This is a genomic window from Shewanella sp. 10N.286.52.E4, from assembly GCF_041468785.1.
Lineage (GTDB): Bacteria > Pseudomonadota > Gammaproteobacteria > Enterobacterales > Shewanellaceae > Shewanella > Shewanella electrodiphila.
This window is the reverse complement of record NZ_JBFRJJ010000009.1, coordinates 1-57,671: the sequence shown is the minus strand read 5'-3', so window position 1 is coordinate 57,671 and position 57,671 is coordinate 1. Positions and strand designations below refer to the sequence as shown.

General features: G+C 41.7%; 53 protein-coding genes, 7 tRNA genes and 1 pseudogene (1 of these 61 running past the window's edge). 25 read left to right on the top strand and 36 right to left on the bottom strand.

Annotated features, from left to right (window positions below):
* From AB4153_RS04975 to AB4153_RS04930, 10 genes are all read left to right on the top strand, one after another.
* Window positions 1-59: the final stretch of a TetR/AcrR family transcriptional regulator gene (locus AB4153_RS04975; protein ID WP_102528104.1), read on the top strand. The gene continues 352 nt to the left of window position 1, outside the view; 59 of the gene's 411 nt are visible here — the last part of the coding sequence; its start codon lies beyond the left edge, outside the window; it ends in the stop codon at window positions 57-59.
* A 465-nt stretch (window positions 60-524) separates the two neighbouring features.
* Window positions 525-2,276, top strand: a complete 1,752-nt coding sequence (locus AB4153_RS04970) for a pepsin-like aspartyl protease (protein WP_371996547.1) — start codon at window positions 525-527, stop codon at window positions 2,274-2,276.
* A 24-nt stretch (window positions 2,277-2,300) separates the two neighbouring features.
* The gene (locus AB4153_RS04965) at window positions 2,301-2,744 is read left to right on the top strand and encodes a GNAT family N-acetyltransferase (RefSeq protein ID WP_303518350.1); all 444 of its coding nucleotides are present in this window, start codon (window positions 2,301-2,303) and stop codon (window positions 2,742-2,744) included.
* A 92-nt stretch (window positions 2,745-2,836) separates the two neighbouring features.
* Window positions 2,837-3,334, top strand: a complete 498-nt coding sequence (locus tag AB4153_RS04960; protein ID WP_303518347.1) for a GNAT family N-acetyltransferase — start codon at window positions 2,837-2,839, stop codon at window positions 3,332-3,334.
* A gap of 105 nt (window positions 3,335-3,439) precedes the next feature.
* Window positions 3,440-4,261 (top strand): SAM-dependent methyltransferase, encoded by an 822-nt coding sequence (locus AB4153_RS04955; RefSeq protein WP_303518344.1) that lies wholly within the window; start codon window positions 3,440-3,442, stop codon window positions 4,259-4,261.
* Window positions 4,262-4,303: 42 nt separating this feature from the next.
* Window positions 4,304-4,579 carry a hypothetical protein gene (locus AB4153_RS04950; RefSeq protein WP_303518341.1) on the top strand — a complete coding sequence of 92 codons (276 nt, stop codon included), beginning with the start codon at window positions 4,304-4,306 and terminating at the stop codon, window positions 4,577-4,579.
* Window positions 4,580-4,593: 14 nt separating this feature from the next.
* Window positions 4,594-6,375 (top strand): diguanylate cyclase, encoded by a 1,782-nt coding sequence (locus tag AB4153_RS04945; RefSeq protein ID WP_371996546.1) that lies wholly within the window; start codon window positions 4,594-4,596, stop codon window positions 6,373-6,375.
* Window positions 6,376-6,549: 174 nt separating this feature from the next.
* Complete coding sequence (locus AB4153_RS04940) at window positions 6,550-6,894, top strand: hypothetical protein (RefSeq protein ID WP_371996544.1); 345 nt, start codon at window positions 6,550-6,552, stop codon at window positions 6,892-6,894.
* Window positions 6,895-7,114: 220 nt separating this feature from the next.
* Window positions 7,115-7,543, top strand: coding sequence for a ribosomal protein S18-alanine N-acetyltransferase (gene rimI / locus AB4153_RS04935; protein ID WP_371996543.1), 429 nt, complete (start codon window positions 7,115-7,117; stop codon window positions 7,541-7,543).
* Between the two features lie 164 nt (window positions 7,544-7,707).
* Window positions 7,708-7,926, top strand: coding sequence for a DUF6500 family protein (locus AB4153_RS04930; protein WP_371996542.1), 219 nt, complete (start codon window positions 7,708-7,710; stop codon window positions 7,924-7,926).
* 68 nt (window positions 7,927-7,994) lie between these two features.
* Here AB4153_RS04930 and lipA read toward each other — a convergent pair whose 3' ends face one another.
* The 14 genes from lipA to leuS all read right to left on the bottom strand — a co-directional run bounded on the left by lipA (window position 7,995) and on the right by leuS (window position 22,442).
* Complete coding sequence (gene lipA, locus AB4153_RS04925; protein ID WP_248954396.1) at window positions 7,995-8,960, bottom strand: lipoyl synthase; 966 nt, start codon at window positions 8,958-8,960, stop codon at window positions 7,995-7,997.
* Between the two features lies 1 nt (window position 8,961).
* Window positions 8,962-9,612: a lipoyl(octanoyl) transferase LipB gene (lipB, locus tag AB4153_RS04920; protein ID WP_102528141.1), complete on the bottom strand. Its 651-nt coding sequence runs from the start codon at window positions 9,610-9,612 to the stop codon at window positions 8,962-8,964.
* A 93-nt stretch (window positions 9,613-9,705) separates the two neighbouring features.
* Window positions 9,706-9,972 carry a DUF493 family protein YbeD gene (ybeD, locus tag AB4153_RS04915; RefSeq protein ID WP_102528094.1) on the bottom strand — a complete coding sequence of 89 codons (267 nt, stop codon included), beginning with the start codon at window positions 9,970-9,972 and terminating at the stop codon, window positions 9,706-9,708.
* 162 nt (window positions 9,973-10,134) lie between these two features.
* Complete coding sequence (locus AB4153_RS04910; RefSeq protein WP_102528093.1) at window positions 10,135-11,313, bottom strand: serine hydrolase; 1,179 nt, start codon at window positions 11,311-11,313, stop codon at window positions 10,135-10,137.
* Between the two features lie 253 nt (window positions 11,314-11,566).
* The gene (locus AB4153_RS04905; protein WP_371996585.1) at window positions 11,567-12,382 is read right to left on the bottom strand and encodes a septal ring lytic transglycosylase RlpA family protein; all 816 of its coding nucleotides are present in this window, start codon (window positions 12,380-12,382) and stop codon (window positions 11,567-11,569) included.
* A gap of 16 nt (window positions 12,383-12,398) precedes the next feature.
* Window positions 12,399-13,409: a lytic murein transglycosylase B gene (mltB, locus tag AB4153_RS04900; RefSeq protein ID WP_303518324.1), complete on the bottom strand. Its 1,011-nt coding sequence runs from the start codon at window positions 13,407-13,409 to the stop codon at window positions 12,399-12,401.
* An 80-nt stretch (window positions 13,410-13,489) separates the two neighbouring features.
* Window positions 13,490-14,602 (bottom strand): rod shape-determining protein RodA, encoded by a 1,113-nt coding sequence (gene rodA, locus AB4153_RS04895; RefSeq protein WP_102528091.1) that lies wholly within the window; start codon window positions 14,600-14,602, stop codon window positions 13,490-13,492.
* On the bottom strand, window positions 14,599-16,455 hold the full coding sequence (mrdA, locus tag AB4153_RS04890) for a penicillin-binding protein 2 (protein ID WP_371996540.1): 1,857 nt from the start codon (window positions 16,453-16,455) through the stop codon (window positions 14,599-14,601). Before mrdA ends, rodA begins: the two co-directional genes overlap by 4 nt.
* 93 nt (window positions 16,456-16,548) lie before the next feature.
* Window positions 16,549-17,019, bottom strand: a complete 471-nt coding sequence (rlmH, locus tag AB4153_RS04885) for a 23S rRNA (pseudouridine(1915)-N(3))-methyltransferase RlmH (RefSeq protein WP_055025767.1) — start codon at window positions 17,017-17,019, stop codon at window positions 16,549-16,551.
* The gene (gene rsfS, locus AB4153_RS04880) at window positions 17,019-17,348 is read right to left on the bottom strand and encodes a ribosome silencing factor (RefSeq protein WP_102528089.1); all 330 of its coding nucleotides are present in this window, start codon (window positions 17,346-17,348) and stop codon (window positions 17,019-17,021) included. Before rsfS ends, rlmH begins: the two co-directional genes overlap by 1 nt.
* Window positions 17,349-17,447: 99 nt before the next feature.
* Entirely contained in the window at window positions 17,448-18,119 is a 672-nt protein-coding gene (nadD, locus tag AB4153_RS04875) for a nicotinate-nucleotide adenylyltransferase (RefSeq protein WP_303518366.1), read from the bottom strand.
* A 35-nt stretch (window positions 18,120-18,154) separates the two neighbouring features.
* A complete protein-coding gene (holA, locus tag AB4153_RS04870) occupies window positions 18,155-19,186 on the bottom strand; it encodes a DNA polymerase III subunit delta (RefSeq protein WP_371996538.1) in 1,032 nt (343 codons plus the stop codon).
* Complete coding sequence (gene lptE, locus AB4153_RS04865; RefSeq protein WP_303518363.1) at window positions 19,186-19,680, bottom strand: LPS assembly lipoprotein LptE; 495 nt, start codon at window positions 19,678-19,680, stop codon at window positions 19,186-19,188. Before lptE ends, holA begins: the two co-directional genes overlap by 1 nt.
* Before the next feature lie 182 nt (window positions 19,681-19,862).
* Window positions 19,863-22,442 (bottom strand): leucine--tRNA ligase, encoded by a 2,580-nt coding sequence (gene leuS / locus AB4153_RS04860; RefSeq protein ID WP_102528086.1) that lies wholly within the window; start codon window positions 22,440-22,442, stop codon window positions 19,863-19,865.
* 120 nt (window positions 22,443-22,562) lie between these two features.
* Between leuS and AB4153_RS04855 the strand changes: the two genes are divergently transcribed.
* The gene (locus AB4153_RS04855; protein ID WP_102528085.1) at window positions 22,563-23,063 is read left to right on the top strand and encodes a zinc ribbon-containing protein; all 501 of its coding nucleotides are present in this window, start codon (window positions 22,563-22,565) and stop codon (window positions 23,061-23,063) included.
* A gap of 45 nt (window positions 23,064-23,108) precedes the next feature.
* Here the strand turns inward: AB4153_RS04855 and AB4153_RS04850 are convergent.
* The 7 genes and pseudogenes from AB4153_RS04850 to AB4153_RS04820 all read right to left on the bottom strand — a co-directional run bounded on the left by AB4153_RS04850 (window position 23,109) and on the right by AB4153_RS04820 (window position 30,007).
* Window positions 23,109-23,592, bottom strand: a pseudogene (locus AB4153_RS04850) (prepilin-type N-terminal cleavage/methylation domain-containing protein).
* Window positions 23,589-25,118, bottom strand: coding sequence for an apolipoprotein N-acyltransferase (gene lnt / locus AB4153_RS04845; RefSeq protein WP_371996583.1), 1,530 nt, complete (start codon window positions 25,116-25,118; stop codon window positions 23,589-23,591). Before lnt ends, AB4153_RS04850 begins: the two are co-directional and overlap by 4 nt.
* Window positions 25,119-25,164: 46 nt before the next feature.
* Window positions 25,165-26,043: a CNNM family magnesium/cobalt transport protein CorC gene (gene corC, locus AB4153_RS04840; protein ID WP_102528082.1), complete on the bottom strand. Its 879-nt coding sequence runs from the start codon at window positions 26,041-26,043 to the stop codon at window positions 25,165-25,167.
* 50 nt (window positions 26,044-26,093) lie between these two features.
* Window positions 26,094-26,582 (bottom strand): rRNA maturation RNase YbeY, encoded by a 489-nt coding sequence (gene ybeY, locus AB4153_RS04835; RefSeq protein WP_371996536.1) that lies wholly within the window; start codon window positions 26,580-26,582, stop codon window positions 26,094-26,096.
* The gene (locus AB4153_RS04830) at window positions 26,572-27,663 is read right to left on the bottom strand and encodes a PhoH family protein (RefSeq protein WP_248954400.1); all 1,092 of its coding nucleotides are present in this window, start codon (window positions 27,661-27,663) and stop codon (window positions 26,572-26,574) included. The genes ybeY and AB4153_RS04830 overlap by 11 nt, the downstream gene beginning before the upstream one ends.
* A 142-nt stretch (window positions 27,664-27,805) precedes the next feature.
* A complete protein-coding gene (miaB, locus tag AB4153_RS04825; RefSeq protein ID WP_102528079.1) occupies window positions 27,806-29,233 on the bottom strand; it encodes a tRNA (N6-isopentenyl adenosine(37)-C2)-methylthiotransferase MiaB in 1,428 nt (475 codons plus the stop codon).
* A 93-nt stretch (window positions 29,234-29,326) separates the two neighbouring features.
* Window positions 29,327-30,007 carry a hypothetical protein gene (locus tag AB4153_RS04820; protein ID WP_229370630.1) on the bottom strand — a complete coding sequence of 227 codons (681 nt, stop codon included), beginning with the start codon at window positions 30,005-30,007 and terminating at the stop codon, window positions 29,327-29,329.
* Window positions 30,008-30,104: 97 nt separating this feature from the next.
* On the opposite strand from AB4153_RS04820, the gene AB4153_RS04815 reads away from it, so the two are divergent.
* From AB4153_RS04815 to AB4153_RS04765, 11 genes are all read left to right on the top strand, one after another.
* Window positions 30,105-31,331 carry an FAD-dependent monooxygenase gene (locus AB4153_RS04815; RefSeq protein ID WP_371996533.1) on the top strand — a complete coding sequence of 409 codons (1,227 nt, stop codon included), beginning with the start codon at window positions 30,105-30,107 and terminating at the stop codon, window positions 31,329-31,331.
* A gap of 148 nt (window positions 31,332-31,479) precedes the next feature.
* On the top strand, window positions 31,480-32,067 hold the full coding sequence (gene pth / locus AB4153_RS04810) for an aminoacyl-tRNA hydrolase (RefSeq protein WP_102528076.1): 588 nt from the start codon (window positions 31,480-31,482) through the stop codon (window positions 32,065-32,067).
* Between the two features lie 106 nt (window positions 32,068-32,173).
* Window positions 32,174-33,265 carry a redox-regulated ATPase YchF gene (ychF, locus tag AB4153_RS04805; RefSeq protein WP_102528075.1) on the top strand — a complete coding sequence of 364 codons (1,092 nt, stop codon included), beginning with the start codon at window positions 32,174-32,176 and terminating at the stop codon, window positions 33,263-33,265.
* A 215-nt stretch (window positions 33,266-33,480) separates the two neighbouring features.
* Window positions 33,481-33,557: transfer RNA gene (locus AB4153_RS04800), tRNA-Met, on the top strand.
* Between the two features lie 120 nt (window positions 33,558-33,677).
* Window positions 33,678-33,762, top strand: a tRNA-Leu gene (locus tag AB4153_RS04795).
* Window positions 33,763-33,814: 52 nt separating this feature from the next.
* A tRNA-Gln gene (locus AB4153_RS04790) sits at window positions 33,815-33,889 on the top strand.
* Window positions 33,890-33,915: 26 nt separating this feature from the next.
* Window positions 33,916-33,990, top strand: a tRNA-Gln gene (locus AB4153_RS04785).
* A 5-nt stretch (window positions 33,991-33,995) separates the two neighbouring features.
* A tRNA-Met gene (locus AB4153_RS04780) sits at window positions 33,996-34,072 on the top strand.
* Between the two features lie 107 nt (window positions 34,073-34,179).
* Window positions 34,180-34,264, top strand: a tRNA-Leu gene (locus AB4153_RS04775).
* Between the two features lie 57 nt (window positions 34,265-34,321).
* Window positions 34,322-34,396, top strand: a tRNA-Gln gene (locus AB4153_RS04770).
* Window positions 34,397-34,588: 192 nt separating this feature from the next.
* Window positions 34,589-35,071 (top strand): GNAT family N-acetyltransferase, encoded by a 483-nt coding sequence (locus tag AB4153_RS04765; protein WP_229370628.1) that lies wholly within the window; start codon window positions 34,589-34,591, stop codon window positions 35,069-35,071.
* A gap of 102 nt (window positions 35,072-35,173) precedes the next feature.
* Here AB4153_RS04765 and AB4153_RS04760 read toward each other — a convergent pair whose 3' ends face one another.
* The 15 genes from AB4153_RS04760 to AB4153_RS04690 form a co-directional block, all read right to left on the bottom strand.
* Window positions 35,174-36,169: an AgmX/PglI C-terminal domain-containing protein gene (locus tag AB4153_RS04760; protein ID WP_371996530.1), complete on the bottom strand. Its 996-nt coding sequence runs from the start codon at window positions 36,167-36,169 to the stop codon at window positions 35,174-35,176.
* A 1-nt stretch (window position 36,170) separates the two neighbouring features.
* Complete coding sequence (locus AB4153_RS04755; RefSeq protein ID WP_229370627.1) at window positions 36,171-36,701, bottom strand: biopolymer transporter ExbD; 531 nt, start codon at window positions 36,699-36,701, stop codon at window positions 36,171-36,173.
* On the bottom strand, window positions 36,698-37,246 hold the full coding sequence (locus tag AB4153_RS04750; protein WP_102438965.1) for a biopolymer transporter ExbD: 549 nt from the start codon (window positions 37,244-37,246) through the stop codon (window positions 36,698-36,700). The genes AB4153_RS04755 and AB4153_RS04750 overlap by 4 nt, the downstream gene beginning before the upstream one ends.
* A 5-nt stretch (window positions 37,247-37,251) precedes the next feature.
* A complete protein-coding gene (locus tag AB4153_RS04745; protein ID WP_102438963.1) occupies window positions 37,252-37,905 on the bottom strand; it encodes a MotA/TolQ/ExbB proton channel family protein in 654 nt (217 codons plus the stop codon).
* A 123-nt stretch (window positions 37,906-38,028) separates the two neighbouring features.
* The gene (locus AB4153_RS04740; protein WP_102528069.1) at window positions 38,029-38,367 is read right to left on the bottom strand and encodes a hypothetical protein; all 339 of its coding nucleotides are present in this window, start codon (window positions 38,365-38,367) and stop codon (window positions 38,029-38,031) included.
* Between the two features lies 1 nt (window position 38,368).
* Complete coding sequence (locus AB4153_RS04735; protein ID WP_371996527.1) at window positions 38,369-39,262, bottom strand: tetratricopeptide repeat protein; 894 nt, start codon at window positions 39,260-39,262, stop codon at window positions 38,369-38,371.
* Window positions 39,237-42,494 carry a tol-pal system YbgF family protein gene (locus AB4153_RS04730; protein WP_371996526.1) on the bottom strand — a complete coding sequence of 1,086 codons (3,258 nt, stop codon included), beginning with the start codon at window positions 42,492-42,494 and terminating at the stop codon, window positions 39,237-39,239. The genes AB4153_RS04735 and AB4153_RS04730 overlap by 26 nt, the downstream gene beginning before the upstream one ends.
* On the bottom strand, window positions 42,494-44,695 hold the full coding sequence (locus tag AB4153_RS04725; RefSeq protein ID WP_371996525.1) for a CDC27 family protein: 2,202 nt from the start codon (window positions 44,693-44,695) through the stop codon (window positions 42,494-42,496). The genes AB4153_RS04730 and AB4153_RS04725 overlap by 1 nt, the downstream gene beginning before the upstream one ends.
* Window positions 44,696-44,700: 5 nt before the next feature.
* A complete protein-coding gene (locus AB4153_RS04720; protein WP_371996524.1) occupies window positions 44,701-45,360 on the bottom strand; it encodes an AraC family transcriptional regulator in 660 nt (219 codons plus the stop codon).
* A gap of 47 nt (window positions 45,361-45,407) precedes the next feature.
* Entirely contained in the window at window positions 45,408-46,568 is a 1,161-nt protein-coding gene (locus AB4153_RS04715; protein WP_229370619.1) for a DUF3570 domain-containing protein, read from the bottom strand.
* Complete coding sequence (locus AB4153_RS04710) at window positions 46,549-46,797, bottom strand: DUF4266 domain-containing protein (RefSeq protein ID WP_371996523.1); 249 nt, start codon at window positions 46,795-46,797, stop codon at window positions 46,549-46,551. The genes AB4153_RS04715 and AB4153_RS04710 overlap by 20 nt, the downstream gene beginning before the upstream one ends.
* A 4-nt stretch (window positions 46,798-46,801) precedes the next feature.
* Entirely contained in the window at window positions 46,802-47,305 is a 504-nt protein-coding gene (locus AB4153_RS04705; RefSeq protein WP_102528065.1) for a TlpA disulfide reductase family protein, read from the bottom strand.
* A gap of 76 nt (window positions 47,306-47,381) precedes the next feature.
* On the bottom strand, window positions 47,382-48,038 hold the full coding sequence (locus tag AB4153_RS04700; RefSeq protein WP_303524344.1) for an outer membrane beta-barrel domain-containing protein: 657 nt from the start codon (window positions 48,036-48,038) through the stop codon (window positions 47,382-47,384).
* A gap of 65 nt (window positions 48,039-48,103) precedes the next feature.
* Complete coding sequence (locus tag AB4153_RS04695) at window positions 48,104-48,865, bottom strand: SH3 domain-containing protein (protein WP_371996522.1); 762 nt, start codon at window positions 48,863-48,865, stop codon at window positions 48,104-48,106.
* Window positions 48,866-49,011: 146 nt separating this feature from the next.
* Window positions 49,012-51,774, bottom strand: coding sequence for a hypothetical protein (locus tag AB4153_RS04690; protein ID WP_371996520.1), 2,763 nt, complete (start codon window positions 51,772-51,774; stop codon window positions 49,012-49,014).
* Between the two features lie 254 nt (window positions 51,775-52,028).
* Here AB4153_RS04690 and AB4153_RS04685 point away from each other — a divergent pair, with 254 nt between their 5' ends.
* The 3 genes from AB4153_RS04685 (at window position 52,029) to AB4153_RS04675 (ending at window position 57,441) form a co-directional block, all read left to right on the top strand.
* The gene (locus AB4153_RS04685) at window positions 52,029-53,315 is read left to right on the top strand and encodes a hypothetical protein (protein WP_229370611.1); all 1,287 of its coding nucleotides are present in this window, start codon (window positions 52,029-52,031) and stop codon (window positions 53,313-53,315) included.
* A 2-nt stretch (window positions 53,316-53,317) separates the two neighbouring features.
* Window positions 53,318-55,762 carry a LamG domain-containing protein gene (locus AB4153_RS04680; protein WP_371996519.1) on the top strand — a complete coding sequence of 815 codons (2,445 nt, stop codon included), beginning with the start codon at window positions 53,318-53,320 and terminating at the stop codon, window positions 55,760-55,762.
* A gap of 101 nt (window positions 55,763-55,863) precedes the next feature.
* Window positions 55,864-57,441: a general secretion pathway protein GspF gene (locus AB4153_RS04675; protein ID WP_229370608.1), complete on the top strand. Its 1,578-nt coding sequence runs from the start codon at window positions 55,864-55,866 to the stop codon at window positions 57,439-57,441.
* Window positions 57,442-57,671: the final 230 nt, after the last annotated feature.

Sequence of the window (57,671 nt, the reverse complement as noted above, 5' to 3'; positions counted from 1 at the left end):
AATTCTTAAAGCGCGGCTTCGAGTTTCTCGAGCTAGAACGAAAGCGCAACCATCCTTAAACCTTTTCATCGTTTTGATAACCTCTGTCAATGTGGCATAAGGCTAAAGCCAAAGCAAAAGTCTAATCAGGCTGTTGCAATGCAATTTTGTATGTATTCTCTCAAACCCAAATCATCTTGTGATATTTTTTAAGTTTAGATATTAATCTGAAATAGTTTCCTTACTTTAGCTTCCTTTCATTAGTTCCTTTTCTAAGTTAATTCCCTTTAGCTATTTTAGCTGTTAAATGTACTCCTTTTATTATGCCGGTTAACTAAAGTCCCAATTTTAATCGCTTCAATAAATCTGAATGATTAAAAAATGTTCTTTTAAGCATATGAATGAGTGACAAAGGTATTGGTGTTAATTTAAAGTAACGGCCTTAGGTGAATAAGGTTAAGCCGTTAATGTATATAAACGGCAAAAATTCTACTGATAGCTGCGGCTTTATAGCTGGTTATCAATAGCAAGGAAGCAACAATTGCATGAGTAAGCAAGAAAATCCACAAGCTGAACAACTTGATGAGGCATCAATTGCTCAAGAGCAGGCCCTTAATCAACAAGCCGCGCTAAAAGCTTCTAATGACGATCACCATCAACACCTATTAGGTCATTGTCATCATCATAACCAAATGCAGCAGCACTTGGATGACACGCTAAATTCATGCAGTAGTGACGGACAAGCATCAGAAGTAGAACAGACAGAAACGCAAGCACAAGAACAATTAGCTTCTCTAGCATCACTAACGCCAGAAGCCATTAAGCCTAGAACAGTGAAACTGCCTCTAGTCAATGTGTATGCTAAAGGTGGCTACTGTGTGCAAATGCACCTTGGAAGTGAAGGTCGTCCTGCAAATCTAATCGTTGATACAGGCAGCAGTACTTTAGTGGTTAAAAAGCAGGTCTATAGACCGCACGATGATCAGCTACTGCAATCTGGCCCATTTGCTCAGCAAGTGATTTATGGTGCAGGCGGTTGGGATGGGCCATTAGTGCATACCAAGGTGAGTGTCAGCCAAGATGGGCTTAAAGATGATTTGTTAGCGCAAGATTCACTAGATAAAAATACGACAACCCATGTGCCGCATCTTAACCTCGCTCATGAACCGCTTGATTTAGAAGGCTGCCCTGTAGCAATTGTACCCTCGTTAGAGCATCAAAAAACCTTTGCTGATGCAGATGGAATACTGGGTCTTGCTTATTATGGCTTGAACAAGAGCTACGATTTAACTGCCTATATTGAACAACATGAAATTAAGCCTGCATCGACTTTCCCATGGCCATTTTTAGAACCTAACTCAGTGTGCCCAGCACATAGTGATCATGACGCGAAGAGTTGTGATGGAGCTGACGAGCAAGAACGCTTTAGCGGCGAAGATTTAAAACGCTTTCGAAAGTTTCTTAAAAAGCAGCCGCAACAGACCGTTGTGCCGTATTTTACCCGCCTTAACAATAGCGGTTTAACCAACAATCGTTTTGCTTTTCATTCAAAGCGCTCAAGTATTCATATTGCTAAAGATGACTATACCCAAGAGCAAATCGCAGCCGATCCACTTAACAAAGGTTGGTTGATTTTAGGTGGTGGCAAAGAGCATACCGAGTTGTATCAGGGAAAGTTTAAAACCATTGATGTTATTCATAATCGCTATTACAACGTCAAATTGTACTCCATGAGTGTCGGCGACCAAGCGCCTGTCGCAGCCCCAGCTTTGCAAGAAAAATACATTCCTTCCCATAAAAGTAACGCCATTATTGATACTGGGGTGTCAGGAATTTTGCTAACCAACTTATTGTATGAAGCTATGTTGCAAGGCTTTAGCAATGTATCAGAAGCGTTTGTGGAGTTAGTCACCCCGTTTAAAGATATCCGCTTGCAAGAAGAGGGGATTGATATGACTGAACTATTTAAAGGCGGTGATATGACGGGTCATCACTCCAATGATTTGAGTCATTGGCCAACACTGCACTTCACCTTTGATGGTGAAATCACCAACGAATGTCCTGATAAAGAAAATGAAGTGATTGATAAAGCGATAACTATCAGTTGTAAGCCAGAACATTATTGGCAGCTGAACTCGCCAAGTCCTGGTAAAGCGTGTTTTAAAATATTGAGTCAGCTACCTCGTTGGCCAAATCAATGCTTATTAGGCACACCGCTGCTTAATGATTATTACGTAATTTTTGATCGTTCAGCCCACGAAACAGGCGTGATTCGATTTGCAGAGCAAAGAGATTGATACTCTATTCTCAAGGAAAGTTATATGCATGAGTTTGAAACTGAACGATTGAAGATGCGCTTGTTGCAGAAAGAAGATAAGGACTTTTTTGTAAGCTTATATACAGATCCTAAGATAATGCGACATATAGCGGAGCCATTTGACTTCGCTAATGCTGAGTTAACATTTGAGCGAGCTATGGAATTCTCAACTCGAGATGTTTTTAAACAAAAAGTGTGGGCAATTGTTGATTTAATGACTGATAAAATTATTGGTATACAAAGTTTATCAAAGCACCCCACTGATAAAAATAGTGCTATAGCAGGGCTAATCTTAGAGCAAGGTTATCACTGTAAAGGCTTCGCAAAAGAGTCATTAATATGGATGGTCTTTCATGGTTTAAATAACCTGTTGTTCAAAGTTATTCATGCTAGCTGTTCTGTTGAAAATAAATCTGCAATTAAATTGGTTCTGAGTTCTGAGTTCTGAGTTCTGGATATGAGATAACAGCCAGAGCTTCTATGGAGTGACTGCTTGGTTGGGTTTAGGTTAATTATTGAATTTAAAAACGGTAGATTAATATGATGAGTTTTGAAAGCGAAAGGTTTTCAATGCGACCGCTTCAAGTTGAGGATGAACAGTTTTTTATTAGTTTATATCGTGATCCCAATGTTATGAAACACATCGCTGCGCCTTTTAGTATGACTCAAGCAGAAGAGTTTTTTAATGCCGCGTTAAATGTGGATATGACTAATGATATTAGACAGATCATTTGGGTGATTATTGATAAACAAACTCAAGAGAAATTAGGTATTCAGTCAATCATAATTTTTAGTAAAAAACAAAAAAATGCTGAAGCTGGCTTGATTTTAATTAAAGAAGTCCATGGCAAAGGTTATGCAGTTGAACTGTTCAAACGTATGATCGAATTTGGCTTAAACGAGCTACATTTGCCCCAAATAGATACCTTTTGTGATAGTAAAAATCTCCCTGCTGTAAAGGGTATTTTAGCTGTAGGTTTTGTTAAAATTAGTGAGGCTGAGCAGTCACATTTTTCCATTGACTCAGCTAGGCAGTAAAAAAGAAAATCTGAAATTAACAATTGCATTCCAAATTGTAACAATAGCTGTTAATTTACTGCTTTAGGTGAGTTTACATTGTAATAACATGATGAGAGTAAATTAATGACAGGAAGTTTAGCTTGTGTCGGCACAGGAATGACACTCGGTGCTCATATATGTCCGCTCAGTAAAAGTTATATAGAACAAGCTGATGTGGTTTTTTCTGCTGTGTCGCACGGTATCACTGAGCTTTGGCTACAAGAAATGCATCCGGACGTTCGCAGTTTACAAAAGTATTACCAAGAAGGTAAGTCTCGGCAGATTACTTATAATGAAATGGTTGATGCGATGATGACTGAAGTTAGAGCGGGTAAAAAAGTGGTTGGTGCTTTTTATGGCCACCCTGGGGTATTTGCTCAAGCACCGCATAAGTCTATTGCGATGGCGAAAGCTGAAGGTTATCAAGCGCGTATGGTACCAGGCATTTCAGCAGAAGATTGTTTAATTGCTGATTTGGCCATTGATCCAGGTCGTTTTGGTTGTCAACAATTTGAAGCCAGTCAGTTCATGTTTTACAAGCGTCAATATGACCCCTCATGTTATTTAGTTTTATGGCAAATCGGTTTGGCCGGTGATAAATCTCTGGCAAAATTTTCAACTGGTGCAGCGCATAGACAAGTACTAATTGAGCTACTTTCAGAAGTATATCCACTAGATCATCAGGTTATTTTGTACGAAGCTGCTGTGCTACCAATTGATACGGTAAGAAATGAGTCATTGTCCATTGCAGATTTAGCTGAAGCTGAAATATATATGCATACCACGTTAGTGATCCCACCTAGTCAAAAAATGAAGCCAAACAAAAAGGTTCTCGACCGATTAGCTGAAATTGAACTCAAATTTTCGCACATGAATTCTGAATTATCCAATACAGAAGTCGTCTGATAAAACATTATTTAACAACAACTTAAAAATGAAGGGAATGTAATGTCAAAAATTATAAGTTTACTTGAACGTATAGGGCAAGATGCCAACCTTGCTGCTGCTGTAGATTACAATGAAGCCATTGAACAGTCTGAATTAAGTTTAGAACTAAAAAAATCCTTGTTATCTAAAGATGTATATTCACTGACTGAACAGCTTAATGTTCAAGCTGAGCTAGTTTGCGGATTATTACCAGCTGAGGAAGATGAAGATAAAGACGGTGACGATGAGGAAGATAAACCAACAGAAGAAAAAGCAAGTCAATTAGAATTTGTTTAAAAGAGTCTTTATAGATGATTAAATTGCTGAACGGTATAGCTTTAATATTACTTCTATCCAGTTATTCAATTGCCCAAGAAAAAATTATTGATACAGATATGCCTGATATCGATATTTTATTGAAGCAGGCCGATAAGGTTAGAAGTCAACAACCTAAGCAGTTTAATCATTTACTTGCTTATCTAAAAACGTTTGAAAGTGATTTTACGTCAGAGCAAAGTAACTACTATAGGTACTTGTATGCATATCAGTTAGGATTTAAAGGAGATTTTAATCAAGCACAAAGAATTTGGGAAAGTATCAGTAAGTCTCAGGTTTCTACGGAATTGAAATTTAGGGCAAATTTATCATTAGTTAATATATTTTCATATACAAAAGAATGGAGTGAAGGCTTAGTTTACCTTGAAGAGAATTTAAAAAATTTACATTTAATTGAAAATAGCGAGGTCAGTCAGCTTGGGATTTTCGCAACTGCTATGTTTTATAATCAAATTGGTCAGTATGAGTTAGCTTTGAATTATGCGAACCAAATAGATATGTTAGCAATAGAAGATAGAAACCAGTGTATCGTAAAGCATCAAATAGTAGAGTCAAAATTTTATCTTAGTAAGATTAACCTTGAGTCAATTGAAATCAGTCAAGCTTTAAAATCATGCTTAATTAGTGAAGAAAGTGTTTGGTATAATTTAACTAATTCATTTATTGCAAAATTACACATTAAAAATGGAAGCGATGATGAAGCAATTAAGTTGTTACTAAACAATATCAATGACGTCGAGACTGTTAATTATATACCTGTGATGGCGATTTTTAATTCATTATTGGCCAAAGCATATCTAAATTTAGGTGAATACGAAAAAGCATTTTTTTATGGCGAAAAGTCAATCGCTCTAATCCCTAGTATTAGCAACTCAGATACCGAAATGATTGCTTATGAAGTATTGTATAAAGTTGCAGTAAGGGAGCAGGCTTTTGAAGCCGCATTAAATTACTATATAAAATTTGCTGAAGCCGAAAAGTCATACTTTGACGATCTCAAAACCAAATACCTCGCCTTCCAATTAGCTCAGCACAGAGCCGTCGAGCAAAAAGTCCAAATTGAACTACTCAACAAACAAAATAAATTATTAAAGGCTAGTCAGCGCTTAGCCGAAAGTGAAACTGAAAATAATCGTTTGTTTATGGCTTTGCTGATCATGGTGATCAGTTTGTTGGCCATTGCGGCTATTCGCTCGAACAGAAACCAAAAACGCTTAAAACACCTTGCTCAAATTGATTCGTTAACCCAAATTTATAACCGTGGCCATTTTAATACGGCAGCGCAAGATGCGATGTCAGCTTGCCAAGTTAATCAAGACAATATCAGCTGTATTCTGTTTGATTTGGATAAGTTTAAAACTATCAATGACAACTATGGCCATGCATGTGGTGATTGGGTGCTTAAAAATGTTGCTCGTACTTGTATGAATATAGGCCGTACAAATGATATTTTTGCTCGCTTAGGCGGGGAGGAATTTTGTATTATCTTGTCTCGTTGCGATGCCGTTACGGCATTAAAGATTGCTGAAGATTATCGCAAGGCGATTGCCAATATTGATAGCAGCCCAAGCGGTTACACATTCCCTATTACTGCAAGTTTTGGGGTCACTGACAGTGTGCAATCTGGTTACAGTGTTGAAGCTCTAACAGGTCATGCAGACAATGCCATGTATCTAGCTAAAAGCACTGGCCGTAATAAAGTATGTAACTATGCCGATGTACTTGCTTCTAAAGCATCTTGCTCGGTGATTATTTAGTTTTACACTGACTTAACGCCATAAGGCTAATGTCACAAGAGATAAGCCGTTTACAGATAAAGCGATTGCGCCCAAAGCGTTAATCGCTTTATTTTTGAGTAACAAATCGAGTAGTGAACTGTTATTCTATTTATCAAGAAATTATGCGTTCACTTACTCATTTTGGAGACCAGTTTGGATAAATCAGCTTATTTAGATGCAATGGGTGTATCTCGTTGGCGCAGTGCTGATGCCAAAGGTAAGCCTTATCTTATTATTCAAGATTCTGATACTGATATTTCTCAGCATGCCATTGTCCTAGAGGTTTTGGGGTTACTGAGTGTAGACCTGAACGATTGCGAATTTGATACTGAGATGGTCAAAGGAATGCAAGTGGTCTGGGATATGCGCAAATTAAAGGTGCGCCCTAGAGTCGCTTGGCTGGTATCTGCACCATTAGCAGCTCTTGAAACAGGTCATCAAGCTAAGCGCGAATTATGGCAACAGATATACCAACACCTTGCTAAAGCCGCAGCCTAATTAAATCCTTATTTTGATAAAGAACCGCTTTGGTAAATAGCAGTTCGGATAAAGAGATTTCTAATCTTTATAGCCAGCTTACAGCCATCTTAATCGTGATTTCAACAGTGGTAACAGTTAACTATTTTTTAAAAAAAAACTATTTTAAGAAATCTATTTTAAGAAACCTATTTTAAAAACTATGTCAGAAACAAGCTCTCCCTCGAATTCTATAGTGATTATGCCTCTTAGCCCTGAAAACGCTGCTGAGATGTCTAGTGTTGAAAACCAGGCTCACAGTCACCCTATGAGCTTATCCAATCTAGAAGACTGTTTTGGCCGCCTGTATCGCGTTTTTGGTGCTTACGAAGGTGAACAACTTATTGGTTTTGCGATAGTGCAGCAAATAGTTGATGAGCTGACTTTGTTAGATATTTGCATCAATCCGCAGTTTCAAGGTAAAGGCTTAGGTTTACACTTGCTGAACCATATTATTAGTGATGCAAAACAGCAGGAGGCTGTGATTGTCATGCTTGAGGTGCGTCAGTCTAACCAAGCGGCAATAGGCTTATATCAAAAACTGGGCTTTGTAGAGTCAGGTCGTAGAACAGGCTATTACCCTGCTGAGTCGGGTCGTGAAGATGCGATTCTAATGGATTACAGGCTTTAGATGTTCTTTGGTTTTCTATGACTCTCTATGACTCTCTATGACTCTCTATGACTGTCTTTGACTTTGTTTTAACTTATTGGCTATGCCTTAGCTTGTTAACTATTTCTTGAGCAGTGATTTAATGCATTTACCGATGTAAAAGCCACTTTAATATAAGGATAAAAATGAGAGACTCATTAAGAGCTAAGATTATTCAAGTTTGCGATAAGAAAATAGCCTCAAAAGGCGATAATGTTGGTTTATCTTTTTATGCTTTTTTTGCCAACAAAAATGACAATCCTGAGCTATTGATGGAAGCCGCTACTTGGTGGATTGAAACTCATCGACTTGATCATTTTGTTAAGGCAAAAGAGATTAAAGCCATGGTTGAAAGCGGTTTGTAACTTGAGTCGTTTTATTTAGGCAAATAAAAACGGCGCATAAAGCGCCGTTTTTTTACGAGGGAAAAAGCTTATTTCACTTCTTTACCTTGAGCTTGTAAATCTGCATGGTAGCTTGAGCGAACTAAGGGGCCGCAAGCTGCATGGGTAAAGCCAAGTTCATCAGCCAAGTCTTTTAATGCATCGAACTCAGCTGGCGGCACGTAACGTTCAACCGGTAAATGGAACTTAGACGGCTGTAAGTACTGACCTAGAGTGAGCATTTCAACATCGTGTTTACGTAAGTCACGTAACACATCTGCGATTTCTTCGTTAGTTTCACCTAAACCCATCATTAAGCCAGATTTTGTTGGCACATCAGGGTGACGCTCTTTAAAGCGTTTCAGTAAATCTAATGACCATTGATAGTTCGCCCCAGGACGCGCTTTACGGTAATGCTTAGGCGCAGTTTCAAGGTTATGGTTGAACACATCAGGTGGCTCAGTGGCAATAATATCGAGCGCTGCATCAATACGACCACGGAAATCAGGGACTAAAATCTCGATTTTAATTTCAGGGTTAAGTACGCGGATTTCACGGATGCAATCTGCAAAATGTTGTGCGCCGCCATCACGTAAATCATCACGATCCACTGAGGTAATAACCACATACTTAAGCTTCATGTCTTTGATGGTTTGAGCTAACTTTTTAGGTTCGGCTGCGTCTGGCTTAAGCGGACGACCATGGGCAACATCACAGAAAGGGCAACGACGAGTACAGATAGCACCTAAGATCATAAAGGTGGCTGTACCGTGGTTAAAGCATTCAGCGAGGTTAGGGCACGATGCTTCTTCACAAACTGAGTGCAAACCATTTTTACGTAATGCTGATTTAATCTCAGTAATACGCTGGTTTGATGCAGGTAGCTTTACGCGTAACCAGTTTGGTTTGCGTAACATGGTTTCCTTTTCAGAAGGAACCACTTTTACTGGAATACGTGCGACTTTTTCGGCATCACGCAGTTTTACACCAGGTTGTAATCTTTCAGGCCTATTCATATTATTCTGCTAATCCTTGATGATGTACAAGTTCTTGGTAGCCCAATACTTTGCTTAATGTTTGAATCAGTTTGTCGCCAGCATCGTTAACGGTTTGAGGGCCGCCTAATGCTTTGCATTGCACCATTTCAAGACCCGCGTAACCGCAAGGGTTAATGCGTTGGAACGGTGCTAAGTCCATATCGACGTTAAGTGCTAGACCATGAAATGAGCAGCCTTTACGAATGCGAAGCCCTAGTGAGGCAACTTTACGTTCATCGACATAGACACCGGGAGCGTCAGCTTTGGCATAGGCGTTAACGTCATACATTGCCAGCATATCAACAATACTTTGCTCAATGTTATTAACTAACTGTCTGACGCCGAGTTTACCGCGTTTTATGTCGATAAGTGGATAGACAACTAACTGGCCCGGCCCGTGATAGGTCACTTGGCCACCACGGTCAACTTGGATCACTGGGATATCACCTGGATTAAGGATGTGCTCGCTTTTGCCTGCTTGGCCTTGGGTGAATACGGGCGAGTGTTCAACAATCCATAATTCATCGTTGCTTTCGCTGTCACGATTATCGGTATAAGCCTGCATTGCATGCCATACGGATTCGTAATCTTGGCGACCAAGATGTCTGATGTGTAACGCTTGAGTTTGCAAGGGCAACCTCTCCCCTCAAAAAAGTTGGCTTATTATACGCACCTAGCAGCAAAATGACATCAAAGTGTTAGCTTGATCACATTTTGCTCATGGTTAAAGTACGCGATTCACGCCTTCGATTGCCGCAAGGTCGGTATAAACCTGCTCGATATGCTCTTTGCTGGTCACAGTAATGCGGATTGAAATCGCATAGTAAGTGCCTTTGCTTGATGCTTTCACAGTCGGTGCATAGTCACCTGGAGCAAGCTGTTGCGCTACTGCAACAATGCGATCCGCTAGGGTATCATCGGCAGTACCAATCACTTTGAATGGGCAAGAATTCGGAAATTCCATTAGTTCGCCAAAGTTTGTTTCTAACATGTGTTTGCTCTCTGCAGTTGTAATATGTGCTATCTGTTCTATATGGGGTAATTATACTGTAATACAAGGCTTATAACACAGAGTCTATGCATTTATCCTAAGCATAAAAAATTAAAGCCACCCGAAGGTAGCTTTAATTATTAGATTCTCTACTGGTACTGATTAACTAAACCAGCCTTCAAACATTTGCTTGAAGTAATCCATCAGTTTGCTAAACCAGCTACCTTCGTTAACTTCATTAAGTGTAACAAGTGGGAACTCAGCAATATCTTTACCATTAAGTTGGAAGAAGATACGGCCTACAGTTTCGCCTTTAGCTAATGGCGCTGTTAGTGGTTTAGTTAGCTCGAAGTTTGCTTCTAGGTTTTTCGCTTGACCACGGTTAATGGTAATAGGCGTATCAGTTACTACACCTAAATCAACGTTTTCACGATCGCCGTACCAGATTTTCTGGGTGACAAAAGTATCACCCGCTTTATACGGCGTGATTGATTCAAAGAAACGGAAACCATAGTTAAGCAGTTTTTTACTTTCAGCTTTACGCGCTGATTCACTGTTTGTGCCCATCACTACGGTGATTAAGCGCATACCATCATTGGTTGCTGAAGAAACTAAGTTATAACCAGCGCCTGAAGTATGACCGGTTTTAATGCCGTCAACGTTAAGGCTGTTATCCCACAATAAACCGTTACGGTTATATTGTTTGATACCGTTAAACGTAAACGATTTTTCTGAATATACACGGTATTCATCAGGAACGTCGCGGATTAAGGCTGCGCCTAACAAAGCCATGTCATAAGCCGTGGTTTTGTGATTGTCTGAATCTAAACCATGAGAGTTTTCAAAGTAACTTTGGGTCATGCCAAGCTGCTTTGACCATGAATTCATTAAATCAACAAAGCCATCTTCTGTACCAGCAATATGCTCAGCCATTGCAACACAAGCATCGTTACCTGATTGAATGATGATGCCACGGTTAAGGTCTTCTACAGTGACTTTCTTGCCAACTTCGATAAACATTTTAGAAGAGTCTGGGAAGTTTTTAGACCAAGCTTTTTTACTGATGGTCACTTCATCTTCTAGTGAAATATTACCTACCTTAACTTCGTGACCAATCACATAGCTGGTCATCATTTTAGTTAAGCTGGCAGGGTTTAGCGATTCGTAGGCATTGCTTTCAGCGATAACACGGCCTGAGTTGTAGTCCATTAAAACGTAAGCTTTAGCGGCAACTGTTGGTGCATTTGGCATAACCATGGGTGCATTGGCTGCGTGAGAAGATAAAGATACAGCGGAAAGCAGCAGCAAAGATTTAAGCGGAGTGTTAACAATATTCTTCATTGAGTTTGCACATCTCTGGTCAGTCGTGAAAGAAGTAAGGTCGTTTATCAATTATTATCTATATTACAGCTGGTTAAATAAAAAGTAGCTAACTACTTTAGCTGATTTACATAGTGATACGACATAATTAAAAAGATTATACCATTAGTCGACCTCAATTTGGCATTAAGGTTCCTTAACACAGGTTATTAACTGAAGTCGGATGTCATATTTACAATCTTTAAATTTGATTACAAAGTTGAATTAAGCGCGACTACTTTTTTGTTGGCGCTCTTAAATAACTTTGTGGGTAGCCATCTTGTTTGATTTGCAGCAATAATTTATTCGCAAGATAACTTTGACCAATGGGGCCAAGTAACAAGCGATAAAAACCATTAGCAGACTCAACAGTAGCTGGCACTTTATATTTTGCTTCAAGCTCTTTGGCGAGCACATTGATCCTTACTTGATCTTTAGAGGCTACCACTTGGATGATATGCACACTGTCATCTTTGAGTTCATCCAATGCCATCGACTCGGGTGATTCAATGTGGATGGTTTCAATATTCACCTTAGCGGTGCCATTTCCAAGCATGTCGAGTTTATAAGCGGCGGCATAGGATAAATCTATGATGCGACCTTCATGAAACGGGCCGCGATCATTCACACGTACAATCACTTGCTTATTGTTCGCTTCGTTAGTGACTTTAACGTAACTAGGCAAGGGTAAAGTTTTGTGCGCCGCAGACATAGAATACATGTCGTAGGTTTCGCCATTGGAAGTTAAATGACCGTGAAACTTAGAGCCATACCAAGAAGCATAACCACTTTGGCTAAAGTCTTTGGCACTCGGCATCACAGTGTAGGATTTACCACGGACAGTATAGGTGCGTTTATTACCTTGGCGGCTATAAGGTTCGTATTTAGGATGCGCATCTTCAACTTTACTCACATCTGGAGCACTTTGCGGCGCGCGATCGTTTTTCATTTGATAACGGTCATCTTGACTAGTAGAAGATGAACTTGAACAAGCACTCAGTAGCCCCAGTAAGCTTAATGTGCTGATGCTCAAAATCGTTCTTTTTAGCATTGATGAATTAATCAGATTAATTAGCATGGTAAGCGGCTTCTAACTGTTGGCTAAACTGATAAACCGCCATAGCATATAACGGGCTGCGGTTATAACGGGTGATCACGTAAAAATTATTTAAGCCTAACCAGTATTCTGTCGCTTCTGGTTGATCCAATTTCACGAGTAAAGCACGTTGAGATGCATCGATGTCTTTCGCTTTTGCAAGGCTCAAGGTTGGCGTTAAAATGTCGGCAACGGTTTGAGTTGGTTTTCCTTTCACCCACACTTTGGCTTTTGGTGCTGTATCTACAGTGTGGTTAAGCTCTAGCGTCACAGGTGCGCCGCGCTGCCAACCATGTTGGTGGAAGTAGTTAGCGACACTGCCAATGGCATCTTGTTTATTATTCAATAAGTCACGACGACCATCGCCACTGAAATCAACAGCGTAATGGCGATAGCTTGATGGAATAAATTGGCCAAAGCCCATAGCACCAGCGTAAGAACCTTTTAGGTTGTCATTATCTAATTGTTCTTCTTTAACCAATGACATTAAGTTGCCAAATTCACTGCGGAAAAAAGTCGCTCTTGGTGGGTAATAAAACCCTAAGGTGTATAACGCATCTTGGACTTTATAGTTGCCCATATAGCCGCCATAAAAAGTTTCGATACCAATAATAGCCACAATGATTTGCGGGTCTACTTGGAATTTATCTGCAGCATTGTTGATGGTTTCAGCATTGTCATGCCAAAATTCCAAGCCTTTTTCTAAGCGTTTGTCAGTCAGAAAAATGGGATAGTATTGATGCCAAGGCTTAGCTTCCCAAGGTTTAGATATTGCATCTAACACAGCTTGATTATGATTTGCTGTTGCGAGGAAATCTTTGACTTCTTGCTCTGAGAACCCTTTATTTACTTGGTCACTAATAAAGGCCTGCTTGAGCGCCGTCACTTCTGAACTGTCCGCGGTGTTTATCTCAGTTGCTTGGAGACTTGAGCAACTCAGTAGTAAGGCTAAACCAGCAGCGAATGTCGTTTTTAAATGCATTAACAATCCTTTTGTCATGTTTGTTTTATCATATTGGCATTATTTGTAACCTGCCTAAAGCCGAATATACAGCGTAAAGCTTAACGGTCTATGAATCGTCGATGAGTATGAATACTCATTAATATGCCAAAACCAATCATCAAGGTCATCATTGATGTACCACCATAACTGACTAAAGGTAACGGTACACCAACAACAGGTAAAATGCCCGATACCATGCCTATATTCACAAAAATATAAACGAAGAAGGTTAAGGTAATACTGCCTGCAAGTAACCTTGCAAAACTGGTTTGTGCACGAGATGCAATCACTAACCCACGGCCAATAATATACATGTAAAGTGCAAGTAAGATTAAACTACCAATTAGGCCAAACTCTTCACCAACCACTGCAAAAATAAAGTCGGTGTGCCTTTCAGGTAAAAACTCTAACTGAGATTGCGAACCTTGTAGCCAACCTTTGCCCCATAAACCACCAGAGCCAATTGCAATTTTTGATTGGATAATATGGTAACCCGCGCCTAGGGGATCTCGCTCAGGATCAAATAATGTCATGACCCGTGTGCGCTGATAATCATGCATTAAGAAAAACCACAATATCGGCAGTAATGCCAAAACTGCAGCGACACAGGAACCGACAATAACCCAACTCATGCCTGATAAAAACAATACAAAAACACCAGATGCCGCAACCAAGATTGAGGTACCTAAATCAGGTTGTTTGGCGATCAATAAGGTTGGGATTAATAAGATAACTAATCCACCGGCTAAATGACGTTTTTTAGGCGGCAGTGGAAATTTACTGATATACCACGCCATGGTAATAGGGAAGGCAAGCTTAATCAGCTCTGATGGCTGGAACTCCATAAAACCTAAGTTTAGCCAGCGCTGTGCCCCTTTGTTAATGGTGCCAAAAAAGTGTACTCCAAGCAGTAATATGATGCCTGCTATGTAAATAGGCAGTGCCCAACGCCGCAATATTTCAGGATTTATTTGCGCAAAAACAAACATGACAAACAAAGACAAACTGAGTCGTACTAGCTGTCTTTCCATCATGGCTGCGTCTTCACCACTGGCGGAATAGATTACGAATAGCCCGAATACCATTAAGGCTAATAAGCCGAGAAGCAAAGGTAAGTCTATGTGTAATTTTTGCCAAATATTCTTTTTATGGGGGTGGTGTGAGGCATTCATTCTGCCACCTTCCATTCGTCACGTAACATATATTCGTCCAATAAGGCGCGGGCAACAGGGCCTGCGTTAACGCCGCCCCAACCGGCATTTTCTAGCACTACTGCGAGGACTATTTTAGGGTTTTCATAAGGGGCATAAGCAATGATTAATGCATTGTCTCTAAGATGCTCTGCAATCGTGTCTGAATCATATTTTTCATCTTGCGCAACACTGAATACCTGAGCTGTACCGGTTTTCATTGCGGCAGTGTATGTGGCGTCAGTAAAGCGCGATTTGTGCGCTGTGCGGCGCATCGCCTCGTTAATAATTTCCCAATTATTATCATCATTTAGGCTGATGGGTTCTCGTTCATCAATTGGGGTGTCTATCTTAGAGGTTTCATCTTTGAATGATTTCAGCAAATGCGGTGTGAAGCGTGTACCACGATTAGCCAAAATAGTGGCTGCATTGGTTAGTTGTAGTGGCGTTGTGGTCCAATAACCTTGACCAATACCCACTGAAATGGTGTCACCAATATACCAAGGCTGGTTATAGCGCATGCGTTTCCAATCTTTGGACGGCATAATGCCATTGGCTTCTTCATAAATGTCGATACCACTTGGCTCACCAAAGCCAAATTTGGACATAAAGGCTGCCATTTTATCGACACCGACTTTGTAGGCAAGGTCATAAAAAAACGTATCGCAAGAGTCCATGATAGAGCTATAAACATCAACCCAGCCATGGCCCCAGCGTTTCCAGTCACGATACTTTCGTTCAACGTTAGGAATTTGCCAAAAGCCAGGATCCCAAATGCGGGTTTTCTCTGTAATGGCTTTCTCTTCGAGGCCTAACAAGGCGACATGGGGCTTAATGGTTGAAGCTGGAGAATATTGCCCTTGAGTAGCACGGTTAATAAGCGGTCTAGATTTATCATTTAATAATGCGCTATAGGCTTTTGAACTAATACCATGGACAAATAAGTTAGGGTCATAGGTAGGGCTTGATACCATGGCAAGTACACCACCATCTTGGGGATCGATTGCCACCACTGAACCACGACGTCCATCGAGTAATTCCATGGCTTTTTGTTGCAGTTTTAAATCTAAAGTTAAGTAGATATCTTGCCCAGGTGTTGGCGGCGTGGCTTTTAAAGTGCGAATAACACGGCCACGGTTGTTCACTTCTTCTTCTAAATGCCCTGGTTTTCCAAGCAAGAGGCTTTCATAGTATTTTTCAATGCCTTGCTTACCAATGTCATTGGTTGCAGCATAATTTTTCCATTGGCCTGATTTTTCAAGTGAGGTTCTATCTCGGGCATTAATTTTACCCACATAACCCAGTACATGGGTCATGAGACCTTCATAGGGATAATGGCGTTTAAGGCCTGCTTCGACTCTAAAACCTGGGAACTGATGTTGATTAACACTGAAGGTAGCAACTTGCTCTTCAGTCAGGCGAGATTTAATCGTCAATGGTTTGAAGCGGCGATGATAGCGAAGTCTTTCAGTGATAGTTTCACGCTCATCTGCACTTAATTCAATATACTCGTTAAGTTTATCTAGTGATGCGCTTATGTCTTTGGTTTTTTCAGGAATAACTTCAAGAGTATAAAATGGTTGGTTTTCAGCGAGTAACTGACCGTGTCGGTCATAGATAAGTCCACGACTTGGTGCTACAGGTACAACACGGATACGGTTATCGTTTGAGCGAGTTTCATAATCTTGAAATGAGACAACTTGCAACTGATACAAGTTGGAAAGCAATATGCTGATTAGGATAAACACGCACAGGAAAGTAAACAAAGCACGACGTTTGAATAGCGACGCCTCGGCAGCGTGGTCGTGCATGGCAATGCGCTTTTTTGGCGACACTTAAGCTTTCTCCGATAGGTTCAGGCTGACAAATTCAGCTTAGCTATATTAGCTGAATTAACTTCACTTTTACCAGAGGTTTACCGATTAGGCTTATTCTCTGTGGTAGGGATGGTTGTTATTTATGCTCCATGCTCGGTAAAGGCTTTCTGCAACCAAAACGCGAACTAATGGATGGGGTAGCGTGAGGGCTGATAAACACCAACTTTGACTAGCGGCAGCTTTGCAATCAGGTGCAAGGCCTTCAGGACCGCCAATCAACAAACTGACATCGCGGCCATCAAGTTGCCATTTACTGAGTTGCTGAGCAAGCTGGGGAGTCTCCCAGTTCTTGCCTGGCAAATCTAGGCTTACAATGTGATTGCCTTTGGGCACAGCTGCTAGCATAAGTTCGCCTTCTTTTTGAAGAATGCGTGCTATATCAGCATTTTTACCGCGCTTCCCAGCAGGGATCTCGATGAGTTCTAACGCCATATCTCGAGGGAAACGACGTTGATACTCTTCAAACCCGCGGGTGACCCAATCTGGCATCTTAGTGCCAACAGCAATCAGTTGTAACTTCATTAGGCGTCGTTTTCAGTCCATAGCTTTTCTAGGTCATAAAATTCGCGTGTTTGCTGCTGCATCACGTGTAAAATTACGCCACCTAAATCAACGAGTACCCATTCACTGCTATCACGGCCTTCAACACCTAATGGTTGGTTACCAGCAGTTTTAGCTTCAACAATCATGTTTTCTGCAATAGCGCGAACATGAGTTTTTGATGTACCAGAACAAATTACCATGTAATCAGTAATGTGTGATTGGTTTGCCACGTCTAGTACCACAACGTCTTTGGCTTTCAGGTCGTCGATCTTATCGACAACAAAATCTTTTAATTCCGTGCTCTGCACGTCACTTACCTCAATATGTAAAAATAACGGAGCATTATACGCAAAATACCCTAGCTAGCGCAATTGAAGCCGTGTTCAATTAAGCATCTAAAATCGCTTTTACTTATTTTGGTACAGATGATGCTCACAAATGTATTGTTGGATCACAAAGGGCAGCATATTAGCGATCTCTGTGTTAACAAATACTTTCGTGTTGTGCGTTGTTTTTTGTTGTTCAAAGGGGACATTTTTGAGGAAACGACGAATTTCTGTTGAGGAAATATCCTGCAAGCTAACATCGACAGGGAATATTTTTCCCGTTTTAGCTAATGCGGGCACTTTTGTATTTTGAATTAACAAATCCGCCATCGGGCTGTTTTTGTCTAATTGCCAACCTGGACGCTGACAGACAACTAAGTGACATAAATTAAAAATGGATTGCCACTGGTACCAAGACGGTAGGTTGATGAACGAGTCAGTGCCCATGATGAAATAAAACTGATGCTGAGGATATTGTTGTGTTAGCAGTTCCAGTGTCGTTGCGCTATATGACGGCGTATCGCGATTAATTTCAATATCGCACACTTCAAAATGGTCATATTGCTGGCAAACAAGTCGAGCCATCGCTAAGCGGTGTTGGCTGCTGACTTGGGTAGTCTGTTTGTGCGGTGGAATATGATTGGGCATTAACCAAATTTTATCGAGCCCAAGTTGCTGCTGAACTTCTATAGCGGGTTTAATATGACCGAAGTGAATTGGGTCAAAGGTGCCACCTAATAACCCAATTTTCATTCCTGCTCGATGATGACTATTGCTCAAAATGGGGCTCATGTTTGCAGTTCTATATGCGCTAAACGCCGATGAGCATTAGGATCAAACAGTAAGCATAAGTGGCTCATAGCAGTCCAATCTTCAATACCATGTTGTTTAAGGTTCATTTCCATTTTTGACGCAAAGGCCAGCATGTGTTCAATTTGGCTGAGGGTTAAGCGGGTTAAAGCCGCTTGGTATAATGGCTTACGTTTATCCCAAATCCGATGTTGTTGCCATAAACTATTTAGTTGAGCGCCTTGTTCTACAGCAGTCTTAAGATTGAGTAATACATTAAGCTCTTTAAATAGCGCCCACATCAAAATTGGCATTGCAGTGCCTTCGCCATTGAGCTGCACCACCATATGCTGAGCATGTTTTTGATGATTACCCAGTAAGGCATCTGTCAGTTGAAACACGGTAAAGCGAGATTGATCTTCAAAATAATCAGTTAAATGATCACTATGAATTGGCTCATTAGGGCTAAGTAACTGCAGTAATTGTAATGCTTGTTCTGCTGCGAGCAAATTACCTTCAAACAAGTTAAACAGCATGGCTTTTGCATCCATCTGTACGTGTAACTTGTAATGACTAATACGGTTATCTAACCAACGCTGAAATTGCTTACCTTCTGGCGTAGTACAAGGTAAGTAAATGCCTGCTGCATCGAGAGTTTTAAACCACTTACTTTTTGTTTCAGCAGAAAGCTTAGGCCCATGAATTAATAAGATGATGTCAGGGTTGGGGTTTTGCATCATCGAAATGAATGCAGCAGAACCTTCAGTGCCAGGTTTTGCCTGAGGTAGAGTGAGTTCGATAATGCGGCGACTGGCAAACAAACTCATGGATTGCCACTCTTGAATCAAATCATTCCAACTAAAACCGGTTTCTTGGGTTAGGTGAACACGTTCATCAAATCCGTGTTTTTTAGCCGCCGTTAGAATCTGTGCTTTACAGTTTTCAATCAGCCATGGGTCATCACCGAAGAGTAAGTAACAGCCTTGAGGGTTTTTAAGATGTTGGCTTATTTGATCTGGGTAAACCCGCATTAATTCACCTCAATGGAGGCCAGAGTTTGAATAATATTGTCGGCGGCCTGAATACGCATTTCTTTGACCAACATTTCCATTTCACGACTTTTTGCTAATGCTGTACGTGGATCGTCTTGATAGTCACGACGAATTTCTGTTTGGAATATTTGTGGTTCAGACTCAGGTAGTGTGAGTGAGTAATTCACTAAATAAATAAGTTCGTATTCAGCGACGTTACCTGTCGGGTATAGAGACAGTGTTGCACGCTCAAGAGAATCATTTACCAGTCTAAGGGTAGGCGTGGTATCTGATGCTGGAACCGTTGAAATAGCATGAATACGTAGGCGATCGCTGACTAAACGTGACAGTTCACTGTATTGATCGTTGGTGCTTAAATGCAATTCTTCAAGTTCGACTGGAATAGAATAACTGCGTTGTAATTTAAAGCCGCAACCTGCAGTGGTTAATATAACCAGTGCCATCATTGCCAAGCTAATGCGTTTTATTAGCATCACTAGTATCGGCATCCTTTTACTTAACTTTTAAATAGAATTTATTGCTTTCGCAACCCTGATAGTAGATTACAGGGAAATAAGAAAGGTTGCTAATCAATAGCAACCTTTCTGTTGGTATAAGCAATGTGTGATGCATTTGGCTGTTACTTTTGAAATAACAGCAAACGCACCATTATCGTTTACTTAGCAACGATATTTAACAGCTTACCCGGGACGTAAATAACTTTACGAACGGTGACGCCTTCAACAAACTTCAGCACATTCTCATCAGCTAAACCAAGGGCTTCAACTTCTTCTTTAGAAGCGTCAGCAGCAACAGTGATTTTAGCGCGAAGCTTACCGTTAACTTGTACGATGATAAGTTTGCTGTCTTCAACTAATGCTGATTCATCAACTGTTGGCCACAAGCTGTCTTCGATATCTGTTGTATTACCTAAAGCAGTCCACAAGCTGAAACTTGTATGTGGAATGATTGGGTAAAGTAAACGAGTCACCGCGGTTAATGCTTCTTGCATTAGGGCACGGTCTTGCTCATTGGCAGACGGTGCTTTTTGCAATTTGTTCATTAATTCCATGATCGCAGCAATCGCAGTGTTGAACATTTGACGACGCTCAATATCATCGCTGACTTTGGCAATGGTCTTATGCAGTTCACGGCGTAGTGCTTTTTGATTGTTGTCTAGGGCTTTAGGGTCTAATGCAACCACTTCGCCTTGGGCAACATGATCGTGTGCCGTTTTCCAGAAACGCTTAATGAAACGGTGCGCACCTTCAACACTTGATTCTTGCCACTCAAGGGTTAATTCAGGCGGCGCTGCAAACATCATAAATAAACGGACTGTGTCAGCACCGTATTTATCAACCATTTCTTGTGGGTCAATACCGTTATTCTTAGACTTCGACATCTTGCTCATGCCGGTGTAAACCAGTTCATGACCTTCGCTGTCGATTGCTTTGACTACACGGCCTTTGTCATCAGTTTCTTGAACTGTTACATCAGCTGGTGAAACCCACACACGTGCGCCTTTCTCGTTGTTATAGTAATAAGCATCTGCCAATACCATACCTTGAGTCAATAAGCGTTTTGCTGGCTCATCAGAGTCAACTAAACCGATATCACGTAATAATTTGTGGAAGAAACGGAAGTACAGAAGATGCATACAAGCATGCTCGATACCACCGATGTATTGATCCACTGGTAACCAGTAGTTAGCTTTAGCAGGATCAAGCATTTGATCTGCATGCGGGCTACAGTAACGTGCGTAGTACCAAGAAGATTCCATGAAGGTATCAAAGGTATCTGTTTCACGCAGTGCTGGTTGACCGTTAACTTCGGTTTTAGCCCACTCTTTGTCGGCTTTAATCGGGCTTTGAATACCGTCCATTACGACATCTTCAGGTAAGATAACCGGAAGTTGTTCAGCTGGCGTTGGCATTACCGTGCCGTCTTCTAAGGTCACCATTGGAATTGGCGCGCCCCAGTAACGCTGACGAGATACACCCCAGTCACGAAGACGGAAGTTAACTTGACGCTTACCTTTGCCTTCAGCAGTCAGTTTGGCATCAATAGCATCAAATGCAGCTTGGAATTCAAGTCCATCAAATTCTGCAGAATTAAACAGTACACCTTTGTCAGTAAACGCAGCTTCACTGATGTCGACTTCGCTATCTGCTGGCTTAATCACAGCTTCAATCGAAAGACCGTATTTTTTAGCAAACTCAAAGTCACGTTGATCATGAGCGGGTACAGACATAACCGCGCCAGTACCGTAGTTCATTAATACAAAGTTACCTACCCAGATTGGCACTTCTTTGCCTGTTAATGGGTGAACAGCATTAAGACCGGTAGCAACACCTTTCTTTTCCATCACAGCCATAGCAGCTTCAGTGGTATCAACGTTTTTACATTCTTCGATGAATGCCGCTAACTCAGGGTTGCTCTTTGCCGCTTGCTCTGCCAGTGGGTGACCACTTGCAATTGCAACATACGTCACACCCATTACGGTGTCAGGACGTGTGGTATAGATATCGAATGTCTCATCACTGTTAGCAACATTAAAGGTCATTTCGATACCTTCACTGCGGCCAATCCAGTTACGTTGCATAGACTTAACCTGTTCAGGCCATTCGTCTAGCTGATCGATGTCATTTAATAGTTCTTCAGCGTAATCGGTGATCTTGATGAACCACTGAGGAATTTCTTTTTGAACCACCTCAGTGTCACAGCGCCAGCAACAGCCGTCTTGTACTTGCTCGTTAGCCAGTACCGTTTCATCATTTGGACACCAGTTTACTGAAGCTGTCTTTTTGTAGACTAAGCCTTTTTCATAAAGCTGGGTGAAGAACCATTGTTCCCACTGGTAGTACTCTGGCGTACATGTGGCGATTTCACGGCTCCAATCGTAACCAAAACCTAATAGCTTAAGTTGGTTCTTCATGTAGTCGATATTTTCGTATGTCCACGGTGCTGGGGCAGTCTTATTATTGATTGCCGCATTTTCAGCAGGTAGGCCGAATGAGTCCCAACCAATAGGTTGTAGAACATTTTTACCTTGCAAACGTTGGTAACGAGCAACAACATCACCTATGGTGTAGTTACGGACGTGTCCCATGTGAAGTCGGCCAGACGGATAAGGGAACATAGAGAGACAGTAGAACTTCTCTTTGTTTTCATCTTCTGTTACTTCGAAGGTTTTTTTGTCTTCCCAGTGCTTTTGCACTAAGGCTTCAATTTCTGAGGGATTATATTGCTCTTGCATCAATCTATTCCGGCCTATGCCGCCCATTGTTTGATCTAACGCTAAAAAGCGCGAGTGAGATCTGCATAGAATAAACTAGAAGTGATGCATTAAAAAGGTTCAGATGAAGGAGTATTTTTTATGAGTGGACGAAGTTCAGCGTTATTAGCGCTTTATCACACGCTTTTTGAGCAAGTTAAGCAGCGTTATGATGAAGATAACTCATTGACAGCAAAGAGCCTTTTTGCATCAATAACCCAGTGTAAAGATTATTTGCAACTCAAATCTGATGCAGGTGAAGATGAGTTAGCTTTAGTAGAAGAATTTTTAAAGCGTGACATTGCAAGTTACCTAAAAGACGAAAATGCCGATAATCTTAGTTATAGCCCAACGGTGATCACCTTAGAAAACACCCTTTGGCACTGGTTAGGTGAAATTACTGACCGCAGCCAAGTTGAGTGGCATGAGATTGCTCAAGATTTCAAACACAAAGGCTTTTATATGTCAGGTGAAGTGATTAATCAGGGCAAAGTGATTTGTACTGAATGTAATCATGAAATGAATATTGAGTTTCCGAGCTTAATTCCTGATTGCCCGCAATGCGACAATGAAATGTTTACCCGAGAATCGTTAGCGCCTTAAATTTTGAGATTGCACATTTAATGGTTACTAGCTGTGTTTAAACGGCTAGCAACCAGTTGTGACATTATTATATTGCGGCCCAGTGGTCGCATTACTGGCTTGTACGTAGTGAAAATAACAATTGTCATCTAACACCTTACCGTCATCATTGAGATCATAGCCGATAAAAGTATCGGCAATACCTTGATACTCAATGACAAAGCCGCCATCTAAAATCAACCAATCTTCAATATCGGTAACCCCATTTAAGACGTGTATTAAAACTGCCATCACCTTCAAGGTCGATATCAAGCAAGTCATCTCTATTGTTGACAGTTTGGGTAGAGAAGCTGCTCATTTGCGAGCGAGCATAGACTAAGTTATTTGCGGATTTTGCACTGGCATTTAGCTGAGATAAACCGCTAATACGGGCTTCAGTGGACATATTGATAAATTTTGGCGCAGCAATAATTGCCAGTATGGCCAAAATAATAATCACCACAACAAGTTCTATTAAGGTAAAACCTTGATTAAATCGTTTCAAGCTCAATCAGGTCTGCCTTTTTTCCAAAGCATGATTTGTTGAGTTAACCCTATCAAAAACAACAAACCACAGAGTAATAATAATGGTGTTTGGCCAATACGTTTAAACCACGTTTCACCGTTATATAACGGAACATCTGCAACTAATACGCCTTGTTTAAATTGCGGGATTTGATGGGTAATACGACCGTGAATATCTACCACAGCTGTTACACCATTGTTGGTTGCTCGAACTAGTGGACGGCCTAATTCAATTGAGCGCATTTGGGCTATTTCCATGTGTTGCAATGGACCAATTGTATCGCCAAACCAAGCATCATTTGAAACCGTTAACAGTAAATCGGTATCTTTATCGATATTGGCGCGCAGTTGCTCAGGAAACACAATTTCGAAGCAAAGAGCAGGGGCTATTTGATAGCCCATGGCATTTAAGTTTTGCTGTTGGTAAGTTCCGCGCCCAAACGATGACATAGGGAGATTAAAAAACGGCGCTAATGGTCTTAACAGGCTTTCAAACGGGACAAATTCACCGATAGGGAGTAAGTGATGTTTTTTGTAATCATTGGTGCCATTGCCTTGATAGTCACCTTGGGGCTGCACTGACTGATTGGCGTTACCCAATACAATAAGTGAGTTATAAAATTCTTGCTGCTGTGTGCTGATAATACCGGTAATGATGGCGCTATCATTCATATTCGCCACTTTATCGGTATTATGTAAAAAATCACCCACCATTGACTCTGGAGCGGGTACTGCAGCTTCTGGCCAGACGATAATATCGGCATCAAAGTTTGGACGGCTTAAATCCATATATTTAAGCAGTGTCGGCCATAACGCATCAGGCTCCCACTTCATGCTTTGTTCGATATTGCCTTGCACTAACGCCACTTTAACGGTTTCGCCGCGAGGGGTAATGTCAGAGATTAATGGTGTAACGATTGTCGCAATGATAATGCTGGCGGTGATGACCGCTGCACTGATAAAACGTTTCTTTAACACTAAAACAATGCTGCCGCAAAACAGAGCGATGAGATAACTTAATCCTAGTGCGCCAATAACGCTGCCAAGTTCAGAAATCGGTCCATGGGTTTGACTGTAGCCAGCCCATAACCATGGGAACCCTGTAAGCACCCATCCACGCATCCATTCAGTTAATACCCAAAGTGCAGGGAATAAACCGAGATACTGAAAGGCATGATGCCAATGTTTAAAGTGCGGATACTGACTAAGTCTTGCGGTGAGATACCCCGCTAATGCAGGGTATAGCGCTAAATAAAATGCCAGTAATGCCATAAGCCCCATTGAAACGAATAACGGTAATCCGCCAAACGTATCAATACTGACATGGACCCAGCTGATCCCAAAAGCAAAACAACCAAAGCCGAAACTTAGCCAATGAAAGAAGTTTTCTTTAGGGGTTAAGTGTCGGCTTTGATAGAGAACAAATATCATTGCCGCGGGGTAGAAAGCCCATATTGCGTAAGGAGCAAAGGCGAGAGTGGTGCTCGCGCCCGCAGCAAAAGCCGTCACCATCTTTAATAGTGATGACTTGGAGATATTTAGTTTTTTAAACACAGTGTTAGTCGTCGTTATCTTCTTGAAGTTTAGGATCTGGTAACTTAACGCTAAGTTGAATTAACCGTCTTGTATCAGCGTTAGTGACTTTAAACTCGATATTATCGATAAGTACACTTTCATTGCGCTCTGGTAAATGACCAAAGGCGTGTGACACTAAACCGCCGACAGTATCAAATTCTTCATCGCTGAATTGAGTACCGCAAGCTTCGTTAAATTCATCAATAGGGGTACGTGCTTTAATCATAAACACGGTGTTACTGATTTTTTTGATTTCCGTATCTTCTACTGAACTATGGTCGAATTCATCTTCAATTTCACCGACGATTTCTTCCAAGATATCTTCAATTGTGACAAGACCGGATACCCCACCATATTCATCGACCACAATGGCCATATGATATCGCTGGGAGCGGAATTCTTTGAGTAGCACATCGACACGTTTGCTTTCTGGAACCACTACAGCTGGCCTGATGACTTGATGCAGTGAGAAAGGTTGGTCTGATTGCTTGAAGCCATACTTAAGCAGATCTTTTGCAAGCAAAATGCCTTCGATATGGTCTTTATCTTCGTTGACTACAGGAAAACGAGAGTGAGCTGATTCTATTACTGTTTTCAGTAATTCATCAACTGTGCTATCGATTTGTAGTGTGACTATTTGGCTGCGAGGGATCATGATATCGCGTACGCGTAATCCTGAAACTTCTAATACGCCATTCATCATTTCACGGGTATCTTCAGTAATTAAATCACGCTCTTCAGCGCCCGCAATGACCTCTACGAGATCTTCGCGATTTTGAGGTTCGCCCTGAAACAACTGACCTATTTTGTCAATCCAGTTTTTTTTACGGGCGTTGGTACTCGGTGGGATGTCGTCACTCATAATATTTTACTAAATCATCGGAGGCATTTACATGCAATCCTTTGACTTATTTATGCTTCCTTATACGGATTTGAAAAACCTAAGCCTTCAATGAGTTGAGTCTCTAATGACTCCATTTCTTCAGCTTCGTTGTCGATAATATGGTCATAACCTAGCAAATGCAAGCAGCCGTGAATAACCATGTGGGCCCAATGTGCTATAAGGGGCTTATTCTGTTGTTTTGCTTCGAGTTCTACGACTTCAGCGGCAATGATTAAATCACCTAAAAGTGGTAATTCAATCCCTGGAGGCGCCTCGAAAGGAAAAGATAAAACATTGGTAGGTTTATCTTTCCCGCGGTAAGTATGGTTAAGCTGCTGACTTTCACTGTTTTCGACAATGCGAATCGTTAATTCAGCCGTTTCCATGGTATTACCGAGTGCTGTTTTAACCCATAACTCAAACTCATCTTGAGTTGGTAACTGTTGCGGGTCATCAACGGCAATTTGTAAATCTAGCTCTAAATTAAGCTTTGAAGCTACGTCAGAGTTAAGCGTCATTTTTTACCACTCCAACAGTATTAGCATCTTCATTGCTCATTTGTTCATTAAATGCATTCTGACGTTGTTTATATTGGCGCTCTTTTTCAGCTTTTAGTGCCAGTTCTTTTGAATCAAATGCTTCATAAGCTTCAACGATGCGGGCAACAATCGGGTGACGAACCACATCTTGAGACATAAAGAAGTTAAAGCTAATGTCATTGACTTCGCTGAGCACTTCAATTGCCTGGCGTAGTCCTGACTTTTGACTGCGCGGTAAATCGATTTGAGTAATATCACCAGTGATGACCGCGCGTGAATTAAAGCCGATACGGGTTAAGAACATTTTCATTTGTTCAACAGTGGTGTTCTGGCTTTCATCTAAAATCACAAAGGCATCATTTAAAGTACGACCACGCATGTAAGCCAGGGGGGCGATTTCAATGATGTTGCGTTCAAGCAGTTTTTCAACTTTCTCAAAACCTAACATTTCAAACAAAGCATCATAAAGTGGGCGTAAATACGGGTCGACTTTCTGGCTTAAATCACCCGGCAAGAATCCGAGTTTTTCACCGGCTTCAACCGCAGGACGTGTTAATAGAATACGACGAACTTCTTGACGTTCTAATGCATCTACTGCTGCAGCAACAGCTAAAAAGGTTTTACCTGTACCAGCAGGCCCAATACCAAAGGTGATGTCATGTTTAGCAATGTTTGCCACATAATTAGCTTGGTTTGGGTTGCGTGGCTTGATGATGCCGCGCTTAGTTTTGATGTGTAGGGTATCGTCTTCAGCAGAAGATTCTGCCTCAAGATTAATCACTTCTTGAATGGCTAGATGAACTCGTTCAGGTTCAAGATCAGGCGTGCTGCCTTTAACCGTTTGGGTTTCAATATAAAGCTGTTTCAATAAATTATTGGCATTAAAGGCATTACGAGGCAGACCAACAATTGTGAAATGGTTGTTTTTATGGACAATCTCAACACCTAGACGGCGCTCAAGTTGCTTAATGTTGTCATCATAAGGACCACATAATGAGGCAATTCTTCGAGTCTCAGCAGGCTCGAGATACAAATTCATGGTTGTAACTTTAGTGGACAAAAATAATGCTCCAAAAACGATATGTTTATTAACAAAGAGTCTACGAGTGTTGTATTTAAAATACCACGGTATTTAGGTAAAAGCACAATAAAGGCGGCTTATAGCCGCCTTTATTAACTAAATATCATCACTAGATTATGACTTAATTAGGGGTAAATTGGGTTACGCCTAAATCATCATCAGTTTTGTGTTTAGCTAAAATGTCAGACGGACGCAAACTACGACGTAAATCCATTTCATCTTCTGCGCGAACAAATACGCCACGTAAAGAGTTGGTGTATACGTCAACGATTTCTACGTCAACAAACCCGCCAATGCTTTTAGGGTTACCTTCGAAATTCACTACTCGGTTATTTTCAGTACGACCGCGAAGCTCCATTGGATTCTTTACTGAAGGACCTTCAACTAAAATACGTTGCACAGTACCTAACATTTGACGGCTGTAACGCATCGCTTGCTGGGTGATTCGGTCTTGTAAAATAGCCAGACGCTGTTTCTTTTCAGTCATAGTGACATCATCTGGTAAGTCTGCAGCTGGGGTACCTGGACGAGCACTGTAAATAAAGCTGAAGCTGTGATCGAAGCTTACATCTTCAATTAACTTCATTGTGTCTTCAAAGTCAGCTTGGCTTTCACCAGGGAAGCCAATAATAAAGTCAGAACTGATATGAATATCAGGGCGGGCTTTACGTAAACGACGAATAATTGATTTGTATTCAATCGCCATGTGGCCACGTTTCATGTTAGTCAAAATACGATCTGACCCTGATTGAACAGGAAGGTGTAAAAAGCTAACAAGTTCAGGAGTGTCTTCATATACATCAATGATGTCTTGAGAGAACTCAATCGGATGGCTGGTTGTAAAGCGGATACGGTCAATGCCATCTATTGATGCCACTAAGCGCAATAACTCTGCAAAGGTACAAATTTCATCGTCGTGAGTCGGACCACGGAAGGCATTCACGTTTTGGCCTAACAGGTTAACTTCACGTACACCTTGTTCAGCTAGCTGAGCAACTTCTAGAATCACGTCATCGACTGGGCGGCTAACTTCTTCGCCGCGTGTATAAGGTACAACACAGAATGAACAGTATTTGCTACAGCCTTCCATAATTGAAACAAATGCCGATGGACCATCAGCTTTTGGCTCTGGTAAACGATCAAACTTTTCAATTTCTGGGAAGCTCACATCAATAACGGCTTTGTCGCCATTATTAATTTGGGTGATCATTTCAGGTAAACGATGCAAGGTTTGTGGGCCGAAAATGATATCAACGCATTGAGCACGTTCTTTAATTGCTTTACCTTCTTGTGAAGCAACACAACCACCGACACCGATAACTAAATTAGGATTTTTATCTTTTAAGGTTTTCCAGCGACCAAGCTGATGAAACACTTTTTCCTGTGCTTTTTCACGAATTGAGCATGTGTTAAGCAGGAGTACGTCTGCTTCTTCAGCATTCTCAGTCAAGGTGTAACCTTGATAATCGTCCAGCAAGTCAGCCATTTTAGATGAATCGTATTCATTCATCTGACAGCCCCAGGTTTTTATGTGTAGTTTTTTACTCATCAGATACGCCGTTCTATATACCACAGAAAAATAGCCGAGTATTTTAACTGCACAAAGGCTCGCTGGCTAGCCTTTGTGCACATCTAGTGAGCATTATTCTGAAAAGCTTAATACCCCTATTTTTTGCGAGTATTTATCTTGGTCGGCTAACTCGTTTGATTGATTGGTAAAAAAGCCTAATTGCTTGGCTATGCGCTGATTATCAAGGCGCGCTTGAGCGATTAAGTTTTGCTGTAGTTGATTTGCATGATAGTCAAACGAGACTAATTCATTGGCTTCTTGGACTGAAAAACCGAATTCTTTTGCCATTGCCACGTTATCTTGACGAGCTCTGGCAATAATTTGTTGTGGTAGCTCCCGATTAAAGCGTGTGAGTATTTCCGTGGTTTGTTGATATAAGGCATAATCAAACGAAGAACGGTAAATCACGGTGACGGTTTCCATTGGTTGCATTTGCGCTTGGGAAGCAACAGAAAATAATGCTGTGATAGCCAGTAAACTATGGGTAAACATTCGAGTGATGCTTGCTGATTTTCTGCCCTTTGGCATACGCTTTGATATAGCCTCAGGAATAGAAAGTAGGCCCGAATGGTTGCTGCTAATATTGTTAGAATGTACGTACGTGCTTTGACTAGACATAGTATCCTCTCTTACCTTGGCATGACGGATGTGGTGCAAGGTGTATTCATTAGACAGTTTCAGTATATGAAGAGGTTTACTGGTTAATGTGTCACCATTGTAAGCAGGTGTTGCTCTAAGATTAGATAGCAACATATCGACACGATTAAGCGATTTTAGACACGTTTGTACATATTTTAATCGTTACGGTTAATGCTAATAAGTACGAAAGTGCGATGAGAAGGGTTTAGCAATGCAAGATGCAGTTCAAGATAAGGCAAAACAAGATCTACAAGTTCAACATGATGTGGTGATTGTGGGCGGCGGCATGGTTGGCGCAGCTGTCGCGGTAGGGTTAGGGCAGCTTGGCCTGAATGTCGCAATGATAGAAGCCTATCAACCAAAGGCCTATGAGCCTGAACAGCCCCTAGATCTTCGAGTGTCTGCTATTAGTGTTGCTTCAGAGCAATTGCTTGAGCGACTTGGGGTAATGGATGAATTGTTATCTTTGCGTCATGTGGCTTATAAAGGCCTAGAAACTTGGGAGGTGGAAGATTGCATCACTCAATTTCATGCAGATCAAATTGATGAACCACATTTAGGCTACTTCTTTGAAAATCGATTAATTCAACTTTGTTTATGGCAAAAAATAGAGGCTATGGACAATATCACACTCTATTGCCCTGAAAGTGTCAGTCGTTTTGAGCGTGTAACCCTTGATGATCAACAACAGATAAAAGTCACTTTAGATTCTGGGACAGAAATCCGTGCTGCATTATTAGTTGGCGCTGATGGTGCTAACTCGCAAGTGCGTCAATGGGCTGGTATTGGTATTACTGGTTGGGATTATGCCCAATCAGCGATGCTTATTAATGTCGCCACATCCACTGAGCAGCAAGATGTCACCTGGCAGCAATTTACTCCAGCAGGGCCGCGTTCGTTACTACCGCTTCCTGGCAACAATGCTTCATTAGTTTGGTATGACAGTCGTAGCCGTATTAAACAGTTAATGCAGCTTAATCATCTGCAACTTGCTGAGCAAATTAGACAACACTTCCCGAAGCGATTAGACAGTGATTTTACTGTTATCGACCGGGGTGGCTTTCCGTTAACACGTCGTCATGCGCAATCATATTGCCAAGATAATGTGGTGATTTTAGGCGATGCAGCTCACACGATTAACCCACTTGCAGGTCAAGGGGTGAATATTGGTTTTAAAGATGTCGACGTATTGATTGCGACTATCGCCGATGCGGTTGGTAATAACCGTCCATGGTGGACTGAAACCACTTTAAAGCAATATCAATGTAAGCGTTATAGCGACAACTTATTAATGATGTCGGCAATGGATGCATTTTATGCCGGTTTCAGTAATGACTTAATGCCGCTTAAGCTATTACGTAATGGTATGCTAAAACTCGCAAACCATGATAACCCTATCAAAAAGAAAGTCCTCAAATATGCATTAGGTTTAGCCTAAATCTAGGTTAAATAACACGCGGTAATTGTTGAGTTCAGTTTTGAGTGTTAAAATGCCGCGCTTTAGCGCCTTCAAATCGCATTTCGGCAATTTTATTAGGATGATTTGAAGTCAGCGCGGTCATATTATTCGCTAAAAATGAGTGCTAATGAGTCAAATAAAACTAATTGTTGGTCTTGCCAATCCTGGTGCTGAATACGCACAAACTCGTCATAATGCCGGTGCATGGTATGTGCAAGAGCTAGCGCGCCTATGCGGCGCAACGCTTGTACCTGACAGTAAATACTTTGGTTTAACTGCCAGAGTGACGATTGATGGTAAAGACGTACGATTATTGATCCCGACCACTTTTATGAACCTTAGCGGAAAATCAGTAGGTGCATTAGCCAATTTTTTCCGAATTACACCAGAAGAAATATTAGTCGCTCATGATGAGCTTGATATGGAACCGGGCGTTGCAAAGTTTAAATTAGGTGGCGGTCATGGTGGCCATAATGGTTTAAAAGACATTATTGCTAAAATGGCCAATGACAAAGGGTTTCACCGCCTACGGATAGGTATTGGTCATCCTGGAGACAAAAATCGTGTTAGCGGTTATGTACTGGGTAAAGCGCCAGCAAGCGAACAAGAAAAGATGGATGCAGTGATTGATGAAGCAGTGCGTTCAACTGAGATTTTATTTAAGCAAGATATGGCGAAAGCCATGAACAGATTACATACTTTTAAAGCAGTTTAAATTTTATAGCCTATATAAAGGTAGTAAGGTTTTTCTGTTTCAAAGCAACTATTGATATTCACTGCCTCAGTTTCGATGCAGTTCAACATATATAAAGGTAACAAATATGGGTTTTAAATGCGGCATTGTGGGTTTGCCAAATGTAGGTAAGTCGACACTATTTAATGCATTAACAGAAGCAGGAATTGAAGCAGCTAACTTCCCGTTTTGTACCATTGAGCCTAACACAGGTGTTGTACCTGTACCGGATTCACGTCTAGATAAGTTAGCAGCGATTGTTAGCCCTGAGCGTATTTTACCAACCACAATGGAATTTGTTGATATTGCTGGTTTGGTAGCAGGCGCATCAAAAGGTGAAGGTTTAGGAAATAAGTTCCTTGCTAACATCCGTGAAACTGATGCAATTGGTCATGTTGTTCGTTGTTTTGAAGATCCAAACATCGTTCACGTTGCTAATAAAGTTGATCCAGCTGGTGACATCGAAGTGATTAACACTGAACTTGCACTTGCTGACTTAGATAGCTTAGAGCGTGCTATTTTCCGTCAACAGAAGCGTGCTAAAGGTGGCGATCAAGAAGCTAAGTTTGAAGTTGAAGTGCTTGAAAAAATGCGCCCAACATTAGATGAAGGCCAAATGTTGCGTTCACTAGAGTTAAGCAAAGAAGAGATTGCCGCTGTTGCTTACCTTAACTTCCTTACATTAAAGCCTACGATGTACATTGCTAACGTAGCTGAAGATGGTTTTGAAGATAATCCACATTTAGATGCTGTTAAAGCGATTGCAGAGACTGAAAATGCAGTGGTTGTTGCAGTTTGTGCTGCAATTGAATCAGAGCTTGCAGAAATGGATGCTGAAGACCGTGTTGAGTTTATGGCTGATCTTGGCCTTGAAGAGTCAGGTCTTGATCGCGTGATCCGTGCGGGTTACCAATTATTAGACTTACAAACTTACTTTACTGCAGGTGTAAAAGAAGTAAGAGCATGGACAGTACCAGTCGGTGCGAGTGCGCCACAAGCAGCGGGCGTGATCCATACTGACTTCGAACGTGGTTTCATTCGTGCTCAAGTAATGAGCTATGATGACTTTATCGAACATAAAGGTGAAGCTGGCGCTAAAGATGCGGGTAAATTACGTGTCGAAGGTAAAGGTTATATCGTTAAAGATGGCGATGTTATGCATTTCCTATTTAACGTGTAATCGGTATTTTCAAACTATAATAGTCTGAAGATCACCGTTAAAGAGTATTGAGGTTAACTTTATTAGGATATTTTGTCGATTTGGCGCTCAGTTTGGTGAACTTATAGCCGAACAACAACAATTGATGAAAATAGCTAAAAAAAGCAGTTGACCTCGATACCCTGAATAAGCATAATACGCCCCGTCCTCACGACGAGGGCAAGTAAGAATAAAGTGGCAATGTAGCTCAGCTGGTTAGAGCACAGCACTCATAATGCTGGGGTCGCAGGTTCAAGTCCCGCCATTGCTACCATCTTCTCTAGATGTAAAATAAGAGATTGCTGGTTAGTTAAAGTAATAACTTTAGAAATATGACCGGCAACCTTCTCAAGGTTAAATGAGCATCGTGTTCTGGATGAAAAACAGAGTCAGTGCGGGAGTGGTGGAATTGGTAGACACGCCAGATTTAGGTTCTGGTGCCGTAAGGTGTGAGAGTTCAAGTCTCTCTTCCCGTACCATTATTAAAAAAATTGGCTATGTAAATAGCGGGTTTTTTAAAAAGCTTTAGATTGGGATATCGCCAAGTGGTAAGGCACCGGGTTTTGATCTCGGCATCCCCAGGTTCGAATCCTGGTATCCCAGCCATTTTAAAGTAAGTAGTAAAAGATTATTGGGATATCGCCAAGTGGTAAGGCACCGGGTTTTGATCTCGGCATCCCCAGGTTCGAATCCTGGTATCCCAGCCATCTTCGGCAATGTAGCTCAGCTGGTTAGAGCACAGCACTCATAATGCTGGGGTCGCAGGTTCAAGTCCCGCCATTGCTACCATATTTAAAAGGTAGAATAGAGGGTTACCCTTTTACTACTGAGTTGGAAAGAGCAAGAAACAGTGTTTACTCATGATGTAAATGAGTTTATTCTGGTAAAAATTTGATGCGGGAGTGGTGGAATTGGTAGACACGCCAGATTTAGGTTCTGGTGCCGTAAGGTGTGAGAGTTCAAGTCTCTCTTCCCGTACCATCAAATTTTTCTTCAATATGTACATCTTCCTAGATTAAGTTATACATATCCAAATTTTGGGATATCGCCAAGTGGTAAGGCACCGGGTTTTGATCTCGGCATCCCCAGGTTCGAATCCTGGTATCCCAGCCAAATTTAGCCTCACGGTTAAAGCAAGAGCCCGTCTTATGACGGGCTTTTTGTTGCCTAAAATTTATGATTTATCTTCTTATATTTATCCATTATCACTTATCGATTGAGCCTTATGATTATTTTTGTATGATGGATAAGTCATACGTTCCAAATTATTACTTTCTAAATTATTACATTCAGAGTCTGCCCGAAATGCCAATCAATCCAATTACAGAGTCAATGTGGCCTGAAATCTATAAACTCCAATCGCAAGTGTATGTGGATATTGAACCAGAGCCGCTCGAAGTCCTTCGGGATAAATGGCAGCATTCTGCTCACTGCTGTTTTGTCTATCAAAATGAAGAGCAAAAGGTAATGGCTTATCTATTGGCTCATGTTTGGGCTAATAAAACGCCTCCTAAGCTCTATCAGACACTTTCTGAGAAAAAGGAGGGTAGTCAGTTGTTTCTACATGATTTAGCGGTATCTGCTCTATTAAAAGGCTCTGGAGTCGGTAAGCAAATGGTTGAGCAGTTAAAATTAATTGCTAAGCAATACAATTACTCACAAATACAACTTGTGGCAATACAAGGCTCAGTCCCTTTTTGGCAAAAAATGGGCTTTGAGATTGATCATGAGCAGGCGGCTAACGCAAGTTATGGCCCTGATGCTAAGATCATGAAACAAGTGCTTTAATCAGTTTTACTTTTTAAGTCTTAAGCAAATAAAAAAAATACGGCCAATTGGCCGTATTGTTAACTGATAAAAATTAATTAATCATTTATCGCTTACTTCTGTCTAGCTGGGTAAGAAGTCGATCGCCCAAATGGTTGTCATTGTTGCAACATCTTCTGCAGGGAAGGTGATTGAACGTAACACAACCTTTAGTTGGCGCTCTAATTTGGCATTGTTAAGCTGGCTTGATTGAATATCAACCCGACTAATGCTGCCATTAGGCAGGATCTCAATCTCAAACATGACTTTACCTTTGAGGAAAGGGTCTTTACGCAGAGCTCGATTATACAAGGCATATAAACGTGCTTTGTTCGCCTCTAGTGTGCGGCGTAATGCTGCCTCTGAACGTTGGCTTCCCGCAGAAGCCAGTTGCTCTTCCTCGGCAATAGCCCCTTGAGTAGCTAACACTTCCTCTTCTGCCAACCTAATTTGTTGGGTGTTTTTAGTGCTTAAAGCATCTGACGCAACGGTTTGATTGACGGTAGAGGTGGTTAAACTCTCACTTTGTGTATTGGCCGAAGCTGCTAACATCTTACGTTTGACTTTCACTTCTTGCGCCTGCGTTTGTTCAAGGGCACTTTGAGATGCCGGTTTGATATCAAACGCTTCACGCATTGAAAAAAGCTCATCTTTCATGGCTGCTAGCCCTGAAGTTTGTGCTTTTTCTTTTGCGGCCTCACGGGTCATTGTCGGCTGTACTATTGGTTTTTCAACAGGTTTATCGACAGGTTTCTCTTCAACCTTTTCCGGTTCTTTTTCAAGTTCTGGCTCAGGCTCAGGAATAACCTCTGGCTTTTCAGGCACTGGAAGTTGTTTTTCTTTAAGCATTATTTTCGCTAACTGCGGGGGTAATTTCTCTTTAACTTCTCTTGGCACTTCAACTTGCTCAAGTAAAGGCACACCGATGCCGAACACAGCGTAAATCACCAGTAGTAACACTAAGATCTGTTTAAATAACCTATCTTGTTTACTGGGCTTAAATAAATCACCTATGTCGTTAAAGCTATTACCATTTGGGCTACTGCCATTAAACGAATGGGATAAGCTTGCTGCTGTCATGCTAACCCTCCTCAGCCGTTTTACTGGCTTGGCGCTCAACGGCTAATGACATATTTCTATATCCCGTTTCAGCACAAGCAGCCATAATTTGCTTTAACGCCATATAAGGTGTGCTGCTATCGCCAATAATGGTGACGGCACGGCCTTTTTCCTGTTCTGACTCTGTTAACTCAGTACGTTTACTCGCTTGGTATGTAAGCTCAGTAGTCATCGCTTCGATAAACTCAAGGTTTTCTTGTTCACTGAAGTTAGGCTTATCAGCACTATTTTGCCAAACAGCTCGCTCTTGGATAAGCACTGTATCTTCAAGTACTGTGATAACCAGGTTTTCAACTGGCAGTTCTTCAGCAATAGAGACAGGTAACTTTATCTTTTCGATATTTTGTAGAACGCGTACTTCAGATTGATTCACAATCAAGAAGAATACCAAAATCGTAAAGATATCCATCAAGGCAACTAAGTTAAGTTTGCCACCTGATTTAAAGCGCTTATGGTGCTTAGCAAGTCGTTTAGCTCTGGGTGATTGCTTCATGATTTGCCTCCTGTGGTTTCACTTACTTGTGTTTCAGCAAGTGATTCTTCAGGTGCATCCCCTAATGAGATAAGCGGAAAAAGTTCAGCATCGACTAGGTTAGCCGCAACCACTGCTTTGTATGAGCGCACGGTATCCATTGCAGTCACAATGGTCTGATAATCGATATCAGATTCAAGCAAAAGCACTATGTCATTTTTATCGATTTCTTGTTGTTGAAAAGTCAGTTTAAGGTCTTGTAAGTACACAGACAAAGCCTTGAAATCATAACCTTGTTCTGTTGTTTCAAAACGTTTAAGTAATATGCCCGCAGGGTAGTTGAGCTCAAGACTTTGCTGAGTAATGACTAGTTCCAATACTTTGGGTTCTTGATCATCTTCAGCTTGTTGAGACTCTGACATAACAGGCAATTGCAGATTTAGTATCCGTACTTGTGAAAATACCAAACTCAGTAATAACACAGGCACGAGCACGATCATCAAATTCATAAATGAAGTGATATCGAGTTCTGCATCTTCTGTATTAGGGCGACGACGGCGTCTCATAATTATTAGCCTCGGTCCGAATCCGCTTGCTTAGAAAATGACAGTGAATTAAGTAATTTAATGCCAGCCATTTCAATTGAATCAACAATAGTCGCAGTTTTAGTTTGCAGTGTTGAATGAAATAGAATTAGCGGAATAGCGGTAATAAGACCAAATGCAGTGGTGTTCATTGCAACAGAAATACTGGAAGACAGCAGGTTAGCTTTTTCAGCTGGATCTGCACTGGCTACCGCAGAGAACGCGGCAATCAGCCCCATAATGGTACCCAGTAGACCAAGTAGCGTAGCAATATTGGCTAAGGTAGCAATAAATGGCGTGCGCTTTTCAAGTCTCAACATGTACTCCATGATGGTTTCTTCCATGGCGTATTCCACATCTTCACGACGATTAGCTTGTGAAATTCTGACGATACCAGATTGCAATACATCAAATACTGGGGCTTTATTATTTTGCGCATGTTGACTGATTGTCGCGACATCACCGCTTTTAAGTGCTTCTTTGATTAACGAGAATGCTTTTTGGTTAGTGCGATGAGCTGAACTGAGATATAACCAACGTTCGATAGTGATGGCCAAACCGACGACTAATACTAGGGCGATAGGGTATATGAACGGGCCACCATTTTGTAAAAATGCAATGATATGGTCGGTAAAACTCATGATATTTTCCTTTTTATAGAGTCGAACGAAGTTGTTTTTGACTCGTCCTAAATGTAGTTATTTTTTGTTACTGCTTTTTTGTTACTGCTTCGGGTTAAACTTTTATCTTGGTGAATACACCCTTTATTGTTTTGATGAAGTATTCACACTGAAATCACGTACCTCTTGTTGGAACTTTTTAGGGTTAATCGGTTTGAATTGCGGCAAGATGATTTGCATATTGTTATCTTGTATTGCTACAGGGTTGGTTATGCCTTGCCAAGGCATGATGTAAAGCACTTTGGGTTGCTCTTGCGTGCCGGTCACTTTACTTTCAATTAATACGGGTTTGTTTGCTGTGCTGACGGTTTCAGCGGCATTAAGCTCGCCCATGCTAATGACTGATAGCAGCAAGAGTGTCATAACAGCAATAACAACTGCGTTCACACGGTATGTTGTCATCGGGGTTAATGAACTAACCATCTTATCCTTCTCCTTGTTGCAAATTGAGCCCAGCTCGCTGAATTTTTATTTCAACGCCAGCCAACCATCGCTGGGCTTGAACATCATCAGGTTTTAGCAATAAATAGGATTGATAATAACGTCTCGAATCCAATAGTTTTCCTCGGTATAGCTCGAGCAAAATAGCGAGGTTAACTTGTGCTTCTGGATAATTAGGCCAAATAGATAATGCGGTTAAATAATCTTTTTCTGCCTGTTCAAATTGACCTTGCTTTCTTGCTACAAGGGCCTTCAACTGAAAGGCGAAAGGGTTTTTATCGTTAACGGCAATGGCTTGATCTAACAAAGATTCAGCCTGACTAAAGTCACTTTTATTAATGGCGATTAAGGCTTTGTTTACTAATGCACCTGATAGGGTTGGCTGCGCCAAGAGTACTTGATCGAATAATACATCAGCTTGATCAAATTGCTGTTGTTTCATCAGAGCAAGCGCATCTTGATACTGAGTTAACACCGTACTGGGTACATTGGCTAAACGTTGCTGTGCTTGCTCAGCATATAAGTTGTAATTGTTGGCTGTTATGTCATTTAAAGCGCCATTACTTGCCGTTTGCTTGTTCGAGCTGTTCCCTACAGAGCCATTTGCCACAGAGCTAGCATTGCCATCATCTGTGTTAACCATATCCACCATACTGCTATCTAGGGCATCAATACCGTTAGCTTCGGCGTTTTCACTCGCTTGATCATTAGTCATCGTTGAGCATGCAGACAAGATCATTAGGCTGAAACCCATTAATAACTTGATGGTGACATGAGCTGAAGAAAGTGTGTTATTCACTTTATTATTCACTTTATTGTTCACTCGCCTGTTTACTCTCTTACTTAAAGGTTTAGTGAATTGATTCAACGACATCATGTGTCACCTCCTGTTTGTTATATAACGCAGGTGACAGCTCAGTTAAGGTTGCGAAACTTTTGCCAATCCATTGGTCATAGATATTCTGCCAAGCTCGCTCAGTGTTACTGATATGAATTTCAATAGCCTTTTCCTCAAATGGATAGGCGAGCTCTTCAAGCAATATTTCGTACTCTTCCAGCGCTAATTCATCTAGGTCACTAGGGCGCTCAGAGTCCATAACATCAGCCGCTAACTGGCGATACATTTCAGCTAAGTTAAAGGTCGCTTGCGGCACATATTGTGCTCGTTGAAAGTCCAACACTTGCTGGTAATAACCAATAGCTTGTTTCATCGCGTCTTGTTTACGCTTCAAGGTTTTATTTAATGGCGCGGTTAACTTAATCGCGATAAATGTTTGCTGGTGTGCTTGGGCTAATTCAGAAGCTGCAATTGAGGCAATTTCAATTTCTCGCCCAGCAAAGGTATTCGCTTTAGCTTGCTGCTTGGCGTGGAAGGTTAATATCTGGCGATACCAGTAATATTCCTTATTGGGCTCGTTAGAAACTTGATAAAACTCGCTCATTTTAAGGCGTACTTCTTGTGCTACATCAAAAGGCTCAGGGTAATCTTTAGCGTATGTTCGATAGGTTAAGCGGGCTTTTTCGGTTTCGCCTGCTTTGAGGTAGTACTCCGCAGCAGTATATTGCGCCTCACGCTTTAGCGCTCCTTTGGGTTCATTGGCAACAATAATCAACAGCTGCTCAGCAGCCAATTCCCATTGTTCTAATGCTTCATATGACTGAGCAAGTTTTGCTGGGATTGATGCACTGAATTGATGTTTAGGATAACGCTTTTGAAATGGCACCAATACCGTAATAGCTTGTTGCCATTGCTGCTGCGAAAGCAAGATATTCGCCGCTTCAAACTCGCCACTGACTGCATATTTTGATTCAGGCACAGCTTTGCTAATCCGTAATAAATCGACAACAGCAAGTTGCGGATTGTCGTTCTTGTTAGCCTGTGCTTGGAAGTAAATGCTTGATGCTAATAAATCGCGCATTTCAACTCGTGATGTCGCTTGCTGCGCTGTCGGTGTTTGACTGACACTTAAATATTTTAACGCCAGATTATAAGATTGCTCAGCAAGGGCATATTGGCTTTGCTGATATAACCCGTGAGCATATAACTGAGTCACAAGTTGTACTTGTTTTAATTGAGTTTTAGGTAGCTGTTTACCGTGCTCTACTGGATTGATAACACTTGATTTATCGAGGGCGATATAAGCCTGAGGTTTTTGTACACTGGCTAATTCATCAGGTGTTTGTCGCGCTACTACCGCTATTTGTTCTGCACTTTTCTCAGAGGGTTGATTAATGACACCGTGAGTCACTAATACAAATTCGCTGAACTGGGCTAAATCCAGATAGTTTTTCGATGCAAATGAATATTGGGCGCCGTGAGTTGCAAGCTCTAGAGCGCGTTTATCATCTGGATAGTTGGCAATAAACTGTTTATCTAAGGCGACTCTCTCTTGGAGAACTACCTGAGTGCTATCCAAATTTGCATTAGCTTGATTTTGTAGCGGTGTTAGGATTTCTCGAATTGTGATTGTGGTTGCATAAGCCGCCTGCTTTTTGAGGGCTATCTGCTCTTGGTTTAGCTGCTTATTTGCTTGGCTTAAGTGATCAGCTTGTTGGTTTGGCTGGTCTGCTTGAACCGATTCATCAATAGAACTGATTTCACCATAAGCGATAGTTTTATAACTGTTAAGTGCTTGTCTAAATTGCTTGGCTTCAAAATTAGCATCAGCAAATAGGTATTCATCAGTGTGAATATCTTTGCTGAGTAAGCTGCTTGCCTGTGGCAGTTTTGCGAGTTGTAAGTAGGTACTTAATGCATTTGCTGCCGCTTTAAAAGCGCTTACTCGGCCAATGCCTGCAGGCTGATTTTGCGCGTTGGCGTAAACTCTGCGGCTATGCTCATCACTAAATGCCAGTAAATGAGGCAGTAACTCTCGTTGATGCTTTGCACTTGCTTGACTCCAAAAAGTACTATTTAACCCGTACTGGTTAATATAATCATTTTTGAGTTTATGCATTGATGCAAACTTACCCTGGCGCTGATAAAGCTTAAGTAAAGCCAATGAGTAACGAGCAGACCAAATGTTATCTTGTGCCAAATCGATATAGGCTTGATAGGTCAGCTCTGCATCATGTTGCAGCTCTTGTTTCAGTAAGAATTTTGCTAAGTTATCAAATAGAACATGTTGATAAATAGGTAAGTAACGCGTGTCTTGTTTTGATGTCACCAGCGCAACTAAGGACACGGATTGTTGCTGCTGACTGAGTGAAATACTTAACACTCGCTGCGCATCAATTGCTAGGTTTTGCTCGCGGCTGCTCAAACTGGCAAAGCTGAAATCCGTTGCGGTTAACTCATTTTGCTTTGGTTTATGGTTAGCTAAAATCGTATCGAACACGGCTAAAAAGGTACTGTCAGCCTCAGGTAAGCGATTCAGTTTAAACAGTGACCAGCCAGACATATAAATGCTGTTGAGTAAATATTTATCATTGTTATCAGCTAATTGAACCTGTTTATAAGCGCTTATTGCAGCAGGGTAATCTTGCAAGTTGTAATAGATTTCGCCGCGCCTAAAGTTAAGCTCCGCCAAATATTGAGTGTTAGGGTAGCGGGATAATAACGATTCCATTTCGATTAAGCTTTCATCTAGCTGGCCTTGCAAATCTAGCGCTTTTGCCAGTTGATACTGCAGATGCTCGTTATCAGCGCGATTAGGGTAGCGCTGTAATAGTGTTTGATACTCAGCGATTAATTTTACTAGCTGTTGATCGTTTTGCTTGAACTGTTGCAAAGCTTTTTGCTCTGCAGCTAACGAGTTAACCCCTGTATCTTCATCAAGAACTGTGGTTTCAAGCTCACCAAACATTTGCTCTTCAAGATTTTCAGTCTTAATTTGAACCAGACGATATTCAACGTGTGTTCTGACTTCTGGGTTGGGTTCTAATGTCAGTAATTGCTGATAAATTTGCGCAAGTTTTTGGCTTCGCTGCGCTTTTGTCAGAGCAAGTGAGTCCAATGAAACTTGGGGTTGTTGTTTGGCTAAATCAGTTAATGTCGCTCTTTTGGGATTGTTATTAGCTTGAGTATCTAGGGTGCTTTTACAACCGCTGACGCCAGCAATGATCATGCAGCTAACGAGTAGAGATAGCGTTGGTTTTGATGGGGTCATTATAATTCCTCCCCATTTATAACAGGTTGGGACATTTGCTCTAATACAGCCGCCATTTCATGGCGAGAGGCCAGTAATAACTGTTCAAGTTGAATTTGTTGCTCAGAAACAAAGACTGAGATTTTTTGTTGAATTTGAGCTTTGGTTGAGGCTTCAAGTGCTGCGATATTTTGAGTTGTTGTAACCAGTCTCATTTCTGCTTGAGCTTGGCGCTGCTCAAACGCAGTGGTTTGTTGCTGAGAATTGGCTAACTGAGCAAAGCGTTGTTGCTGCTGACTCACCAGTACGAGTTGTTGGTCGACTTGTTTAAGTAATTTTTTATGTTGCCATAACCTTTGAGGAAATTGCTGTTGTAACTCCCAGTTAAGGACAGCTTTAACGCGGCTTAGTCTTTGTTGATACTCTTCAGTGCTGCGCTGACCACTAATAGCCTTGATAATATTTTCACTTTCATTGACGCGTTTTAGCCATGCTTGCTCTGCGTCATTGGCAAAAACATCTGCGTTTTCTTGTGCCTCAGCCTCAGTAATCTTTTGTGCTAACAGCTGTTTTTGATTGGTTAACTGCTGAATCAATTCAGGATACTGGGGTTGGCTTTGCTGTTTGATGATGCGAGCTTGACGCTGTTTATTGAGTGTTAAGCTCTCTTTTATCCAGGCATTTTTTTGCTGCTGACGGTCAATATTGCTCGTTAACAGTGATAACTCAGATAAGGTATCGATATCGTGTTTCAGCTCTGGATTTTCTAAGGCTTTTTGCAGCCATTGACTATTAGCTCCCGTTTGAGCGTTTACATTACTGTTGAACAATAATGGCGTTAATTCGGTTTGCTTAATATCAGTATGAAAGCGTGCTAAGTCAGCTAATTGTTCAACATAGAGTTGCTCGGCTTGTTGATAGCTATACAGGCTCTCAGAAAGCGTGTTTTGCTGTTTGATTTGAGCAGAAATGAGTAATGCTGATTGCCAACCGAGCTGGGAGTATTGATAGTCACGTTTTAATAAATCAAGCAATGCCAGTGAAGTGTCATATCGCTTGATCTGCTGAGCTGAGAAGGCAAATAGAAACAGTGCAGACTCAGTGTAAGGACTGTGCTCAGGAAAATCTTGTAATTGATCGAATGCTGCTTGGTATAGACCTTGTTTAACATACAGTTGGGCTAACAATAATTGAGCATAATCATTAATGGCTTGCTGCTGGATTTGTTTATCTGCCTTCAATTCATCAGCTGTCATTATGCTTATGTCAGTGATTTCTTTATTAACATTTTTACTAGAAACTTGAGCTCGTTGTTGTGGACTCTTTTCAGTAAATAAGCTTTGCCAAAAATTCGTTTCAGTTGCTGCTAAGTTAATGTTTTTAATGCGTAACAGCAGTGTTTCTGCGCGTTGATATTCCTTTGCTTGCATCAATTGCAGTGCTTGGTTAAGCATGACGTAAGCAGATAATGACGACTTTGCAGTTAATTCAGTATCTGCTTGGTTTGATCCCGCGGCTGACTCATCAATTATTTTCGCTGAAGGAGTCACAGATGCAGGCCAATATGCCAATTGATGTAGGATCTGATATTGCTCAGCATATGAAGCAGGCAGTTGAGTTATGTAAGCGATAGTTTGCTGGGCAGCACTGTGTTTACCTTGCTCTATTTGTTGTTCTGACAACTGTAGTAGCGCGATAAGCTTTAGCTCATCAGCAGAGGTGGCGGTTTGATTACCTTGCTTATCTTCGGTTGGTGGCTCAATACCTGCCAACTTATCGTTTGCTTGTTGTTGAATTAATGCTTGCTCGAACGTGGCCAACGTCTCTGTAGCTTGATGATGTAAACCGATGGATACCTGTAAGCCAGCTTCAAACAAATGGCTTTTTGCGGTATCAGCATCAAAGCGCTGTCTGTTTAGGCTAACTTGGCTTAATGCGGCGTTGTAATCACCTTCAAAATAAAAGTATAAGGCTTGGCGATAAAGTTTATTGCGCAGGTTCGCTTGCTGAGCAAGGGTTAAATTAGTTGCAGCCGTTGAATGAGCAACTTCAATTGGTTGCTTATTTAGCTCATCAGTTGAGACATCAGTGGGCATATCAGCACTGATAGCAGCAGTTGAAAAACAGCCGCTAACGATAAGCAGTATTATCGCTTTTAGCTGAGGCGTTGCTACTGCATAGCGGCTAAAGTCACGGAAAGCTTGGTTCATATTAACTGGCATAACCGTTATAAAACCCACTCTTCAACTTTCACATCTGCACGATAACTGGATTCATTATCTTCAAGTTTCAATTCCACCATCACGGTTTCATCTGTCTTTTCAAATTGATGAGTCACTGCTCTTTGTACGGTGCGACCTTCTGCATCAACACCGGTAAAAATAGCGGTAAGCTGATGCTGTCCCATTTTCAAATTGCCCATATAGACTTTTTGAATGCCGCCTTTTTCCAGTGCACGACGTTGGCGTTGGGTATATAAAAAACCGGCTACATTTTGCTGATTAATTTTTAACTCGACACTGTCTAGGGTAAAAAAACGTCCAATATCCACTGACACAAATACAGCTATTTGAGTGCTTGCGGGGAACAATAAGTCTTCTTCAAGAATGAATAAATCACGATTTAATTTAATGACTTGGCTTTTAATATTTTCAAGTTCGCTTGCTACCTGACTCTGACTATCAGCGCTACCATTAGTAATTGCATTAGCACTCGCGTCATTATCAGTATTGGCTAACGCGGCACTTGGCTGCATCGCGCTCCAGAAAATGGCTATAAATAGCCCCAAAGTGAGCCATATTTTAAAATTTGTAGATGACTTAACAGTGTTACCCTGCGCTGTACCTTGTCCAGTACCTTGTCCAGTACCTTGTTCTGTGTTGTTCATATTTCTACCTTGAAAATGGGCTAAATCGCTAACATTACGCAAAATGATTAAAAGTAAACGCTATAAAAAGCGCGGATGACGTTAGCGGAAAAATTGTAAAACGGTTCGTTACCTACGCCACCATCAGCAGTGGGATCTCTAAAGTTGTTGTAGTCGAAGGTGATGTAGTCCCATTGAATACTGGCTTCTGAGCGAGTATCTCCAAAAGATAAGCTTTCAGGCATTAAATAAGTGACACCTAGACCTAAGGTTAAGTCATTAAAGTCACTTAACTCTTTATCGCGGGCTAGGTAGTTTTGTGCATCTTGATAAGGGAATAAGTCACTATAAAATTCAGCTTGAGTTTGCTGGTAGTAACGCACTTTAAATTCAAGTTCTAAGAAGTCACCAATAGGGTGGCGGTATCCGAGTTCGACATCATTAGCATCAATTTCCCAGCTGTCGTTGAAGTAGCGGTAATGAAAAAATAACGCCGCGCGATAGGGCAGAAAGTAGCTTGCCGATAATTTGGTTGAAAACGAGTTTCGAGTCTCTGGATAGATTTCAGACTGATAGCCAACACCGGATGGGTTAGTCGTATCTATGTAGCGTACCGTACGGTATGGGTTATTGAGGTAACCTTCGTCAGCAATGGCTTCAAAGTTAAGTTGCGCGGTTAAGTTGCGAGTTAAAATTTGACTTATGCCTGCGCGAATACGGTACTGCTGACTTTGTTCTTCAAATTGGTCATCGCCATTGCGGCGTATTTCATTATCACCATATGACACACCAAGACTTAAATTGGTTAAATCGCCAAAGGTATCTTGAGATACATTAACGCTAAAGGATTGTGCGAGGTAATCGTCTTCATCACTCTGGCGGGCATTAAAGGTCATTAAGGTCTTATCGTTGAGGTATTCGACCCCGACTTGGCCTTCATGGCGCTTTTCGCTATATGGACTTGCTGTACTGAGCACATCTACAGAGGCCGAAGAAATGCTATCGAGGTAGTAGTAGCCAGTAAACGCCAATGATTCTGAGGTCTTTTTTCGAAGCAATACCGAAGGACCGTCAATTTTCATCCCGCCGCCTTCATAGCTGTGATAAAGCACATCAGCGCGATCAGGCTCTAGCACTGCAGCTAGGCTGAGTGGCGAACAGAGAATTAATCCTGTCAGTGTGGCTGTCTTTAATAAGCACTTGAGCATCTTAGTTACAACCACAGCCACCGCCTCCAGTTCCTTCTGCTCCGCGAGCAGACTCACGGGCCTCCAATACATGCGCTACGTGCATATTGGCAATGGGATGCCTACCAAATCGCATAATAGGATCGGCAAGGTTTTGGCGTTCATAAGGTTTTACCCAAGGTTCTATGTCTAAACTTGAGCAGCCCGATATTATGAATAGTGACGACAGGGCCGTTATGAGGGTGAGCATTTTTTTGATTGGATTCATCATAGGGTTACTCTCTGATCAGCTTTTTAATCGCAGCGGCGTATTTTTTCTCGTAACCGTCTTGATAACCTAAGAACACATATCGCACTTTGCCGTCGCGATCGACAATCACAGTCGTTGGCATGGCTTTTACATCGTAGGTCTCAGATAGGCTGTTTGTTTCGTCAAAAAAGATGTCAAAACTTAAATTAAGGTCGGCTAGAAAGTCTTTACCTGCTTGGTTTTCTTGCTCAACATTGACGCCCCAAACGGCAACGCCTAAATCTCGATATTTGTCTTCAAGCTTTTGCAGTACAGGCATCTCTTTTCTACAAGGTCCACACCAAGATGCCCAGAAGTTAATCAGGATGATATTGCCGCGCTGCTCAGAGAGTTTAAGGTTCTCACCTTGCATGTTTTTTAAGGTGAAATCTGGTGCCATATCGCCTTCTGATAACGCATTGGCTTGAATCGATACACTTAAAGTAAATAGGGTAAACAGGGCAATGAACCCACGCTTAAATAACATCATTGATAATCCTTTATTTCTTATTATTTAATTTTTGTTTAACTCTTTTTCGAGCTAGGTTGTGACCAACGGCTATAGATTAAAAATAAACAGCAATACCAGTAGAAAAGGTTAAATTGTGCGTCGTTTTTGATGAGCCTGTTATTTGAGTGTCAAAGATGTAGTCACTCATCGCCAGATCCCATGCAACCCAGTCATTAAGAAAAACGCGGTAGTTAGCGGTTAAGTTCACCGTAAATTGTTCATCACCGGCAAACTCAGTGTTACCACCACCGACTTCAAAGGAGAACACACTGTTAAAGACTAAATCTTCACTGAAAAATATTTCACCAGGTAGAAGGTTATAACCAATATTGAGACCGTAGTAGGTCATTTCGCGCTCTTCATCTGTCAGTAAAGGTGCGGTGTTAGCAAGCTTTTCAAAACTGGTATATCCGCCTTCAGCGACTGCATATCTGGCTTTGACATAAAAGTGTTCACTGATGTGATACCCCAGATGTGCACTAATCCAAGGGCTATTTTCAAAGTCCTCAATTGACATCAAGCCACCTTGAATACCGACCTCGAAATTTTCGGTATCCAATACATCATCGAGTACTTCGCGGCGCTCAACATCGGCTTTAACTCCGACGGTATTTGATTGGCTAGTTTCAGCTGAAAGTGCAATGGCGCTATAGCCCATGCCTAAAGTGACGATACTTAGGGTTAAACAAGATTTAATTGCGTTTTTTACCATGGTATTAATGCTTATTTTTGTTGTTATCGCTGTTTTCATCATTGCCTTCATTATTCCCATGCCCATTAGAAAAAGACGCTAAAGCCGACTTTCCAAGATTGAAGTTGTTCATTTTCATCTCTGTCGGTTAAGGCCAACGAGAGTTTATATTCGGCGCGTAAGATAAAGTTACGTGCGAGATGGTATTTAACCCCAGCCGCTGCACTCATTAAGGTGCTTTGACGTGATTCAGAATCCGCGATAACACTGTGAGGCTTAGTGTTGATAATGCCGCCACCTATGCCAATGTATGGGACCAAGGTAAATTCAGGAAAAGGATGGCTGTAAAGCATGGCTTCAAATAAGTCACTATCAGAAATGCTACCTAAGGCTTTACCAGCAGATATTTCAGCACTAAAAACAGGGGTGAAAACATAGCCTAAGTGGACGTTATAAAAGTTAGCGCCTTCAAGGTCGCCATACATTACGCCCGCTTCCCAGTCTCTTTGCATAAAGGCTTCAGTGCCAATGACATGCTGGTTAACCGCTTCACCATGTTGGCTGAGTCCGCGTAAGCCATCTTCATGAAACCAACCTTCAATGCCACGCTTATCACGGACTTTGAGCCAAGATGTTCGTTTGAGTAGTACACTGACCTGTTCATGTTGCTCGACAACATGCACGACGGGATAGCCAGCACTTGGGCCTGAGTGAAGCTCAACAAAGGGAACATCAATGGTTAACTGCGCCGCCGAGGATTCAGCGTGAGCAAGATTGGAGTTCAATAACGTTAAACAGAGTAATGTACCTGCCAACATGAATTTGAATGGGCAGGCGAAATTAAACATAGCTTCCTTTTTGTAACATCATCAGTCCTTGTTTATTGTTGTTTTTATTTGGCTTTCAACTTTGTTGTTATCAAGGTTTTTCTTATCATGCCGTCTCTTACCTAAGTTGCTCTTATTAAGGCGGCAGTTATCAAAAGTCTTTTCGACTAATCTTGAGCGTAAAAAGGGGTGTTGTAATACTGGGCCCCAATATCTATCCATTCGCTTAATAATTTAAGTTCGTCGGCTGTCAGCATATTTTGATGGGTTTCATCATTCATGGTATTAAAAAACCTGCTACTGGCTCTGGCACCATTCGTCGAGATAATTGCTGGTACATTCACTGTGGTTAATACAGGAATTGGATTACCTTCGGCATCGAGTATCAATTCACCATCGGCATCCAGTTGATAAACCACGTTACCATCGGCATCTAGCACTTCGACTAGTTTGTCGATAACGATTCCATCCACTTCTTCTTGTTCGACATCATTAAAAAATAACTCACGATAACTCGTCAGGTGAGCGATTTGATCTATTGATGGAGCTGCAATCAATTCAAGCTGACCAGCTGGCACCTGGGCAAGGCTATTATCATCAACATTGCTATGGCACACGGTGCAAGTGTTATCTGCAAGGACCTCTAAGGTGTCTTCGTCTATGGCTAAACGAGGTAAATCCCAAAGGGGCTGAATATGTTCTTCATAGTTGATTTGAATGCGGCAATATGGGGTCCAATTATTAAAACATTCACTGCCATTTGGTGCTGGGGTTGTTAAGTTTTCATAACTCAGATTCATACTCGGGTTTGGCGCTGAGATAGCTGGATTAGTCCAAATATCATCGTAACGTAGGCTCGCCGATAGCTCTGCAATGCCATTGACCATGGCATCGGCCTGCGCCATGGTTTGACCTTGTATTGGAATAATATTGCTGCTGGCATTAGGGTATGCAGAGCCACCAATCGCCCCTGTGTTAATGCTGTCTGCTTGGGCATCATAACGGCCATGAGGTAATTGGCTGTTAGCCGTGTGACAACCCATACATTGCAGGGTTTCACCCGCTTGTAAACTTATCCATTGGCTGTGGCGACCACCAATGCGCTGGCCGTTGCTATCTAAGACACTGATGGCCAATGGTACATTTGCTGGGACTTTAATTTTTACTGAACCGTCTGGCTGAATTGGGGTGTAGCCAATAACTTCGCGCATTAATTGATTTCGGCTGCGGCCAAAATCGGTATTGGCAATATCTCGAACTTCATCAGGTGGCATAGGTACGCCGCGAACGACTTTTAAAAAGCGTGCTGGTAATTCACTGGCTGGGGTTAATGAAGGATCGCTTAATTGACTAATACCGCCTTGATTACTACTGCTGTCTTGACCATCAAAATCATATACGCTGCGAATGTGAATTGCCGCAGCGAGTTCTTCGTGCAACTGTGGATCAAGTTCATTACCAATCACTTGGTTGGCGATAAAGGCTTTAGGTTGCGATGACGGCTGCATCACTAACGCTTCAGTAATCACTTTACCTTCTTCGCTATTGGCGACTAACTGCTGAGTACCGTCGGCATCGTTAAGTAGCCAAAGTTCATATAAGGGATCGGCAAGTGCTAAGGTTTGATCCAGTAACTGTTCATCAGTTAATTGACCACATGCACGGATTTGTTCTTCAACAACAACCCGACAAAGATCCCAACTCAATAAATAACGTTGGCTGTTATCAGGTAATGGATATAAATGAGTTAAGCGCCCAGAAGGTGATAGCGCGTCTGCGAAGTTAAATTTAAAATCAAAACTGAGCGGTAAATCGTTTATGGCATTGTTAGTTGTGTTGTCGGTTTCGCCCGATACCGCAGTGGCTTGCTGGTTATCAATATACTCATCGATATTAATTGTCACAGGCCTTTTTTGATAACTCATTTCATCCTGTGATGACAGCAGCATTAGTATATTGCCATTTGGTAATTGCTGCGGTTTAACAAACTCAATTTGTTCATCTTGCTCATCGAGAGTCATCTGATGAGAATGCCAGCCGAACATTAATTCATTCTCGGTGCCATCTGGATTCATTTTGTAGAGGTTAATACCATGGTCGCCACCCATGTCATCCCAACGGCTATAGAGGATTTGACCATCTTGCAATACCAGTGGGTAGAAATCATGACTAAGATTGAAGGTCAGTTGCTCAATACCGCTACCATCATCGTTCATTAAATGGATGTTGAACGTTTCGTTATCGCGGCTTTCATCGAGAGCGGTGTATTGCGGTTTACCTTCATCGAGTAAAATGGCTCGTGATAAGCGCTGGCGGGTTGAGGCAAATATAATCCGTCCATCAGGGAGAAAGGATGCCATCAAATCATCACCTTGTTCGGCGGTCGTATCACTGTCTATTAATCGGGTCAGTGATTGGTCTGATAATTGGTAACGCCATATATTCCAACTTGGTTGCTCATCTTCGTCGGCATCAGCAATTTCTGGCGCGCGAATAGAGACTAAAAATTGTTGACCATCATCAGATACTGATAAATCACGAATATCTATGCGTTGGATAGTATCAGGATCTTCGGTGATTAAATCGGCAAAAAGTTCGGCGGTGATATTGGTAACGGGTGAGTCAGTAAACGCATTTCGTTTTACAAATAATTGTGCGCCAGGATTAAATTGGCTTGGGTTTCTACTTTGAAAACTAGCGGATTCTGGGTTGTCATCACTGGGCTGGGTAATGAGATCGCGCTGAATGTAAACCACAGGGTATTCAACTAAAACAGGATCAGGCTGTTCATCCTTAAGCGCAGTATCCGTGTTACAACCGCTAACAAGAAGAAACGCCATTAATGCTTGATAAATAGAAGCTTTATAGCCTAAAACTTTATTGTCAAAAGTTTTACGGCCTAATCCCTTTAAGCCGAAAAATGGCTTCATTTATTACCCTTAATATATAATTGTTATTATTGTTATCGTTACATAGTTAAAATGTAATAACTCTTGACATTATTGCCGCCTAGTCTCAGTGTTTCAATACTTTTTAATAAAAATTATTTTGCCAAGTAAAAAATAAAGTTAACAAAAATAAAAACAACAAGCTTTATGATTCCCGAAATACTTATCATTGTCTGCGTTTTTATAACTCTGCCGCTTAAGGCGTTTGTTGGCTGAAATAACGACAAGGAGACAGTATGAAGAGGCAACTTTGTACGGTGAAAAGTCAACGATTTTCAAATAAATTCAATGTGCTAAGAACGCAATTAACACTGAATAAAACCCGAGCCTTTTTGCATAAATTAACACTAGGTTCAATAATTGTTTTTGCTCCTTTGTCTCATGCTGGGACGTTAGAGCAAGCTAAGCAATTACATGATCGTATCGCCGGTGTTCCCGCATCTGAACAAACTCTCAATGATATAGCGCAATTACTCGGCGATAGTAAACCGATAGAAGCGGCTTATTTAGCAATGGAAACCCCAGCTTTTTATTCCACGACCTTAAAATTGTTCGCCACCCCCTGGACTAATATCGATCAAGACAGTTTTGCACCACTAAATGATTACAGTGCAACTGTAATTGGTGCGGTACGAGATGACGTTGATTTCAGGCAGGTACTGCAAGCCGATATGGTGTATGTGGGGAAGAACAGCCTTAATTTACCAGCCTATAGCACCAGTAATAACCAACATTACCAATCATTAGAAGATCAGTTTATTGATTTAAAAGATGGCTTGGAGCGAACCAGTCAGTCTAGCTTAAATGGTTTGCCAAGTGATGCTACAGCAGGCGTTCTAACCAGTAGAGCGGCTGCCAAAGCATTCTTTTATTTAGGTACAAACAGAGCCATGGTGCGTTTTACCTTAATGAATCATTTGTGCACTGATTTAGAGCCCCTAAAAGATAATACCCGTTCACCTGATAGAATTCGCCAAGATGTTAGCCGCAGCCCTGGTGGCGATAGTCGCTTATTTATCAATAACTGTTTAGGTTGCCACAGTGGCATGGATCCATTAGCTCAAGCGTTTGCATTTTATCAATATGATTTTAACCTTGAAGCCGATCCGGTTGGTGATAATGGGGCTATTGCTTACAACCAAAGTGGCCAAGTTGACCCCGATACAGGCACCAGAGTGCAAGGTAAATACCATATTAACTCGACCAGTTTCCCTTACGGTTATGTCACTGAAGATGATGAATGGCATAACTATTGGCGTGAGGGGGTTAACCAAAAGCTTGGCTGGGATGAAACCCTTGAAGGTAAAGGCTTTGGTGCTAAGTCATTAGGTGAGGAGTTTGCTAATAGCCAAGCTTTCGCTCAGTGCCAAGTAAAGAAAGTATTTAAAACCGTGTGCTTACGAGATGCAGAGTCCAATGAGGATATTAACCAAATTGCGGCGACCACTGAGTCTTTTCAACAAAACTCATATCAACTTAAGCGTGTATTCGCTGAAGTTGGCAACTACTGCATGGGAGAGTAACGGTGAAATTATCTCAAAAAACCTTATCTAGCCTCTCGGTGCTGAGTTTATGTTTAACCCTCACGGCATGTGGCGGCGGTGACGTAGAAAGTAATCCGCCTCAGCAGCAAGAACCAGACTCTGGCGTGTATACCGGTCCTGCACCTGCCACTGAAGACATTCAAAAATATAAAGTCTCATTGTGGGACAATATCTCAACTCAAAATCGCTGTGGAGCCTGTCATACTGAAGGTAATCAAGCGCCATATTTTGCCAGTCGAGAAGACGTTAACGACGCGTATGCTGCGACTAATCCGCTGGTTGATTTAACTGATCCAGCTTCATCTCGGTTAGTTGAAAAAGTGGCTGGTGGCCATAATTGTTGGTTAGACAGTGATAGTGCCTGTGGTGAAACCATGACCTCGTGGATCAAATTGTGGTCAGATGAACGGGTCAGTAGCGCCAATACGATTGAGTTAACTGCGCCAGTCATTCGAGAGCCAGGTTCAAGCAAAAGTTTCCCAGATGACAGTGCGCTATTTAGCCAACATGTTTACCCCATTGTTAGTCAGTACTGTGTTGATTGTCATAACGAAGGAGCGACTTTTGCTCAGTCACCTTTCTTTGCAAGTAACGATATAGCTCAAGCTTACGAGTCGGCTAAAAATGTCATCAACATCGATGAGCCATCTCAGTCTAGATTAGTGGTTCGTTTAGGCAGTGAGTTTCATAACTGTTGGACAAATTGCCAAGAAAATAGCAATGAAATGCTTGCGGCTGTTACAGCGATGAGTGATGCAATTGCTGTCGATGAAATTTCACCAGAAATGGTGGTGTCTAAATCACTACGCTTAACGGATGGTATTACCGCTTCAAGTGGTGGTCGATTTGAAACGGATGTCATTGCCTTATACCAGTTCAAAACTGGCGAGGGTTCTACTGCATACGATACCTCTGGTATCGCGCCAGAAGCGAATTTATCGCTGACGGGTGATGTTGAATGGCTCGGCAGTTGGGGCTTATCTTTTACTAATGGTAAAGCGCAGGCTAGTACCGCCAACAGTAAGAAACTCCATGATTTAATCACCTCAACTGGTGAGTTTTCAGTTGAAGCTTGGGTCACACCAAATAATGTCACCCAAGAAGGGCCTGCAAGAATCGTCACTTATTCAGCAGGTGATGATGCACGTAACTTCACATTAGGCCAGAGCCAGTATAACTATGACTTTATGCTGCGCACTGAAGCTTCAAGCACCAATGGCGAACCAGCCTTAAGTACGCCAGATGCCGATGAAGTGTTACAAGCGACACTGCAGCATGTGGTATTAACTTATAACGCTACAGAAGGGCGAAAAATTTACGTCAATGGTAACTTAATTGAAGTGGCTGATGAAGATATTGCGCCGTTGGCATCTTGGGATGACAGCTTTGCGTTGATTTTAGGACGAGAGGCTTCAAACCAACATATCTGGCAGGGTGATATTCGTTTGTTGGCGATTTATAACCGCGTACTAGAGCAAGAACAAATCAGCCAAAACTATGATGTTGGTGTAGGTGAGAAATTCTTCTTGCTCTTCTCGGTAAGTCATTTAATTGATTTACCCAATACCTATGTGATGTTTGAAGTCAGCCAATTTGATAATTACAGCTATTTATTTACTGGTGCTTCATTGGTGAATATCGATGGGACGCCAGTGGCTGAAGCATTTGATATGCGTTCAGTTCGTATCGGGATTAATGGTAAAGAAAGTGCCCAAGGACAAGCTTATTCTAACGTAGATTTAGCCATTGAAAGCGGTCAGGCGTTAGCTGAACCTATGTCGCTGTCGGCATTAGGCACTATTATTGGTCTCGAAAAAGGTGCCAGTCAGGATGAGTTTTTCCTTACTTTTGAACAAATCGGTGAACATGAAAATGTGGTTGTGCCTGGGGTGATAATCACACCTGATGAGTTACCAGCAAGTACCGAAACCGCGCAAATAGGCTTAAGAAACTTTGCTGAAATTAATCACTCAATGAGTGAGTTAACTGGTGTACCTCAGCAAACAACCAAAGTGTTTGACACCTATGCGCTAGTAAAAAGCCAACTGCCGAGTGTCGAAAATATCGATACCTTTATTTCTGCACAGCAAATGGGGGTGACGCAACTGGCAATTGCCTATTGTGATGTCGCGATTGATGACGATAGCTTACGCAGCGCTTGGTTCCCTGATATTGACTTCACGCAAGAGCCAAACGTGGCATTAAGCAGCGCAGAAAGACCTAACTTGCTCAACCCGTTAATTGGTCAACTTATGCCGCTGAATTTATCGAGTCAGCCTGATGCTAACTTGGTTTATAGCGAGCTGGATTCATTAGTCAGTAATTTGTCTGTGTGTGGCACAAACTGTAATGCAGAGCGAACCCAAACTATTGCTAAAGCATCATGTGCAGCAGTGTTGGCAAGTGCTGTGATGTTGATTCAATAGGAGCGTAATGATGATAAAAATACCCACACAGATTACGACATTTCCAATATTGAATAACGACAATCAAGCGGCGGCAAAAAAGAGTTTAAAAGGACTTCAACATGACTAAACGTACTCATCTTCACCCTGACAGTCCTTTATTGTTTTCCGATCATCGTAAACCCATGACTCGCCGTGAGTTTATCTCAACGGGCCTGGCAAAAGGTGGCCAAGCGGTCGCGGGTTTATCATTAATGAGCATGTTTGCTAACCCAAACCAAGCCAATGCTGCGTTGTCTTCTGACCTAGAAGCATTGCGAGACTCATGCGGTATTAGCGTACAAGGGGCGGGTAAAATTCCGTTTATCAGTTTCGATTTAGCGGGCGGCGCCAATATTGCTGGCTCAAATGTGCTGGTTGGTGGCGCAGGTGGTCAGCAAGATTTCTTGTCGACAGCAGGCTATAACAAGCTGGGTTTGCCCGGTGATATGGCGCCATCGATTGCAAACCCTGATGTTGGTATGTCTGATTTTATTAATACTGATTTAGGGCTCGCGTTCCACTCTGATTCAGCGTTTTTACGTGGCATATTGGAAAAGGTTTCAGCCGATACAGCATCACGGATTAATGGTGCGGTGATCCCTTGTCGTTCTGATAACGATACGGGTAATAACCCACATAATCCTATGTATGCTATTGCGGCGGCTGGTGCTAACGGCTCGCTGATGCCACTCATTGGCTCGCGCAGCACTGACTCTGGTGGCAACTCAATGGCAGCGGCTAATTTTGTCGATTTGAGCATGCGCCCAACTAAAATCGATCGACCGTCTGATGTGACAGGGCTTGTGGATGTGGGTGATTTGTTTAACTTGTTATCTCAGCGCGATGCCGTAACGGTAATGGAAAGCATCCAGCGCATTAGCGCCCAGAAAATGGCTTCGGTGAACACTCAAGTGACTCGTGATGATGTGATTAAAGACTTAGTCAATTGTGGCTATGTGAAAAGTGCTGATTTAGCCGATCGTTTTGGTGATCCTTCGACGCTTAACCCTGTGTTAGATCCTGACATTGTGGGCCCAAGCGGTATCTTTACCATTAATGAATTTGATTCAGAATCAGAGTTCCAAAAAACCGCTTCGATTATGAAGCTGGTGGTTAATGGATTCTCTGGTGCTGGCACTGTCACTATGGGGGGGTTTGACTATCACACTGGTGAGCGTGGTACTGGTGAGTTACGAGATTTACGCGCAGGGCGTTGTATGGGCGCATGTTTGGAATATGCCGCTCGTCGCAATCAACCTTTGATGATGTATGTATTCAGTGATGGCTCTGTTGCCAGTAATGGCCGCATTGATGACTCAATGGAAGGACGAGGCAAGGGCGAATGGACGGGAGATAACTCGTCAACAGGTGCATCTTTTTTCTTGGTGTATAACCCAGCGGGTAAGCCACAATTAATGGGCTCAAGTGCCGATCAAATGGCGCAAAACCAACAAATCGGCTTTATGCGCTCTGATGCCTCAGTGGATACCGCATCAGCCCCATCGGCAAATAACGTGAACTTGCTAGTGGATACGGTGTTGCTTAACTACATGGCGTTACATGGTGAACAAGGCCAGTTCAATATGGTGGCACCAAGACAAGGTTTGGGCAACAGTGCGATGTTAGATTCGCTAACAGCGTTTCAACCGATAGTTTGATTAAAATATAAGTTTATTTTGCTGGTTAAATTGAAAGGCTCAGAGATTTTCTCTGAGCTTTTTTGTTTTTATATTTGTTTTTAACTTTGTTTTTAAATTTAACTAAAATCAGAATCAAAGTCGTGGCGCTTCGCCCACACCCGACGAAAGGGAAACAACAGCATTTCCCTTCTCGACATCCCTTGCCGCTCCGACGAAGTGTTGTTCCTCATGCTACAGAGCTAATTTAC

What these genes read in the sequence shown, in the direction of transcription:
- AB4153_RS04970 (WP_371996547.1), top strand. Translation starts at nt 525, where the DNA reads ATGAGTAAGCAAGAAAATCCACAAGCTGAACAACTTGATGAGGCATCA.
- AB4153_RS04965 (WP_303518350.1), top strand. Translation starts at nt 2,301, where the DNA reads ATGCATGAGTTTGAAACTGAACGATTGAAGATGCGCTTGTTGCAGAAA.
- AB4153_RS04960 (WP_303518347.1), top strand. Translation starts at nt 2,837, where the DNA reads ATGATGAGTTTTGAAAGCGAAAGGTTTTCAATGCGACCGCTTCAAGTT.
- AB4153_RS04955 (WP_303518344.1), top strand. Translation starts at nt 3,440, where the DNA reads ATGACAGGAAGTTTAGCTTGTGTCGGCACAGGAATGACACTCGGTGCT.
- AB4153_RS04950 (WP_303518341.1), top strand. Translation starts at nt 4,304, where the DNA reads ATGTCAAAAATTATAAGTTTACTTGAACGTATAGGGCAAGATGCCAAC.
- AB4153_RS04945 (WP_371996546.1), top strand. Translation starts at nt 4,594, where the DNA reads ATGATTAAATTGCTGAACGGTATAGCTTTAATATTACTTCTATCCAGT.
- rimI (WP_371996543.1), top strand. Translation starts at nt 7,115, where the DNA reads ATGCCTCTTAGCCCTGAAAACGCTGCTGAGATGTCTAGTGTTGAAAAC.
- AB4153_RS04930 (WP_371996542.1), top strand. Translation starts at nt 7,708, where the DNA reads ATGAGAGACTCATTAAGAGCTAAGATTATTCAAGTTTGCGATAAGAAA.
- lipA (WP_248954396.1), bottom strand. Translation starts at nt 8,960, where the DNA reads ATGAATAGGCCTGAAAGATTACAACCTGGTGTAAAACTGCGTGATGCC.
- ybeD (WP_102528094.1), bottom strand. Translation starts at nt 9,972, where the DNA reads ATGTTAGAAACAAACTTTGGCGAACTAATGGAATTTCCGAATTCTTGC.
- AB4153_RS04910 (WP_102528093.1), bottom strand. Translation starts at nt 11,313, where the DNA reads ATGAAGAATATTGTTAACACTCCGCTTAAATCTTTGCTGCTGCTTTCC.
- AB4153_RS04905 (WP_371996585.1), bottom strand. Translation starts at nt 12,382, where the DNA reads ATGCTAAAAAGAACGATTTTGAGCATCAGCACATTAAGCTTACTGGGG.
- mltB (WP_303518324.1), bottom strand. Translation starts at nt 13,409, where the DNA reads ATGCATTTAAAAACGACATTCGCTGCTGGTTTAGCCTTACTACTGAGT.
- rodA (WP_102528091.1), bottom strand. Translation starts at nt 14,602, where the DNA reads ATGAATGCCTCACACCACCCCCATAAAAAGAATATTTGGCAAAAATTA.
- rlmH (WP_055025767.1), bottom strand. Translation starts at nt 17,019, where the DNA reads ATGAAGTTACAACTGATTGCTGTTGGCACTAAGATGCCAGATTGGGTC.
- nadD (WP_303518366.1), bottom strand. Translation starts at nt 18,119, where the DNA reads ATGAAAATTGGGTTATTAGGTGGCACCTTTGACCCAATTCACTTCGGT.
- holA (WP_371996538.1), bottom strand. Translation starts at nt 19,186, where the DNA reads ATGCGGGTTTACCCAGATCAAATAAGCCAACATCTTAAAAACCCTCAA.
- lptE (WP_303518363.1), bottom strand. Translation starts at nt 19,680, where the DNA reads ATGCTAATAAAACGCATTAGCTTGGCAATGATGGCACTGGTTATATTA.
- leuS (WP_102528086.1), bottom strand. Translation starts at nt 22,442, where the DNA reads ATGCAAGAGCAATATAATCCCTCAGAAATTGAAGCCTTAGTGCAAAAG.
- AB4153_RS04855 (WP_102528085.1), top strand. Translation starts at nt 22,563, where the DNA reads ATGAGTGGACGAAGTTCAGCGTTATTAGCGCTTTATCACACGCTTTTT.
- lnt (WP_371996583.1), bottom strand. Translation starts at nt 25,118, where the DNA reads ATGGTGACGGCTTTTGCTGCGGGCGCGAGCACCACTCTCGCCTTTGCT.
- corC (WP_102528082.1), bottom strand. Translation starts at nt 26,043, where the DNA reads ATGAGTGACGACATCCCACCGAGTACCAACGCCCGTAAAAAAAACTGG.
- ybeY (WP_371996536.1), bottom strand. Translation starts at nt 26,582, where the DNA reads ATGACGCTTAACTCTGACGTAGCTTCAAAGCTTAATTTAGAGCTAGAT.
- miaB (WP_102528079.1), bottom strand. Translation starts at nt 29,233, where the DNA reads ATGAGTAAAAAACTACACATAAAAACCTGGGGCTGTCAGATGAATGAA.
- AB4153_RS04820 (WP_229370630.1), bottom strand. Translation starts at nt 30,007, where the DNA reads ATGTTGCTATCTAATCTTAGAGCAACACCTGCTTACAATGGTGACACA.
- AB4153_RS04815 (WP_371996533.1), top strand. Translation starts at nt 30,105, where the DNA reads ATGCAAGATGCAGTTCAAGATAAGGCAAAACAAGATCTACAAGTTCAA.
- pth (WP_102528076.1), top strand. Translation starts at nt 31,480, where the DNA reads ATGAGTCAAATAAAACTAATTGTTGGTCTTGCCAATCCTGGTGCTGAA.
- ychF (WP_102528075.1), top strand. Translation starts at nt 32,174, where the DNA reads ATGGGTTTTAAATGCGGCATTGTGGGTTTGCCAAATGTAGGTAAGTCG.
- AB4153_RS04765 (WP_229370628.1), top strand. Translation starts at nt 34,589, where the DNA reads ATGCCAATCAATCCAATTACAGAGTCAATGTGGCCTGAAATCTATAAA.
- AB4153_RS04760 (WP_371996530.1), bottom strand. Translation starts at nt 36,169, where the DNA reads ATGACAGCAGCAAGCTTATCCCATTCGTTTAATGGCAGTAGCCCAAAT.
- AB4153_RS04755 (WP_229370627.1), bottom strand. Translation starts at nt 36,701, where the DNA reads ATGAAGCAATCACCCAGAGCTAAACGACTTGCTAAGCACCATAAGCGC.
- AB4153_RS04750 (WP_102438965.1), bottom strand. Translation starts at nt 37,246, where the DNA reads ATGAGACGCCGTCGTCGCCCTAATACAGAAGATGCAGAACTCGATATC.
- AB4153_RS04745 (WP_102438963.1), bottom strand. Translation starts at nt 37,905, where the DNA reads ATGAGTTTTACCGACCATATCATTGCATTTTTACAAAATGGTGGCCCG.
- AB4153_RS04740 (WP_102528069.1), bottom strand. Translation starts at nt 38,367, where the DNA reads ATGGTTAGTTCATTAACCCCGATGACAACATACCGTGTGAACGCAGTT.
- AB4153_RS04735 (WP_371996527.1), bottom strand. Translation starts at nt 39,262, where the DNA reads ATGATGTCGTTGAATCAATTCACTAAACCTTTAAGTAAGAGAGTAAAC.
- AB4153_RS04730 (WP_371996526.1), bottom strand. Translation starts at nt 42,494, where the DNA reads ATGACCCCATCAAAACCAACGCTATCTCTACTCGTTAGCTGCATGATC.
- AB4153_RS04725 (WP_371996525.1), bottom strand. Translation starts at nt 44,695, where the DNA reads ATGCCAGTTAATATGAACCAAGCTTTCCGTGACTTTAGCCGCTATGCA.
- AB4153_RS04720 (WP_371996524.1), bottom strand. Translation starts at nt 45,360, where the DNA reads ATGAACAACACAGAACAAGGTACTGGACAAGGTACTGGACAAGGTACA.
- AB4153_RS04710 (WP_371996523.1), bottom strand. Translation starts at nt 46,797, where the DNA reads ATGATGAATCCAATCAAAAAAATGCTCACCCTCATAACGGCCCTGTCG.
- AB4153_RS04705 (WP_102528065.1), bottom strand. Translation starts at nt 47,305, where the DNA reads ATGATGTTATTTAAGCGTGGGTTCATTGCCCTGTTTACCCTATTTACT.
- AB4153_RS04700 (WP_303524344.1), bottom strand. Translation starts at nt 48,038, where the DNA reads ATGGTAAAAAACGCAATTAAATCTTGTTTAACCCTAAGTATCGTCACT.
- AB4153_RS04695 (WP_371996522.1), bottom strand. Translation starts at nt 48,865, where the DNA reads ATGTTTAATTTCGCCTGCCCATTCAAATTCATGTTGGCAGGTACATTA.
- AB4153_RS04690 (WP_371996520.1), bottom strand. Translation starts at nt 51,774, where the DNA reads ATGAAGCCATTTTTCGGCTTAAAGGGATTAGGCCGTAAAACTTTTGAC.
- AB4153_RS04685 (WP_229370611.1), top strand. Translation starts at nt 52,029, where the DNA reads ATGAAGAGGCAACTTTGTACGGTGAAAAGTCAACGATTTTCAAATAAA.
- AB4153_RS04675 (WP_229370608.1), top strand. Translation starts at nt 55,864, where the DNA reads ATGACTAAACGTACTCATCTTCACCCTGACAGTCCTTTATTGTTTTCC.